Origin of the sequence: Thioalkalivibrio sp. ALE28 (assembly GCF_000377425.1) — a bacterium.
Lineage (GTDB): Bacteria > Pseudomonadota > Gammaproteobacteria > Ectothiorhodospirales > Ectothiorhodospiraceae > Thioalkalivibrio.
This window is the reverse complement of the sequence record NZ_KB898097.1, coordinates 56276-113946: the sequence shown is the minus strand read 5'-3', so window position 1 is coordinate 113946 and position 57671 is coordinate 56276. Positions and strand designations below refer to the sequence as shown.

At 68.7% G+C, this 57671-nt stretch carries 48 protein-coding genes and 2 pseudogenes (1 of these 50 cut by a window edge); 21 read left to right on the top strand and 29 right to left on the bottom strand.

The features are described from left to right. Together D105_RS0106725 and D105_RS0106720 are read right to left on the bottom strand one after the other, a co-directional pair. Positions 1-282, bottom strand: the 5' portion of a protein-coding gene (locus tag D105_RS0106725) for an MFS transporter (protein ID WP_018877935.1). The gene continues 1041 nt to the left of window position 1, outside the view; 282 of the gene's 1323 nt are visible here — the first part of the coding sequence; it begins with the start codon at positions 280-282; the stop codon falls past the left edge of the window. Between the two features lie 70 nt (positions 283-352). Further along, complete coding sequence (locus D105_RS0106720) at positions 353-1021, bottom strand: TIGR02281 family clan AA aspartic protease (protein WP_018877934.1); 669 nt, start codon at positions 1019-1021, stop codon at positions 353-355. Between the two features lie 201 nt (positions 1022-1222). On the opposite strand from D105_RS0106720, the gene D105_RS0106715 reads away from it, so the two are divergent. From D105_RS0106715 to ispG, 3 genes are all read left to right on the top strand, one after another. Beyond that, complete coding sequence (locus D105_RS0106715; RefSeq protein ID WP_369772640.1) at positions 1223-2020, top strand: hypothetical protein; 798 nt, start codon at positions 1223-1225, stop codon at positions 2018-2020. A 22-nt stretch (positions 2021-2042) separates the two neighbouring features. Next, positions 2043-3194, top strand: coding sequence for a hypothetical protein (locus tag D105_RS0106710; protein ID WP_018877932.1), 1152 nt, complete (start codon positions 2043-2045; stop codon positions 3192-3194). Positions 3195-3369: 175 nt separating this feature from the next. Next, positions 3370-4587, top strand: coding sequence for a flavodoxin-dependent (E)-4-hydroxy-3-methylbut-2-enyl-diphosphate synthase (ispG, locus tag D105_RS0106705; RefSeq protein WP_018877931.1), 1218 nt, complete (start codon positions 3370-3372; stop codon positions 4585-4587). Between the two features lie 259 nt (positions 4588-4846). On the opposite strand, the gene D105_RS0106700 is transcribed toward ispG, so the two are convergent. From D105_RS0106700 to D105_RS0106685, 5 genes and pseudogenes are all read right to left on the bottom strand, one after another. Then, positions 4847-5503: a TorF family putative porin gene (locus D105_RS0106700; RefSeq protein ID WP_018877930.1), complete on the bottom strand. Its 657-nt coding sequence runs from the start codon at positions 5501-5503 to the stop codon at positions 4847-4849. Positions 5504-5586: 83 nt separating this feature from the next. Further along, a pseudogene (locus tag D105_RS14165) lies at positions 5587-6234 on the bottom strand (magnesium transporter); the annotation flags it as partial. Positions 6235-6504: 270 nt separating this feature from the next. After that, positions 6505-7242 (bottom strand): annotated as a pseudogene (locus D105_RS14160) (CBS domain-containing protein); the annotation flags it as partial. A gap of 610 nt (positions 7243-7852) precedes the next feature. Further along, complete coding sequence (locus D105_RS0106690; protein ID WP_018877927.1) at positions 7853-9424, bottom strand: PAS domain-containing methyl-accepting chemotaxis protein; 1572 nt, start codon at positions 9422-9424, stop codon at positions 7853-7855. Between the two features lie 169 nt (positions 9425-9593). Next, a complete protein-coding gene (locus D105_RS0106685; RefSeq protein WP_017941531.1) occupies positions 9594-10985 on the bottom strand; it encodes an HDOD domain-containing protein in 1392 nt (463 codons plus the stop codon). Between the two features lie 110 nt (positions 10986-11095). On the opposite strand from D105_RS0106685, the gene motA reads away from it, so the two are divergent. Genes motA through D105_RS0106670 form a run of 3 tightly spaced genes read left to right on the top strand, consistent with a single transcriptional unit; the run spans position 11096 to position 13971 of the window. After that, positions 11096-11947 (top strand): flagellar motor stator protein MotA, encoded by an 852-nt coding sequence (motA, locus tag D105_RS0106680; RefSeq protein ID WP_018866481.1) that lies wholly within the window; start codon positions 11096-11098, stop codon positions 11945-11947. A 19-nt stretch (positions 11948-11966) separates the two neighbouring features. Next, the gene (motB, locus tag D105_RS0106675; protein ID WP_018876170.1) at positions 11967-12899 is read left to right on the top strand and encodes a flagellar motor protein MotB; all 933 of its coding nucleotides are present in this window, start codon (positions 11967-11969) and stop codon (positions 12897-12899) included. A gap of 1 nt (position 12900) precedes the next feature. Further along, positions 12901-13971 carry a GTP-binding protein gene (locus tag D105_RS0106670; protein ID WP_018877926.1) on the top strand — a complete coding sequence of 357 codons (1071 nt, stop codon included), beginning with the start codon at positions 12901-12903 and terminating at the stop codon, positions 13969-13971. 28 nt (positions 13972-13999) lie between these two features. On the opposite strand, the gene D105_RS0106665 is transcribed toward D105_RS0106670, so the two are convergent. The 5 genes from D105_RS0106665 to D105_RS0106645 form a co-directional block, all read right to left on the bottom strand. Then, complete coding sequence (locus D105_RS0106665; RefSeq protein ID WP_018877925.1) at positions 14000-14785, bottom strand: sulfite exporter TauE/SafE family protein; 786 nt, start codon at positions 14783-14785, stop codon at positions 14000-14002. A gap of 22 nt (positions 14786-14807) precedes the next feature. Then, positions 14808-15788 carry a M14 family metallopeptidase gene (locus D105_RS0106660; protein ID WP_018877924.1) on the bottom strand — a complete coding sequence of 327 codons (981 nt, stop codon included), beginning with the start codon at positions 15786-15788 and terminating at the stop codon, positions 14808-14810. An 84-nt stretch (positions 15789-15872) separates the two neighbouring features. Continuing rightward, positions 15873-19778, bottom strand: a complete 3906-nt coding sequence (locus tag D105_RS0106655) for an EAL domain-containing protein (protein ID WP_018877923.1) — start codon at positions 19776-19778, stop codon at positions 15873-15875. A 28-nt stretch (positions 19779-19806) separates the two neighbouring features. Then, positions 19807-20241 (bottom strand): response regulator, encoded by a 435-nt coding sequence (locus D105_RS0106650; protein ID WP_018866475.1) that lies wholly within the window; start codon positions 20239-20241, stop codon positions 19807-19809. Then, complete coding sequence (locus tag D105_RS0106645) at positions 20238-22325, bottom strand: PAS domain S-box protein (RefSeq protein ID WP_026280438.1); 2088 nt, start codon at positions 22323-22325, stop codon at positions 20238-20240. Before D105_RS0106645 ends, D105_RS0106650 begins: the two co-directional genes overlap by 4 nt. 228 nt (positions 22326-22553) lie before the next feature. Between D105_RS0106645 and hisI the strand changes: the two genes are divergently transcribed. The 5 genes from hisI to D105_RS0106620 all read left to right on the top strand — a co-directional run bounded on the left by hisI (position 22554) and on the right by D105_RS0106620 (position 28106). Then, on the top strand, positions 22554-22994 hold the full coding sequence (hisI, locus tag D105_RS0106640) for a phosphoribosyl-AMP cyclohydrolase (RefSeq protein ID WP_018877921.1): 441 nt from the start codon (positions 22554-22556) through the stop codon (positions 22992-22994). Further along, entirely contained in the window at positions 22994-24403 is a 1410-nt protein-coding gene (cysS, locus tag D105_RS0106635) for a cysteine--tRNA ligase (RefSeq protein ID WP_018877920.1), read from the top strand. Before hisI ends, cysS begins: the two co-directional genes overlap by 1 nt. Positions 24404-24408: 5 nt before the next feature. Beyond that, the gene (locus tag D105_RS0106630; protein ID WP_018877919.1) at positions 24409-25047 is read left to right on the top strand and encodes a DUF1007 family protein; all 639 of its coding nucleotides are present in this window, start codon (positions 24409-24411) and stop codon (positions 25045-25047) included. Between the two features lie 71 nt (positions 25048-25118). Further along, positions 25119-26222 carry a nickel/cobalt transporter gene (locus tag D105_RS0106625; RefSeq protein WP_051075164.1) on the top strand — a complete coding sequence of 368 codons (1104 nt, stop codon included), beginning with the start codon at positions 25119-25121 and terminating at the stop codon, positions 26220-26222. A gap of 81 nt (positions 26223-26303) precedes the next feature. Beyond that, positions 26304-28106 (top strand): long-chain fatty acid--CoA ligase, encoded by a 1803-nt coding sequence (locus D105_RS0106620; protein WP_018877918.1) that lies wholly within the window; start codon positions 26304-26306, stop codon positions 28104-28106. A 275-nt stretch (positions 28107-28381) separates the two neighbouring features. Here D105_RS0106620 and D105_RS0106615 read toward each other — a convergent pair whose 3' ends face one another. From D105_RS0106615 to D105_RS0106570, 9 genes are all read right to left on the bottom strand, one after another. Further along, positions 28382-28852 carry a DsrE/DsrF/DrsH-like family protein gene (locus tag D105_RS0106615; protein ID WP_017941517.1) on the bottom strand — a complete coding sequence of 157 codons (471 nt, stop codon included), beginning with the start codon at positions 28850-28852 and terminating at the stop codon, positions 28382-28384. Positions 28853-29174: 322 nt separating this feature from the next. Next, on the bottom strand, positions 29175-30740 hold the full coding sequence (locus D105_RS0106605; protein WP_018877916.1) for a dynamin family protein: 1566 nt from the start codon (positions 30738-30740) through the stop codon (positions 29175-29177). A gap of 27 nt (positions 30741-30767) precedes the next feature. After that, complete coding sequence (locus tag D105_RS0106600) at positions 30768-31289, bottom strand: hypothetical protein (protein ID WP_018866465.1); 522 nt, start codon at positions 31287-31289, stop codon at positions 30768-30770. Between the two features lie 42 nt (positions 31290-31331). Continuing rightward, positions 31332-31919, bottom strand: coding sequence for a DUF302 domain-containing protein (locus D105_RS0106595; RefSeq protein WP_018866464.1), 588 nt, complete (start codon positions 31917-31919; stop codon positions 31332-31334). Positions 31920-31973: 54 nt separating this feature from the next. Continuing rightward, positions 31974-32618: an AAA family ATPase gene (locus D105_RS0106590; RefSeq protein ID WP_018877915.1), complete on the bottom strand. Its 645-nt coding sequence runs from the start codon at positions 32616-32618 to the stop codon at positions 31974-31976. Positions 32619-32728: 110 nt separating this feature from the next. Then, on the bottom strand, positions 32729-33160 hold the full coding sequence (locus tag D105_RS0106585) for a sulfur globule family protein (RefSeq protein WP_018866462.1): 432 nt from the start codon (positions 33158-33160) through the stop codon (positions 32729-32731). Between the two features lie 596 nt (positions 33161-33756). Beyond that, a complete protein-coding gene (locus D105_RS0106580; protein ID WP_018877914.1) occupies positions 33757-34464 on the bottom strand; it encodes a sulfur globule family protein in 708 nt (235 codons plus the stop codon). A 31-nt stretch (positions 34465-34495) separates the two neighbouring features. Beyond that, positions 34496-38779, bottom strand: a complete 4284-nt coding sequence (locus D105_RS0106575) for an efflux RND transporter permease subunit (RefSeq protein ID WP_018877913.1) — start codon at positions 38777-38779, stop codon at positions 34496-34498. Positions 38780-38907: 128 nt separating this feature from the next. After that, positions 38908-40116, bottom strand: a complete 1209-nt coding sequence (locus tag D105_RS0106570; protein WP_018877912.1) for an efflux RND transporter periplasmic adaptor subunit — start codon at positions 40114-40116, stop codon at positions 38908-38910. Positions 40117-40546: 430 nt separating this feature from the next. Here D105_RS0106570 and D105_RS0106565 point away from each other — a divergent pair, with 430 nt between their 5' ends. Further along, on the top strand, positions 40547-41938 hold the full coding sequence (locus tag D105_RS0106565; protein WP_018877911.1) for a sigma-54-dependent Fis family transcriptional regulator: 1392 nt from the start codon (positions 40547-40549) through the stop codon (positions 41936-41938). Between the two features lie 103 nt (positions 41939-42041). On the opposite strand, the gene D105_RS0106560 is transcribed toward D105_RS0106565, so the two are convergent. The 5 genes from D105_RS0106560 to D105_RS0106540 all read right to left on the bottom strand — a co-directional run bounded on the left by D105_RS0106560 (position 42042) and on the right by D105_RS0106540 (position 46398). After that, on the bottom strand, positions 42042-42710 hold the full coding sequence (locus tag D105_RS0106560; RefSeq protein WP_018877910.1) for a hypothetical protein: 669 nt from the start codon (positions 42708-42710) through the stop codon (positions 42042-42044). A gap of 96 nt (positions 42711-42806) precedes the next feature. Further along, positions 42807-43628 (bottom strand): hypothetical protein, encoded by an 822-nt coding sequence (locus tag D105_RS0106555; RefSeq protein ID WP_018876150.1) that lies wholly within the window; start codon positions 43626-43628, stop codon positions 42807-42809. Beyond that, a complete protein-coding gene (locus D105_RS0106550) occupies positions 43625-44659 on the bottom strand; it encodes a glycosyltransferase (RefSeq protein WP_018877909.1) in 1035 nt (344 codons plus the stop codon). The genes D105_RS0106555 and D105_RS0106550 overlap by 4 nt, the downstream gene beginning before the upstream one ends. 307 nt (positions 44660-44966) lie before the next feature. Continuing rightward, positions 44967-45365 carry a 6-carboxytetrahydropterin synthase gene (locus tag D105_RS0106545; protein ID WP_018876148.1) on the bottom strand — a complete coding sequence of 133 codons (399 nt, stop codon included), beginning with the start codon at positions 45363-45365 and terminating at the stop codon, positions 44967-44969. 31 nt (positions 45366-45396) lie between these two features. Then, a complete protein-coding gene (locus tag D105_RS0106540; RefSeq protein ID WP_018877908.1) occupies positions 45397-46398 on the bottom strand; it encodes a zinc-binding alcohol dehydrogenase in 1002 nt (333 codons plus the stop codon). A gap of 164 nt (positions 46399-46562) precedes the next feature. On the opposite strand from D105_RS0106540, the gene D105_RS0106535 reads away from it, so the two are divergent. The 3 genes from D105_RS0106535 to D105_RS0106525 all read left to right on the top strand — a co-directional run bounded on the left by D105_RS0106535 (position 46563) and on the right by D105_RS0106525 (position 48741). Next, positions 46563-47339 (top strand): CDP-alcohol phosphatidyltransferase family protein, encoded by a 777-nt coding sequence (locus tag D105_RS0106535; RefSeq protein WP_026280437.1) that lies wholly within the window; start codon positions 46563-46565, stop codon positions 47337-47339. Then, on the top strand, positions 47332-47970 hold the full coding sequence (locus tag D105_RS0106530; protein WP_018877906.1) for a YceI family protein: 639 nt from the start codon (positions 47332-47334) through the stop codon (positions 47968-47970). The genes D105_RS0106535 and D105_RS0106530 overlap by 8 nt, the downstream gene beginning before the upstream one ends. A gap of 558 nt (positions 47971-48528) precedes the next feature. Continuing rightward, positions 48529-48741 (top strand): YjfB family protein, encoded by a 213-nt coding sequence (locus tag D105_RS0106525; protein WP_018866450.1) that lies wholly within the window; start codon positions 48529-48531, stop codon positions 48739-48741. A gap of 192 nt (positions 48742-48933) precedes the next feature. Here D105_RS0106525 and D105_RS0106520 read toward each other — a convergent pair whose 3' ends face one another. The 3 genes from D105_RS0106520 to D105_RS0106510 form a co-directional block, all read right to left on the bottom strand. After that, a complete protein-coding gene (locus D105_RS0106520; RefSeq protein ID WP_018866449.1) occupies positions 48934-49563 on the bottom strand; it encodes a class I SAM-dependent methyltransferase in 630 nt (209 codons plus the stop codon). A gap of 248 nt (positions 49564-49811) precedes the next feature. Beyond that, the gene (folE, locus tag D105_RS0106515) at positions 49812-50465 is read right to left on the bottom strand and encodes a GTP cyclohydrolase I FolE (RefSeq protein ID WP_018866448.1); all 654 of its coding nucleotides are present in this window, start codon (positions 50463-50465) and stop codon (positions 49812-49814) included. Positions 50466-50489: 24 nt separating this feature from the next. Then, positions 50490-51275 (bottom strand): DUF3429 domain-containing protein, encoded by a 786-nt coding sequence (locus D105_RS0106510; RefSeq protein ID WP_018877905.1) that lies wholly within the window; start codon positions 51273-51275, stop codon positions 50490-50492. 146 nt (positions 51276-51421) lie between these two features. On the opposite strand from D105_RS0106510, the gene D105_RS0106505 reads away from it, so the two are divergent. The 6 genes from D105_RS0106505 to D105_RS0106480 all read left to right on the top strand — a co-directional run bounded on the left by D105_RS0106505 (position 51422) and on the right by D105_RS0106480 (position 57642). Continuing rightward, entirely contained in the window at positions 51422-52795 is a 1374-nt protein-coding gene (locus D105_RS0106505) for an NAD(P)/FAD-dependent oxidoreductase (RefSeq protein ID WP_018877904.1), read from the top strand. Further along, on the top strand, positions 52796-53566 hold the full coding sequence (locus D105_RS0106500; protein ID WP_018877903.1) for a DUF1365 domain-containing protein: 771 nt from the start codon (positions 52796-52798) through the stop codon (positions 53564-53566). Then, entirely contained in the window at positions 53566-54825 is a 1260-nt protein-coding gene (locus tag D105_RS0106495) for a cyclopropane-fatty-acyl-phospholipid synthase family protein (protein ID WP_018877902.1), read from the top strand. Before D105_RS0106500 ends, D105_RS0106495 begins: the two co-directional genes overlap by 1 nt. Next, the gene (locus D105_RS0106490; protein ID WP_196801063.1) at positions 54785-56170 is read left to right on the top strand and encodes an MFS transporter; all 1386 of its coding nucleotides are present in this window, start codon (positions 54785-54787) and stop codon (positions 56168-56170) included. The genes D105_RS0106495 and D105_RS0106490 overlap by 41 nt, the downstream gene beginning before the upstream one ends. Continuing rightward, the gene (locus tag D105_RS0106485; protein ID WP_018877900.1) at positions 56167-56760 is read left to right on the top strand and encodes a chalcone isomerase family protein; all 594 of its coding nucleotides are present in this window, start codon (positions 56167-56169) and stop codon (positions 56758-56760) included. The genes D105_RS0106490 and D105_RS0106485 overlap by 4 nt, the downstream gene beginning before the upstream one ends. 384 nt (positions 56761-57144) lie before the next feature. Beyond that, positions 57145-57642 (top strand): GNAT family N-acetyltransferase, encoded by a 498-nt coding sequence (locus D105_RS0106480; protein WP_018877899.1) that lies wholly within the window; start codon positions 57145-57147, stop codon positions 57640-57642. The last annotated feature ends 29 nt before the right edge of the window (positions 57643-57671 follow it).

The following is a 57671-nucleotide window of genomic DNA, read 5'->3' as shown; positions in this document are numbered from 1 at the left end:
CAGGAAGCGCTTGCGCGAGGCCGTTGCATCCATCACCGCCCCGGCGAACGGGGCCGCGATCACCACCATGGCGTAGCTGATCGCCAGCGCCAGGCTCCACAGCAGGTTGCCCAGGCGGTAGTCCGGGGCATCCCCGACGATGATGCGGGTAAACAGATCGCCGAAGATCACCGTGATGATCAGCAGCGTGTAGGCCTGGTTGGCGAAGTCGAACATCGCCCAGCCGAAGATCTCGCGGCGCGGGGCGGGGGCGTCCTCGGGGTGGCGCCGAATCAGCGGCATGCAGGCATCCTGGTGGGCGTGACGGCCGCCATGCTAACGCAGCTCGGGGAAACACTGATCCATGCTGCCCTCAGCGATCCCGGATCACCAGCGCGTCGCCATCGCGCTCGACCGCGAAGTGTTCGAGGAAGCTGCGCCCCAGACGCGAGCGCGGCAGGTCGCCGTCCGGCAGCACGATCGCGCTGACCCCCGCACGCCGCAGCCCCCCCACCTGGAGCTGGTCGATGCGCACCCGCTGGCCATGCCGTGTGCCGAGCTCGTCACGAAAGCGCACCGAGCGCCCCTGGTCGGGATCAATCCCGACGCGCCCGGCATCCGAAGCGCGCAGCAGCACGGAGTCGGCCTGCGGGTCGACCACCAGGGTCACCGCCGTGCCGTTCAGGCCAGCAGTAACGGCGTGATCCCCCCGCGAATCGCGGTGCACCCGAACCGCTCCAGCCTCCCCCGCCGAGGGATCCGGGCGTGCCGGCGCGGGCCGCGGCTGCACCCGCAGCTCGCGCTGCTCGCCGCGATACTCCACCAGGGCCATCCCGGGGCCGGTGCGCAGGACCCGCACGCCACCGGGCCCCGTATCCCCGGTCGACACCACCGCTCGCTCGTCGCCCACGGACACCACGGCACGTTCGCCGAACACCGCGTGCAGCCGAAGCTCCTCCGCGGCAACCCCCAGAGGCAGCCAGAGGGCCAGGAGCCCGACGAGCCAGAACCGGCGCCCCGTCAAAGCCCAGGCCGAAACCATTGCATGCGCTGTACGATCCATGGGCCGGTTATACCGGGTTCGGCTGAACGAAGCCCGAACGTCCGCAATGGCACCACGGACACACCACGGCCCGGGCCCGCGCGCCTGCTACCATCGGGGCATTCCCCTTCGCGTGGAGCTGCCGTGTCCCGCCAACCGTCTGACGATTCCGCCCGCCCCGGCCCGACCACCCATGTCGCGCTGCGGCATGCCTTTACCGTAACCGTACTGGTGATCGGGCTGTGGCTGATGCACATGAACCTGCGGGTCCTGCCGGAGGCCGGCGTGGTGGTGCTGTGGATCGCCGTGACCCTGCTGATCGCCCATGGCGGCTTCCGCCGTCATCGGGTGCGGCGCGCGGCGTTCCTGCGCGGCTACCTGGAGCCCACCAGCCAGTGGCCCCGGCGCTTGCGCGGCGGCCCGTTGATGGCCCTGCGCCACCTGGTCATCGGTGCCCTGCTGGGCGGCCTGCTGCTGATCACACTCGCGCGCATCCCGACACAGGAGGTCTGGGCCGTGCTCCTCGTCGCCGGTTTCGTGCTGGTGATCGGCGAGGCCCTGTTCGCCCGACTGCTGCGCGGGCACGCCCACCCCCGGTTCGCCCCGGAGCTGGCCCGCCGCGGGGCCCTGCGTCTGACCGGACTCCTGCTGATCATCGCCCTGCTGGCGCTGGCACTGCAGGCGCACTATCCCGACCTGACCGGTGCCACGCTGGAACAGGCGGTCTGGTTCCTGGTGCATCACGAGGCCGCGCGCAGCCACCTGCTGGAGGCCGGGCTGCAGCTCGCCGCGGCGCAGGACGGCCTGCGCCTGTGGCTGGGACAGCAGTGGTTCCCGCAGGGAGTGGAGTCCCTGCCGGCCCTGCTCGGCTGGCTGCTGGTGCTTGCGGAACAGGCCTTCCTCGCGGCCGGGTTCCTGCTGCTGGCCAACGGCCTGCTGCCGCTGCGACCGGCCACCGACACCCTGGGCGATCCGCGCAACGCGCCCGTGATCGAGTAGTCGGGTCCGGAGCCACCGACCCATGACCACGCCGGCAGCGCACACCACCTCCAGCTCAGCCCGCGCCGGCCTGTGGCTCTGCATGACCCTGCTGGCGAGTCTCGCCCTGCTCTGGCTCGCCAGTCAGCACGAGCCGCGCGACTGGGACGCGGACGGCGCGCTGACCCTGCAACTCGGCGAGCAGCGCTACCAGCTCGACCACCAGCGCCTCACCGCGCTCGAGCGCTACACACTGGAGTGGCTGGAGGCCGGCGACACCGCCGCCCGCGAGCACTGGCAGACCCGCGTGGACGCGGAACTCGAGGCCCGCTTCGCCGCCCTCCATGACCGTGTCCCCGAGGTCGTGGACGGGTACTACTCCCTCGGCGCGGAATACACCCGGCTGTGGCGGCGCGGCGTACAGTGGCTGGGCGACGCTGCCCCGGATGCCGGGGCCCGCATGCTGCGCGAACAGCTGCTACCGGACGCCCTCTGGGACGAACCCCTGCGGGAACTCGCGACCCGCGTCGAGTGGGGACTGGACGAACAGCAGCGCCAGGTCCGCGATGCCTGGCGCCTGGAACTGATCGACCGCCTGGCGGATGCCCGTATCCCCAACCCGCCACCCCGCGCCACGGCCACCTCGGCCGCCGAGATCGAACGCGGCCACGCCCTGCATACGGCCCTGGACATCGACCTGGAGCGCTTCGATCAACGCACCGGCCTGGCCGCGACGGCCGCCGCCGGCAGCGGCCTGGCCACGCCCCTGATCGCCCGCGCCGTGCAGGCCCGTCTGGCCGCCCGCACCACCCAGGCGGGGCTGGCCCGCAGCCTGGGGCGCGCCGGACGCGCCGGGGCCCTGGGCGCCGGGGTCTGCGCCTGGAGCGGACCGTTCTCGCTGGGCTGCGGCATCACGGCGGCCGGGGCCACCATCATCGGTGTCGACTGGCTGCTGCTGCGACTCGACGAGGCCCGCCATCGCGAGGCCCTGGAACAGGCCCTGCACGAGGCCCTGGACGCACTGGAGGCCGAGACCCGCCAGGCGCTGCAGCAGGCGATCGCCGAGCGCGTGGAGGCCCGCCACGCGGCCAGTCGCAGCGCGGTGGAGAACACCTTCCAGCCCTGGCGCGGACCAGGACCAACGTCGGGGGTTGCGTCCGGAGATGGCCACGGCCCCTCCGGGGCCTCGCCATGACGGGAAGTGGACACCCCGGCGACAGTGTCCCTGGCGATCGGCCTTACGCCCCTCCCCAAGACCACGGGGACCTGCCCATTGGGTTCAAATGGAACTTTACGACAGGGATTCTCGGCAGTCGGGCGGTGCTGCGTTACACTCCGCGCACCGTTTCCCCGCGCCCGCGTAGCTCAACATGAACACGACCCCAACCCGCCACAAGACCGTCCCCGTCCGCGTCGGCAATGTCACCGTCGGTGGCGATTCTCCGGTGATGGTGCAGTCGATGACCAACACCGACACCGCCGATGCGCTGCGCACCGCCGTGCAGGTGGCGGAGCTGGCGCGCGCCGGCTCCGAGGTCGTGCGCATTACCGTGAACTCCGAGGACGCGGCCAGGGCCGTGCCGGAGATCCGCGAGCGGCTGGAGGCCATGGGGATGGACGTGCCGCTGGTCGGGGACTTCCACTTCAACGGGCACAAGCTGCTGACCAAGTACCCGGAGTGCGCCGAGGCGCTGGCCAAGCTGCGCATCAATCCCGGGAATGTCGGCCGTGGTTCGAAGCGCGACGCCCAGTACGCCGCGATGATCGAGACCGCGATCCGCTACGACAAGCCGGTGCGCATTGGCGTGAACTGGGGCAGCCTGGATCAGGCCCTGCTCGCGCGGATGATGGACGACAACAGCCAGCGCGCCGAGCCGGCCGCGCCCGAGGCGGTGATGCAGGAGGCGCTGATCGCCTCGGCACTGGAGAGTGCGGCCGAGGCCGAACGCATCGGTCTGGCCCACGACCGCATCATCCTCTCGGCCAAGGTCAGCGGCGTGCAGCCGCTGATCAGCGTCTACCAGGACCTGGCCGCCCGCTGCGATTACCCGCTGCACCTCGGGCTGACCGAGGCCGGCATGGGCGCGAAGGGCATCGTCGCCTCCACCGCCGCGCTGGCCGTGTTGCTGCAGCAGGGCATCGGCGACACCATCCGCATCTCGCTGACCCCGGAACCCGGCGGCGACCGTACCCAGGAGGTCCTGGTCGCCCAGGAGATCCTGCAGAGCATGGGGCTGCGCAGCTTCCTGCCGTCAGTGGTCGCCTGCCCCGGTTGCGGGCGCACCTCCAGCGAGTACTTCCAGCACCTGGCGCAGGACATCCAGTCCTACATCCGCCAGCAGATGCCGAACTGGAAGCAGCAGTACCCGGGTGTGGAGGAGATGACCGTCGCGGTGATGGGCTGCGTGGTCAACGGGCCCGGCGAGAGCAAGCACGCCAACATCGGCATCTCCCTGCCCGGCACCGGCGAACAGCCGGTGGCCCCGGTGTACGAGGACGGCGAGAAGACCGTGACGCTCAAGGGCGAGCATATTGCCGAAGAATTCCAGGCCCGCGTCGAGGCCTACATCGAACGCCGCTACGGCTAGAAAAATCCATAATCACCACGAAGCACACGAAGGCACGAAGAAAAGCGATCGCACCACAGAGGGCACGGAGAACACAGAGAAATCCAAAGAAGGTTTGGATGGGGCTCAAACCCGCCGAGCACAGCGAAACGGTTCAACCCCCTATCGACCTTTCTCCGTGCACTCTGTGGTGCAAAAGCCCTTGACCTTGATCTCCTTCGTGCCTTCGTGGGCTTCGTGGTGAAAAACCAACCCGCGCCGGACCGACGCGGGCGGTGGGTCAGAAGTTGTAGGTGTAGCCGCCGACCAGCAGGTCCTGAGCGCCGCTCTCGTCGCGCGAGCCGTAGGTCAGCGAGAAGGTGCCAAAGTCGGTCGCGTGGGCCGCGCCCAGTTCCCAGAACACGGCATTGTCGTCATCGGCGGGACGATCCTGGCCCACCTCGGCGAAAAGCTCGGTACGCGGGGCCACCTCGAATGCCGTACCCGCGAAGAATTCCCGGCTGCCCCGGGCGTCGCGATCATGGGCATGGGCCAGGTAGTTCACCCCCGTGTACACCGGCCCCCAGTCCACCACCACAAAGGTCTCGCCCTCGTAGCGCTCGTCGAGCTCGGTGTAGTGAAAGTGCTCGTAGCCGAACTCGATACCCACCGAACCGACGTCGAAGCCGTAGCCAACGAACGGCACGATCTCGCTGCCGCGACCACTGCCAAGTGTGGAGGCCTGCACGCCGGTGAACACGCCATTATCAAAGCCCAGCTCGAAGCCGCCCTGCACCACCGGGTCGTTGTCGGACTTGGACGCACCGTCATCGATGTAGTCGGTGAACACGCCGATGTTGAATTCGGCCTCGGCGGCCTGGATAGTCGGGATGCCAAATGCGAACACCCCAGCCACGGCTGCGGCCAGCACGCCGCGCTGGAAGTTGCGATGGTTCATGTCGATTCCTCTTCTATCAAACGTTCTTTGCAGGCGTGTTGCCGGATTCTGTCTCCGGCAACACGGTTCGGGTTCCCCGGCATTCAGGCCGGCATGTGCGCGCTCAGCAGCCAGGCGGCCATGCCGAAGTACACAGCCAGGCCGGTGAAATCCTTGATGGTGGTGATGAACGGGTCCGCCCCCGGCGCATGGTCCACCCCGATCTTCAACAGGACCCACGGCAGCAGGAAGCCCAGGATCGAGGCGGTGAACACCGAGAAGAACAGCGCCGTGCCAACCACGAAACCCAGCTGCGGGATGTCATTCGGCGCACCCTGCCAGAAGTAGGCGATCGTCCCGGCGAGCACCGCCATGATTACCCCCATGGCCAGGCCCACGCCCCCCTCGCGCACCAGATGGTTGCGGAAGAAGCGACCCAGGTTGATATGCCCCAGGGCAAGCCCGCGGGCGAAGATCGTGGTCGACTGCGTGCCGACGTTGCCGCCCATGTCCATCACCAGCGGGATGAAGATGGCCAGCGCGACCACCGCCGCCAGGGTGTCCTCGAAGAAGTCGATCACCCCGCCCACGGCCAAGCCGCCGGCCAGCGTCACCATCAGGAAGGCCATGCGCACCTTGACCGCATAGCCGATCCCGCCGGAGGTCAACTTCTCCGAGCGCACGACATCCCTGTGGTGCAGCAGGTCACCAATCCCCGCCTTCTTGTAGAAGTCCTCCGGGGTGTCTTCTTCCGGGGGGAACGCGGATCAATGAACACGCTCGCGCTCGAGTCGCTTTTGCGTGCGAACAAGGCGCGGTGACTGCCGTGCAGTCTTTCTGCACAAGGGAGCCGCAACGCCGTGCGCGCGCAAAAGCGGCCGAGCCCCTTGGGGTTGGCACCCCAGGTTCCCCGATCCTGCGTTGCGCCGCTTGCGGGTAGAACCACTACCCGCTGCACGACGCGCCTTGCCTCGGAAAACCTGGGATACCAACGCGAGCGTGTTCATTGATCCGCGTTCCCCCAGCACGTCCATCGCGTCATCGATGCGCAGCACGCCCACCAGCACCCCGTCGGCATCCACCACCGGCAGGTACGGCAGATCCGTGCGCTGCAGCAGGCGAGCGGCCTCCACCTTGTCACCGTCGGGCGTGGTGCAGAAGTCCTCCAGCTCGATCAGCTCGCCGACCGCCTGGCCAGGCTCCGCGCGGAACATGCGGCCCAGGCGCACCAGCCCCTGATAGTGGTGGTCACGATCGGTAATCAGCAGCGCCGCCCCGACATCGTCCGGCATATTGCGATCCCCGCGCAGGCGGGCAGTGACCTCGGCAACGGTCTCCTCCGGGGTCACCCAGAACACCGGGCGCCGCATCACGCGGGCCACGGTGTCCTCGTCCTGCCGCCACAGCGCACGCACCTTGTCGCGCTTGGCGCCCGGCAGAGCACTCAGCAGATCGGCCGCGAGCGGCTTGCCCACCAGGGTCAGAGCGCGCGCCAGGGTATAGGCCGGCAGGCCCTGAACCAGCTCACGCGCCTCCGGCTCGGGCGTGTGCTCGAACAGGATCGCCTGCTCTTCGTCGTCCATCGCCAGGAAGATGGCGCGGCGCTCGTTGGTATCCACGCCCTCCAGAATCACCCAGCGCGAACGCGGGTCCAGCTCGGACAGGCGATTGGCGGTGATGGCCGGCACCGGATGGATCATCTCGTCGCGGGCAGCGCCCACGTCGCCGGCATGAATCATTTCCAGGATCTTGTCGTTCATTGCAATGCTCCTTGTGCTTAAAAAACAAAAACGCACGCGGAGCATCACAAAAGGCAAAAGAATCCCGTGACCGCTGGTGGCGGTCTTTTACAAACCCCCCATCAGCGAGCCGAACACACTTTTACTTTGCTCACTGCCCCGCAGTGAATTTCCGGGCTAGACCCGGGGTCGTCGTCTTCAGGCGCTGGCATGGCGGCCTCCTGCTGGGTGTTCATGGGTGTGATCCATATCCGTTACGCGCACAGCAATGCACGCACCGGCCCGGTATCCGGGCAGAGGCAGGACAAATCGAATGGCATGGGAGCCCACGCGCCGCGCACACGGGCGGGCGCAGGGAAAGGCTTCGGGGCTGGGGAGGCGCCCGCGAGGGGCGTTAGGGGAAAGGCGTTCTGTCACCCCCCCGGAGTCACGCATATCGCTGACACCGGGGAGACACCACCGCATTACCGGGTGGCGGGACCCCGCTGGCAACGATATGCACGCTCGTACCGGCCACCGGCCCCACGTTCATGCATCCATCGACAACAGTCCATTGACAGACCTCTGCTACTCAAGATGGGCGAGATTGTAATTGCGCATATTCAATGGCGCAACCCGGAAAAGTAAAATTCTAGCCAGCCTTTTGTTCAAACCGCTGGATCAGCGCTTTCAGCTCGGCGGCCTCGGCCTGCATCCGTGCGCTGGCGTCGCGCGCGTGCACCGAGACCGATCCGGTTTCGCTGGCCACATCACGGATGGAGGTGACGTTGCGGTTGATCTCCTCGGAGACCGCGCTTTGTTCTTCGACGGCCGTGGCGATCTGGGTATTCATCTCGGTGATCTGGGCCACGGCCTCGCGGATCGTGGTCAGCGAGTCGCCCGCCGCCTGCGCCTTTTCCACCCCGTCGGCGGCCTGCTCCTGACTGGCCCGCATCGCGGACATCGCCTCGCGCGCACCGTTTTGCAGGGTCTCGATCATGTTGCGGATGGTCACGGTGGACTCGTCGGTGCGCTGCGACAGCGAGCGCACCTCGTCGGCCACCACCGCGAAACCGCGGCCGTGCTCGCCGGCGCGCGCGGCCTCGATCGCGGCGTTCAGCGCCAGCAGGTTGGTCTGCTCGGCGATCTCGCGGATCACGCTCAGGATCTTGTCGATCTCCTCGGTGCTGGCCTCGAGCTTGCCCAGCTTCTCGGCGGTGGATTCCACCTCCGCCGCCATGCGATTGATCACGGACACTGTACCGTTCACGACATCCTGCCCGGCGCCGGTCTCCTTCTCGGCGTTGTTGGCGGCCTCGGCCGCGCGCGCGGAATTGCTCGCCATCTCCTGGATGGTCGAGGTCATCTCGTTCATCGCGGTGGCGACCTGGTCGATCTCGTTTTGCTGGCGCTCCACGCCGGAGGCGGTCTGCTCCACGCTGCTGGCCATGGCATGGGCATCGTCGTTCACCGCGTCGGCCTTGTCCTCGATCCGGCCCAGCACGGTGCGCAGCTTCGCCTCCCCGAACTGCTGCACCAGCTCCAGCGAAGCGCTGTCGTCGCGGCGCCCAGTGTAGATCGCCTCCATTACCGGGTTGTCGAACTGCTCCCGGGCCCGATTGACCGCCTGGCGGATACCGGACGTGAACGCCAGCGACGCGATGCCGCCGGCGGCAAAGATCAATACCAGCAGGCCCGCCTGCACCGCTGGCGAGGACGCCAAAAACACCACCGCCAGCGCCAACAGGAAGCCGACGATCCAGGTCCCGGCGAGGCGGCAGGTGAGGCCGTGGTACCAGCGCCGAGCGAAGCTCCGGCCCCGGTTGATCGCGGCATACACCTTCTCCGCACGGGCGACATGCTCGCGCTCGGGGATCGCGCGCACCGACTCGTAGCCGGTCTTGCGGCCGTGCTCGTAGGCGGGGGTCACAAAGGCGTCCACCCAGTAGTGGTCCCCGTTCTTGCGGCGGTTCTTGACGATGCCCATCCAGGCCCGGTCGGCCTTCAGGGTCTCCCACATGTTCGCGTAGGCGGCCTCGGGCATATCCGGGTGGCGGACGATGTTATGGGCGGCACCCTCCAGTTCCTCGCAGACGAACCCGCTGACCTCGACGAAATCACTGTTGGCGTAGCGAATACGCCCCTTCTCGTCGGTGGCCGAGATCAGGTCGCCGTGCTGATCAATCGAGTACTCCGTCTGGGTGACGGGCAGGTTCTTGCGCATGTCGTACGTCCTTTTGATTGTTCCACGGGCTCGGGGCCCGTGGGATCAGCCATACGCCGTGGCCAACCCCTCGCGAATGCTGCGGATTATGATCGCCTATATACGACCCTGTACATGTATCGACCACCCCGCGAAAGACTTGAGCCACCGACCCGGCCCGGGGAAGCGCTCAGTGTTCCCCTGAGGAGCCGAAAGGACGCTCGGCCGCCGCCAGCACGCGGCGAAACCCCTCGAAGGCCACCGGGGTCAGGTCCAGATCGTGCGCACGCCGGTCGGCATAGACCATGCCCAGTACGCGGTCGCCATCGCACAACCGGGCGACCAGACAGTCCACCCCGCCGGTCAGGCGGCGGACAGCCGCCGGCATCTCGTCATGGATGCGTCGGCGATCCCACCACTGGGCGGCGTCCTCCTCCAGGACCCGACCCAGCGGTCCGAGCGCGGACCGGTTGATCACGAAGTGGCTGAACTCCGGTTCGTGCAGGGTCCCGACCAGGTGCTCGGCGCGCAGGCTCTCCCCATCGCGGGACAGACGGGCGAACACCACCCGGTTCAACCCCACGCCGAACTGCATCACTCGCAGCATCCGGCGTATCCGGGCCTCGCGATTCGTTTCCTGTTCGAGGGCGTGGAGCCCGGTCTCCAGGAGGTCGGCCCGCGGCATCAGGGCCAGGCGCGGACGATAGCGCTCGCCCAGCCAGACACGACCGGGGATCTGCGGGTCCAGCGGCGCCCGCTGATACACGGCGACATCCTCGTTGAAACGCTCGATGACCGCGCCCACGCGGTCCGCGGCCTCCTTGTCCGTCAGCCCCATCAGGCCGGCCAGCAGCCCGAGGTCGCGATCGCCGCGCGCGGTGTCCATGCCGCGGAAGACCTGCCAGGCCACGGCGCTCGCAACCATGACCTCATAGGCCCGGTGGTGGGCCGCGTTGACCGCACGCAGCGTGCCCTGCACCAGTTCCGGCAGGGCCATCTGCTCCGCCATGGCACGTGACAGGTCGTCCGTCGCATACCCCAGCGCGGCGTAGCTGGCCTCGTCCGGCAGGGCGCTGAGCTCCAGCATCTCCAGCAGCCGATCCAGGCGCGGCTCGCCCTCGGCCAGCAACGCCAGAAGGCCCAGCTGGTTCAGCAGGGCCGCCAGCGCCACCTCGCCGGGCTCGGTGTCGTGGCGCTTGTGCGCAATCTCGCCTGCGATCATTGCCGCCAGCCGCGACTGCGCCGCCAGCTCGCGATAGGCCTGGGGTCTTGTGACCACATCCGCGACGCGCGGGGCCTCGGCCGCCTCCCGGTGCACGTTCTCCAGGCCCAGCATGGAAATCGCGTCGCCCACCGCGTGCACCTCCTGGCGCAGACCGCGACGCGAGGCGTTGGCCCGCCGCACCAGGCGCAGGCTCAGGCCGGGATCGCGCTCGGCGTAGCGCGCCAGTTCGCGCAGGGAACGATTCACCAGGGCATCCGGGTCCGCAAACACCGCATCGCTGGCTTCGAGAATCGGCCATTCCAGCGCCGCCAGGCGCGCGGCCTCTTCCATGTAGGGCGCGTCCTTGTCCAGGGACATGCTGTACCTCGCGCAGGGGAGTCGTTATCGTAAAGCCCGTCAACTATAGCAACGCATGCGGGCGGATACCCTGTCCGGCATGGCGCTTCAGCAATGTGGGGTCGCGGTCCGTGAAGTATTTTCTGGGTATCGTCATCGTTTTTTCTTCGGTCTTCGGTGGATACTACTTTCATGGCGGCGACCTCCGGGTCATGTGGCAACCCTACGAGTACTGGATCATCGGGGGCGCGGCGCTCGGGGCATTTCTGATCGCCAACCCGCCCCGCGTCGTCTTCACCGTCTTCAAGTCCATCCCCAGCCTGATGAAGGGCAGCAAGTACAAGTCGGACGACTATCTCGACCTGCTGGCCATGATGTACAAGCTGTTCACCAAGGCCCGGAAAGAGGGCCTGATGGCGGTGGAAGCCGACATCGAGGAGCCGGAAGAAAGCGAGGTCTTCAAGGCCCATCCCCGGATCCTGCAGGATCACCACGCGATGGAGTTCATCACCGACTACATGCGCCTGATCATCTCCGGCAGCATGAACCCGCATGAACTCGATGCCCTGATGGACCTGGACCTCGAGACCCACCATGAGGAATCGCACAAGCCCGCCCATGCGGTTCACCGCGTGGCCGAGGCCCTCCCCGGCTTCGGTATCGTGGCGGCGGTCCTGGGCATCGTGATGACAATGGGCAAACTCGACGGCTCCATCGCGGAGATCGGCTCGAGCGTGGCGGCTGCCCTGGTCGGCTCGTTCCTCGGGATTCTGCTGGCCTACGGCTTTGCCGGGCCGACCTCGACCGCCCTCGAGTCCCGTGCCCAGGAGGAGGCCAAGTTCCTGCAGTGCATCAAGGCCTGCATCCTCGCCAATGTCCAGGGCTACAGCCCCCAGGTCGCGGTGGAGTTCGGTCGCAAGACCATGGAAAGCGCGATGCGCCCGAGCTTTACCGAACTGGAAGAGTACGTGAAGGGGGCCTGACGGCCTCCGGATCACTACCATGGGAGTCGAGGACAAGACCCAGCCGATCATCGTCAAGAAGAAGGTGGTCCAGGGCGGCCACCACGGCGGCGCGTGGAAGATCGCCTTTGCCGACTTCACGCTCGCGATGATGGGCTTCTTCCTGGTGATGTGGCTGCTCGTTGCGCTGGACGACGACCAGCGCGCCGGGATCTCCGAGTACTTCCAGAACCCCTCCGCCTTCGTGGGCGAAGCCGCTGCGCCGGGCCAGGCGCCCGGCGACGGAACCGGCGTGGACCCATCAATCATCGACTTCGAGGGTATGCCGGAGCTCATCCAGGACCCGGAGGCCATGGAGGCCCCGACAGGGATCGATGAAGAAACCCTCGACGAGCTGGCCGAGGCGCGCGACCGCGAGGCCCTGGAGACCCTGCAGGAGGCGCTGGAGGAGGCCCTGGACCAGAGCCAGGCGCTGGAGCCCTTCAAGGACCAGCTGCTGCTGGATATCACGCCGGAGGGCCTGCGCATCCAGATCATCGATCGCGAAAACCGGCCGATGTTCGACAGCGCCAGCGCCCGTCCGCTGGATCACGCGGACGCGATCCTGCGCGAGCTGGCCGGCTTGATCAATCAGGTCCCCAACCGCGTCTCGATCACCGGCCACACCGACGCCCGCCCGCTGCTGCGTCCGGACTACACCAACTGGGAGCTCTCGGCCGATCGCGCCAACGCCGCCCGCCGCGCGCTGGTCGCCGGCGGCACCGAGTCCGACCAGATCGCCCGCGTCGTGGGGCTGGCCGCCAGCGTACCCTTTAACCGCGAAGACCCAGAAGCCGCGATCAACCGGCGGATCACCCTGATCGTGCTGAACCAGGAGGCGGAAGAGGCGATGTACCGCAGCCTCGAGAGCGAAGGGAGCGGCCCAGAGGCGCTCCAAGACGACCCGGAGGCCTCCGGCGACGGAGCTGGCTAGCATGCAGCGGCACCACGACATCCCGCTCAACCTGATCACCGGGTTTCTCGGCGTCGGCAAGACCACCGCCATCCGCCACCTGCTCGCGCGGCGCCCGGAGGGCGAACACTGGGCCGTGCTGGTCAACGAGTTCGGCGAGATCGGGGTGGACGGCGGCCTGCTGGCCGATACCGGCGTCGCGCTGGAGGAGATCCCCGGCGGCTGTCTGTGCTGCGTCTCCGCGCAGATGTTCACCGTCGGACTCAACCGGCTGATCCGCAGCCAGCGCCCCGATCGCATCCTGATCGAGCCCACCGGGCTCGGCCACCCGGCCCAGATCATCCGCACCCTGACCGAGCCGCCCTACGCCGGCGTGCTGGACCTGCGCGCCACGGTCACCCTGATGGACGCCCGCCACCTCGCCTCGCCGCGCCATCGCGAACACGCGAACTGGCGCGACCAGATCGCCCTGGCCGACGTGCTGCTGGCCAACAAGGCCGACCTCTACAGCAAAGAGGACCGCGAGGCGTTGCACGACTTCGTCGCGGCGATGCCACCCCCGCGCCCCCTGGTCGTGGAGACCACGCAGGGCCGCATCGAACGCGACTGGCTGGACCGCCCGCGACTGGATCGGGGCGGCGCCCTGTTCCCGGAGGCCCGCGACTTTCTCGCGTCCACGAGCGCGGATGCGCACGCCGACCACGACCACGACCACGACCACGACCACGACCACGACCACGACCACCAGCATGATGACGCGACTCATGCAGCCGACGAGTGGGTCACCATCGACACCCGCGGTGACGGCTACACCGGCCGCAGCTGGCTGCTGCCCGAGGGCCAGCTCATCGACCATGCCGCCCTCGCGGGCCTGGTCGCGGATTTCAGCGGTGATCGGCTGAAGGGCCTGGTCGAGACCGACCGCGGCTGGCACCGCCTCAACCGGGTGGACGGCCACGGCGCCCTGGAACCGATGACCGCCCCGGAGGCCCGGCTGCGCCCTCGCATCGAGGCCATCCTGCCGGAATCCGCGACCGCCACGCTGGACGACCTCGCCCGCCGCCTCGAAACCGCCGTCACGCCAAGTCGCTGATCGGTACCCGCTGGCCGCGCCCCGCCGCCTACAGACGTGGCAGCAGCCAGGCGGGTTCGAGGAAGAACAGGGCGGTGACCGCAGCACCGATCAGGGTCACCACCTGGCGGTAGCCCGACTCGGGCAGCCGGCGCACCAGGATGATCCCGACACGCGCGCCCAGGATCGCGCCCGCCCCGACCGCCAGCAGCCCGGTCGCCACCACCTGCCCGCCCGCGATGTAGACGGCCACCGCCATCAGCGTCAGCACCGAGGACAGAAGATTCTTCAGGGCATTGGCCCGCGCCAGATCCGCGATGCCCTGGCCCCGCAGGATCGCCAGCAGCAGGATGCCGACGCCGCCGTTGAAGTAGCCCCCATAGGCACAGCCCAGCCCCGCCCCCAGGGCGCGCAGCGGCCCCGGATGCGGCCGCGCGGCCAGACGCCGCAGCCAGGGTCCCAGCGCAAACAGCAATGTCGCGACCAGCAGCAGCCAGGGGATCAGGACACGGAAAGCGGCGTCTCCGGTCAGCAGCAAGGCGCCCGCGCCAACGGCCCCGCCGAGCACGCCCGCCAGCAGCAGCCCCCCGGCCAGCGCCGGGCCGAGGTCGCGCCAGGCGGCGCGCAGCCCGTGCCGATCCGCCAGCACGCTGGCCAGATAGCCGGGCAACAGGGCCGCCGTCCCGGTGGCATTGGCGGCCACCGGCGGGACGCCCACACTCATCAGCGCCGGGAGGGTCAGGAAGCTGCCACCGCCGGCCACCGCATTCAGCAACCCGGCGAAGAAGCCGGCGGCCAGGAGCAGCAGCGCAACACCGGAGGGCGCGAGATCCATGCCGGTCGGGCAGAAGCGCGGCTCAGATCACCCGGCGGTCGCTGAACTCGGCGCGATAGAACCACTCGTTGCCCGGCAGCGAGTTGGGGTTGGGGAACACGATGAACCCGGGTTCCGGTGCCCGCACCTCGGTCCCGTCGGCGCGCACGCCGATCAGGTCACCCGCTTCCAGCGGGTCGAAGCTCTTCCACTCGCACGCGAAACGGTCGTCGGGGTGATCCCGGTCGATCACCTCGACCAGACGCAGGACCTCCGGGTCATCCTGCCCCGGCGTGGCCGACTCCGGCAGCATGCCCAGGTGCGCCAGGGTGTTGATGATCGCGTTGTAGGCCACCACCGGGGCCTGCGGGTCATCGTGCTGCCCGCACTCCAGGGTCACGCCGTAGCCGCCCTGGCTGCGCATGTACTCGGTGGTCCCGACCCCGTAGCTGGGATCGGTGCTCAGGATCTGCGCCCGGTGGCTCGCGTTCGGGTTCTTCATCCGCGCCGCCACGCCCCGGGCATAGGTATCCAGCCAGCCCTCGACCATGCGCCGCGGGCCCAGGCAGGCCGCCAGTGCCTCTTCCTCGCGCGCCTGCGCGAAGCCTTCCAGCGGGCCTTCGTTATTGCGTGGGCCGAGCATGATGAACGGCTGCCCGCCGGTGTGAAACGAGTGCAGGTCCAGCAGCACGTCGTGCGCCGCCAGCAGCGGGCACAGCACGTTGGCGATGCGGTCCTCGAAATCCTGCGGATCCTCGGTCACCCGGAGGTTGCGGTTCAGGTTGCGTTCGCCCATGCGCTGTCCGAGGTCATAGGCCAGCGGATTGGTGCGCGGCACCAGCGTCAGGCTGCCACGCAGCAGATCCCGTTCGCGCGCCTCCAGCTCGGCATGGACCCGCTCGGCGGCCTGGGTCCCGCAAGTCTCGTTGCCATGCACCGCGCCCAGTACGATCAGGCGCGGCCCCGGCTCCAGCCCGTGAAAGGTGATCGAACGCAGCGCAGTGGGACGGGAGGGATCGGCCATCGGGGAAACTCCGGGCAAGGGGTAACGGATATCCTGCGGCGCAAAGGCTACCGGAGCCATCCGTCCGGCGCCACGGGAAGGCCGTCAGTCCACCGGTAGCGCGCCATGCTCGGTCATCCAGCCCTGCAGCACGTCGAGTTCCAGCGGCCGGCTGTAGAGGTATCCCTGCCCCAGGGCGCAACCGCGTTCGTGCAGGAAGGCGGCCTGCTCGGCGGTCTCCACGCCCTCGGCGATGACCTGCATGTTCAGGTTGCGCCCCATGGCGATGATGGTGGCGGCAATCTCGCGATCGGCGCTCTCGCTGGCCACCCCGTCGACAAAGCTGCGGTCGATCTTCAGCACGTCCAGCGGATAGGTCCGCAGCGCGGCCAGCGAGGAATAACCGGTGCCGAAGTCGTCGATGGCCAGGCGCACGCCCAGCTCCTTCAGTGCCGCGAGCCGCGCGATGGCCTGCTCGCCCTGCTGCATGATCGCGGTCTCGGTGATCTCCAGTTCCAGCTGCACGGCGGGGAAGCCGGTCAGCGCCAGGATCTCCGCCACCCGGTTCACGAAATCGCCACGCTGCAGCTGCACCGGCGACAGATTGACCGCGAGACTGAAATCCGCGGCCCCCAGATCCAGCAGACGCTTGGCGGCGTCGCAGGCCTCGCGCAACACCCATTCGCCCAGCGCGACGATCAGGCCGGTGTCCTCGGCGATCGGGATGAACCGATCCGGCGGGATCATCGGCCCGTCCTCCGGCTGCCAGCGCAGCAGCGCCTCCATGCCGAAGGGCTGTCCATCCTCCAGGCGGACTTGCGGCTGGAAGTGCAGGCGAAGCTCGCCGTTCTCGGTCTCCAGGGCCTTCCGCAGGCGGTTCTCGAGTTCCAGGCGTTCGTCCGCCGCGCGGGTCAGGGCCTGGGTGTAGACGCTCCAGGTCTGGCGCCCGGAGGCCTTGGCCTGGTACATGGCCGCATCGGCATGCTGGATCAGTTCCGTCACCGAGTCGCCATGCTCGGGGTAGAGGCTGATGCCAATGCTAGCGTTCAGGTACACCGAACGCCCATCGTCCAGCACCAGCGGGCGCTCCAGGCTGGCCAGCAGGTCGCGGGCACAACGGGCCACGGTCTCGTCACTGGCCGGATTCTCCGCCACGATCAGGAACTCGTCACCACCCAGGCGGCCCAGTGCGTGGGAGGGCCCGACCGCCTCGCGCAGCCGCCGCGCAACCTCCACCAGCACCCGGTCGCCGACCGGGTGGCCCATGGAGTCGTTGACGTTCTTGAAGCGGTCGAGATCCAGATTCAGCACCGCGACGCGATAGCCGTGGGCCCGGGCGCGTTCCAGCGCCTGGCCCAGTATCACCTGCAGCTGCGTGCGGTTGGGCAGATCGGTCAGCGCATCATGCCGGGCCAGGTACTGGAGCTCTTCCTCCGAGCGGCGCAGCTCCGACATATCCGTCAGCACCCCGGCGTAGTGCAGGGCCTGACCCTGCTCGTCGTAGACCGTGTTGAGGCTCAGCCACTGCGGGGCCACCTCGCTGTTGCGCCGGCGGTTCCAGATCTCGCCCTGCCAGTGCCCCTCATGCTGGAGAGCGTCCCACATGCGCTGGAAGAACGCGGCATCGTGACGCCCGGACTGCAGGAAACTCGGGTTGCGCCCCAGCGCCTCCATCTCGGAGAAGCCTGTGATATCGACGAAGGCCGGGTTCACCGCAATGATCCGCGGGGTCAGGTCCGTGATGATGATCCCGTCCCGGGTGCTCTCGAAGACCGCCGCCATGCGCCGCAGCCCCAGCAAGGCCTGACGCCGCTCCAGCGCGGCCCCCAGGCTGGACGCGACGATGCGCGCCAGGCTCTGGTCCGCCGCGGTCCAGCGTTGCGCGCGCCGCACCCGATCGAGGGCCAGGAAGCCACGGTATTCGCCCTCCACGTACAGCGGGACCAGCAAAGCCGCCTGGCTTTGCGCGGCCTCCAGGATCTCGCGTTCGGCATCCGGCAGCTCCCGGGTCAGCACCTCGACCGCACCACCGCCCTGCAGGATCTCGTGCCAGCGCGGCAGGACCGATTCCAGACTCAGGTTGCGCAGCGGCGGCGGACGCACTACCTGATCGGTGTCCGTGCGCACCCAGTAGTAGCGATGGACATCCAGGGCCTCGCGCACCCCATGGTCCAGCTCGGCCACCAGCACGTAGGCCCGATCGGCATGCGCCTCCTGCCCCAGTTCGGCCAGCAGCCGGTGGATTACGCTCGCGGGGTTGTCCTCGCGCAGCAACTCCACGGTTAGCTCGGCCGCGGTGCGCAGCGCCCGCTCGCGCTCGCCCAGCGCCTGCGACACGCGCAGCTTCTGTGCCGCCAGGCCGGCGATCTGGGTGAACTCGTCGATCAGCACGCGCTCGCCGGCATGCGGACCGCGGGCCCCCGCTACATAGATCCCCAGCGTGCCCAGCACGCTGCCATCGGCATCGCGGAAGGGGAACGACCAGCAGGCCCGGAACCCCGCGCCATGCGCGAGATCGCAGAACCCGACCCAGTTGGGGTGGGCACTGCAATCCTCGATGATCACCGGCTCGCCGCTCCAGGCGGCCTCGCCGCAGGAACCCAGACCCTGCTCGGCGCGGATGCGGCGGGTGGCGCTGCGCAACGGATCCGGCACCCGCGGGGCGGCCACACCGTGCAGCTCCCGGGTGTCGCCGTCCAGCAGCATGATGCACCCGTGCAGCTCCGGGGCCAGGGCCTCCAGCCCCTTGACCACGTCCTCCAGCAGGCGCGGGTCACGCTCGCCGGTGGCCAGGCGCCCGAGCACGTTCGCGCGGACCTCCTGGATCCGCTGGTCCAGGACCCGCCGGGTCACGTCCACCAGGCTGCCGGACAACCCGATCGGCCGCCCCTCGGCATCCAGATTGGCCTGGCCACGCAGCTCCAGCCAGCAAAGGGACCCATCCGCCGTGCGCAGGCGGATCTCGGTCTCCAGCCGTCCGTCGTCGGACTCCGCGGCACGGGCCAGCAGCCGCGCCGCCATCGCGCGATCCTCCAGTGGCATGAAGGCCAGCATCTCTTCGCCGAGCGCGGACTCCACCGCATGACCGGTGATCGCCGTCCAGGCGGGATTCAGGAAGCGCCAGCAACCGGCGGCATCGGTCTCGAAGACGATGTCGCCGGCGCGCTCGATCACCTCGCGGTACCGGCGCTCGGAGGCCGCCAGGGCGGCCTGTTCCCGGCGCAGGCGGGCGCGCGTATGGACCTGGTCCAGCAGCACCGGGAGCATCTTCAGATACCCCTCGCGCTTGACCGCGTAGTCGTCCACGCCCATGCGCAGGGCGCGGGCCGCCAGGTCCTCGGTGCCCTGCCCGGTCACCAGAACGGTGGGGAGATCCAGCCCGCGTTCCTCGCGCACCAGCCGCGCCAGCTCCAGGCCGTCGAACCCCGGCAGGCGGTAGTCCACCAGCAGCAGGTCGAAGCCGACAGCGCCGGTTGCATCCGGCGTCAGCGCCGCCAGGGCCTCCTCCGCGGTGTGCACCGTCTCCAGCTGGATGTGGGGGGCGGTATGCGCGAGCTCGCGGCGCGTCAGCCCCACATCGAAGGCATTATGCTCGGCATACAGCACCCGCAGCGGCTCGTGCCCGTTGGCCACGCTCAGTTCCCGGCGAGCACGGGCATCGACCACGCGCGCCGGCAGACGCTCCAGGTAGTCATCGGACTTGGTCAGGTAGTCGTCGGCACCGGCCCGGAAAGCCGCGACCACGGTCTCCTGTTCGCCGTGGCCCGTCAGCACCAGCACCGCCTCGTCGCGCCCGGCGGCCTGCAGCTCGCCGATCAGTTCGAGGCCGCTCCCGTCCGGCAGGCGCAAGTCCTCCACCACACAGTCGAATCCCGCAGCGCCGGCCAGCGCGCCCCGGGCCTCGGCCAGCGACGCCGCCAGGTGCACCTCGGCACCCGGCACCTCGCGCTCCAGCACCCGGCGCTGCAGATCGGCATCCGCCGGGTTGTCTTCCACGAGCAGGATTCGCATCAGGTCTCTTTCGGGGGCAGCCGCAGGTTCAACTCGGCGGGTGATTGAGCAGGCACCAGTACAGCTCCACCTGCTCGGCGACATCGACAAACTTGGCGAAGTCCACCGGCTTGACGATGTAGGAATTGGCCCCGCAGTCGTAGGCGGTCGCGATGTCGCGATCCTCGCTGGAGGAGGTCAGCATGACCACCGGAATGCGGCGGAAACGCTCGTGTTCGCGGATCCGGCGCAGCACCTCCAGCCCGTCCACCTTGGGCAGCTTGATATCCAGCAGGATCACCGCCGGCAGCGCCAGTTCGCCCCGCTCCCAGCACTCGAGGAACGCCAGGGCCTCCACTCCATCGCGCGCGATCTCCAGGGGGTTGGTGAGGTTGCGCCGCTCGAAGGCGCGCCGCATCAGGTCGATATCCACCGGGTTGTCCTCGACCACCAGGATGGACGGTTGACGCGCGGCCGTGCTCATCGCGGGAACTCCACGTGGAAGCGGGCGCCCACGCCCGGCGTACCCTCGGCGCGGATCTCCCCGCCCAGGCGGTTGACCGCTCGCCGCACGAGCGCAAGGCCGACACCGGTTCCCGGGTAGGCCTCGGCGCGGTTCAGGCGCTGGAAGATATCGAAGATGCGATCCTGAAACGCCATGTCGAAGCCGATCCCGTTATCCTGTACCGAGATCCCGAGTGTAGCGCTGCGGGATTCGGCCTGCACCGTCACCTGCGGTGTCTCGCGCTCGGCACTGAACTTGAAGGCATTTTCCAGCAGATTGCGCAGGATCAGCGCAACGCCATCGGGGTCGCTCTGGAACACCAGATCGGGATCGATCTCCAGCGTCACCTCGGCGCGGCTGCGCAGCTTCGGGTCCACCGACTCGAGCACCTCCTCCACCAGCGCGCGCACACGAACCTCCCGTTCCTCCAGCGGCCGGCGCTCCATACGTGAATAGGCCAGCAGATCGGAGATCAACTCGTTCATCTGCGCCACGCCCTGGCGGATGTTGCGCACGAACGTACGCCCCTCGCCCTCCAGCTGCTCGCCGTAGTCCGCCTCCAGTAGCTGGCTGTAGCCCTCGATTCCGCGCAACGGGGCCTTCAGGTCGTGCGAGACCGCGTAGGAGAACGATTCCAGTTCCTGGTTCAGGGCCTGCAGAGCCGCCGTGCGCTCCGTCACCCGCTGTTCCAGGGTGGCATTCAGGTCGCGCAGTTCCAGTTCGCTGCGCTTGAGTTCGGTGACCTCCAGCACCGTGCCCTGCACGTAGTGCATGCCGTCGGCCCGCTCGAGCGGGGCCTCCATGGTGATGCTGAACCACGCCTCCGCGCGAACCTCCGGGCGCGCCTTCAGCAACAGCCGCCGCGGCCCGGGATGTCCGCCGGCGATCAGCGTTTCCATGGCATCGGAAAAGCTCTTCCCGTCCGCGGAGTCGAGATCGAAGAAATCCCGGGCGAAGGCCTCCAGCGTCGGGGTGCCATAGCGGGCATCGCACCCGAGCAGGGCATACAGCCGATCCGACCACCACAGCTCGCGGGTCTCCAGCATGAACTCCCAACTGCCCAGCCCCGCATGGCGTTCCGCCTGGCTCAATCGGTCCACCTGGCGCGCCAGCGCCGCCTCGGCCTGCTTGCGCGCCTCGATGTTGCGCAGAGTCACCAGCAGCAGCCGCTCGCCGGCGATTTCGGTGGCCTGCAGGTTGGCCTCCACCCAGAAGCCGTGGCCGTCACGGTGGCGCGCCCGCCACTCGAAGACCAGTTGTTCCCCGCGCCGGGCCCGTTCCATCAGCGCCTTCTGCCGCTGTACGTCGTAGCCGCCTTCGTCCGCGCTCAGGTCATCCACACTGCAGGCGAGCAGTTCGGCCCGGCTGTACCCGTACATCCGCTCGGCGGCGGCATTCACCCCGATCAGGCCCTCGGTATCCAGATCCTGCAGCAGGATCGCCTCCTGCACGTTGTCGAAGATCGCGCGGAAGCGGGTCTCCGAGTCACGCAGGTCCCGCTCGGCGCGCAGGCGCTCGGTCACATCCAGCAGCAGGCCGTGGATGCGCGTCACCCGCCCGACCTCGTCGCGGGTCAGCCAGGTCCGGTCTTCCACCCAAAGCCAGTTACCCTCGCCGCTGCGCAGGCGGTAGAGCTGGGTATAGCGATCCGGGCCGTGCTCAATGTGCGCGGCCACATCCGCCACGATCCGGTCGATGTCTTCGGGATGAATCAGCTCGGCGTAATTCACGTCGCCCTGCAACAGGGCATGGCGATCGATCCCCCAGCGCGCGATGTTCGGCGACACGAAGGTGACCGGCCAACCGGGCGTGGTCGCCCATTCAATCGCGACCACCGGCGAGCGCTCGACAATCGCGGTCAGCCGCCGCGCCTCGCGCGAGGCGCGGTCGCGCGCCCGCAGCGGGTAATACACCAGCAGGAACAGGCCCGCGGCGGTGACCGCCACGTAACCCCATCCCTTCAGGGTCTGCAACTGCGCCAGCACGGCCACGTCGTCGACCATCAGCAGCAGGGCACGGTCGGACAACCCGATCCACGCCAGCCCGAAGACCAGATACACCACGGCGATGATCGCCGCGGTGCGCCCCGCGCTGGGCCTGCGCGCCCTCTGCCTGTCCTGCTCCATCTAGCCTCCCGGCTGCCGTGGAGATCCGCCTGGCTTACCTGCCTGCCTCGAGCATCGACCACCCGGGGCCGCCGCGCAAGACCCGTACCCACCGCGCCCCTGCGCGGGCTTCGGGAGGCCCCGGGAAAATGCTATTCTTCGCCGCTCCCGCAAGCGGACGCAGCGATGTTCAAGCAACTCGAAAGCGAGCCCCGTGGCGAGCGCCACCCGGTCCCCGACGTCCTGGACCGCCTGAAGCTCAACGCCGACGGCCTGATCCCCGCGATCGCCCAGCAGCACGATAGCGGCGAGGTCCTGATGCTGGCGTGGATGAACCGCGAGGCGCTCGACGAGACCCTGGCCACGGGCCGCGTGTGCTACTACTCGCGCTCGCGCCAGGCACTGTGGCGCAAGGGCGAACAGTCGGGCCAGGTCCAGCAACTGCACTCCCTGCACCTGGACTGCGACGGCGACACCCTGCTGCTGAAGGTCGACCAGACCGGGCCGGCCTGCCACACCGGGCGCCGCAGCTGCTTCTACCTGCAGGTCGAGAACGACAGTGTGGTGGTCACCAGCGACCCCGAGATCGCGCCGGAGACGCTGTACGGCAAGGGAAATACCGAATAATGAGCCAGCCCCGGACCCTCACCCTGCACAACACCCTGGGCGGGCACGACGAAGCCTTCGTGCCGCAGGACCCGGAGCGGGTGACCCTCTACGTCTGCGGCCCCACCGTGTACAACCGGGTGCACATCGGCAACGGCCGCCCGGTGGTGGTGTTCGACGTGCTGTTCCGCGTGCTGCGCGAACTCTACGGCCCGGACCACGTGGTCTACGCGCGCAACATCACCGACGTCGACGACAAGATCAACAAGGCCGCCGCCGACAATGGCGAGCCCATCGCCGCGCTGACCGAGCGCTTCACCCGCGCCTTTCACGAGGACATCGCCGAGCTGGGCACGCTGGAGCCCACCCTGGAGCCGCGCGCCACCGAGCACATCCAGCCGATGATCGAGCTGATCGAACGCCTGATCGAACGCGGCCATGCCTACGTGGCCGACGACCACGTGCTGTTCGACGTGACCTCCTACCCGGACTACGGCGCCCTGTCCGGGCGCTCGCTGGAGGACATGCAGGCCGGCGCCCGGGTCGAGGTCGCCGACTACAAGCGCCACCCCGGCGACTTCGTGCTGTGGAAGCCGGCCGCCGCGGGCGAACCCGGCTGGGAAAGCCCCTGGGGCACCGGCCGCCCCGGCTGGCACCTGGAGTGCACGGCGATGATCCGCGCCCACCTGGGGCCGATGATCGACATCCACGGCGGCGGCCACGACCTGGTGTTCCCGCACCACGAAAACGAGATCGCCCAGGGCTGCGCGGCCGAAAGCTGCCACGAGCACGGCACGCACTATGCCCGCTACTGGGTGCACAACGGCCACCTGACCATCGACGGCGAGAAGATGTCCAAGTCGCTGGGCAACTTCCAGCTGCTGCACGACCTGCTGCAGCACTACCCCGGTGAGGTCCTGCGCCTGGCCCTGCTGTCGCGCCACTACCGCGCCCCGCTGAACTTCTCGGAAGAGACCCTGACCCAGTCGCGCAACAGCCTGAACGGCCTGTACCGCGTGCTGCGCGACGCCGCCGGTATCGAGCCCGCACCGGTGGCCGCCGCCGACACCCCGGTGTTCGCGGCGCTGCTGGACGACCTGAACACCCCCGCCGCGATCACCGCGCTGCACCGCATGAGCGATGCCCTGGCCGCGGCCGGCGACGACGCCGAACGCGCCCGGCGCAAGGGCGAACTGCTGGCCGGGGCCGGCCTGCTGGGCCTGCTGCAGCAGGACCCGGGCGTCTGGTTTCAGGGCGATTCCGGCGACGACGAGCTCGCCGCCTGGGTGGAGGAACGCATCGCCGCGCGCCAGGCCGCCCGCAAGAACCGCGACTTCGCGACCGCCGATGCCATCCGCGACGAACTGACGGCCCGCGGCATCGAGCTCGAGGACACCCCCGACGGCACGCGCTGGCAGCGCGCCACCTGACGCCGATGCGTATCCGCCCCTGGTTCCTGCTGATCCTGGGCCTGCTGCTGCCCACGGGTGTGTTCGCCCACCCGCATGCCTGGATCGACCTGCGCGTGGGACTGGTCTTCAACGAGGCCGGCGAGCTGGTACGCATGGAGCAGTCCTGGCGCATCGACCCGACCTACAGCCACATGCTGCTGGAGGACCTGACCGGCCAGCTCGACGGCGACACCGACATTGACACGGCCCTGGAGCACGCCGCCGAGCGCATGCGCGAGAACCTGGCCGGGCATGACTACTTCACCGAACTGAGCGCCGGCGAGCGCGACCTGGACATCCCACCGGCGCGCAACGCCCGTCTGACGCTGGAGGACCGCCGCCTGCACCTGCGCTTCGAGCTGCCGCTGGCGGACCTCGACATCACGGCCGGGGACCGCTTCAGCTACCGCGTGTTCGATCCCGAATACTGGATCGAGATCCTGCACGACCCGGAGGACATCGTCTTCGTCGAGAACCGGCCCGGCTGCGCGGTGACGATCGACGAACCCCGACCTGACCCGCAGCTGATCCGCTACGCCGCGACCCTGGAACGCCAGGATCGCAGCCCGGTCGACAACCTCGGACGCCACTTCGCGGAGACCGCCACGCTGGAATGCGACTGAGGGGGATGCCGCTTCACAACCGGACGGCGCGCACACACCACCCGATGGCTCGTGTGTTATACAGTAACGCCATGCACCAGGTAACGCATCGAATCCGGAACCCACTGCAGCCCGCCCTCCCGGGCCTGCTGATGCTGCTCGCGCTGTGCCTGCTGTTCGGCGGTCCGGGCCTCGCACAGGCCGCGACCGGTCATCCACTGGGTGCCCCCACCGAGGCGCCCGCCGAGCGCGCGGCGCCGCCGCCCCCGGACCGCCTCGACGCCCCGGCGCCGCTGGCCGAACCGCCCGGCCCCCTGGAACGGCTGACCGGCTGGATGCTCCAGACCCAGCGGCAGCTCCACCGCAGCCTGACCGAAGGCCTGCACGCCCTGCGCGACGGCCCCACCGCACACACCGCCGGGGCGCTGATCCTGGTCAGCCTGCTGTACGGGATCTTCCATGCCGCCGGCCCTGGCCACGGCAAGGCGGTCATCAGCGCCTACCTGCTGACCCAGCCGCAGAACCTGCGCCGCGGCATCCTGCTGTCCACCGTCTCGGCGCTGGCACAGGGCGTCACCGCCATCGTACTGGTCGGCGTGCTGATCGGCCTGTTCGGCTGGCTGGCGCGGGATACCCTGGGCCAGGTGCGCACCCTGGAGATCGCCAGCTTCGCCCTGGTGGCGCTGCTCGGGCTGTGGCTGATGGCGCGCGCCCTGCGTCACGCGTGGCGGCTGCAGCGCGCGCATCGGGTCGCGCCCGTCCATGGACACGACCACGAGCATGGCCACACCCATGGACATGACGCCCACTGCGGCTGCGGGACCCCGCACCACGTGGACCCCAACCACCGCGGCACCTGGTGGGGTACCGTGCTGGCGGTCGGCATCCGCCCCTGTTCCGGCGCCGTGCTGATCATGGCGGTCTCCGCCGCTTTGGGACTGGCCTGGGCCGGCGTCGCCGCCGTACTGGCGATGTCCCTGGGGACCGCCGCCACCGTCTCGGTGCTGGCGACCCTCGCCGTTTCGGCACGCGACTGGACCCGGCGCTGGCTGGGCCCCACCCGCATGGGCCGGCTGACCTACATCGGCCCGGCCCTGGGAATGGCCGGTGGCGGCGTGATCGCCCTGATCGGTCTCAGCCTGGTGCTGGGTGCCATCGCCTACCAGCCCGTCGCCCATCCTTTAGGGGTGCGCTAGCGGCCGAATGGGCCGGGACTTGCCCCAGGCGCAGGCGTCCTCTAACGTCCGGGACAACCGAACCCCGCTCGCGAGGACGCCATGCCGTCGACCACCATCACCCCGGAACAGGCTCCGACCCTCCCCGCGCTGTTCCGCACCCGCGTGTCCATGAGCCCGGATGCGCCGGCCTATCGTCATTACAGCGCCGCCGACGAGACCTGGAAGCAGACGACATGGAGCGAGATGGCCGCGATGGTCGATCGCTGGCAGGCGGGGCTGGCGCGCGAGGGCTTCAAGCCCGGCGAACGGGTCGCGCTGATGCTCGGCAACTCGCGCGAGTGGGTCGCTTTCGACCAGGCCGCCACCGAACTCGGGCTGATCACCGTCCCGCTGTACACCGATGACCGCCCGGACAACGTCGCCTACATCATCGGCCAGACCCAGGCGCGCCTGCTACTGCTGGGCGAGAGCGCGCACAGTCGCCGCCTGTCCGAACACTTCGCGAACATGCCCTCGCTCAAGCGCATCGTCTGCCTGGGCCACACCGACGGCCGACCCGAAGACGAGCGGGTGATGGACCTCGAGAGCTGGCTGGAGCGCGGCGACCCCGAGCGTGTACACCGCCCGGACCTCGACCCGCTGGCCCTGGCCACCATTGTGTTCACCTCCGGCACCACCGGCCGGCCCAAGGGCGTGATGCTGTCGCACCGCAACATCCTCGACAACGCCTGCGCCTCCGCGACTGCCGGCCCGCTGTCGGATGCCGACCGCTTCCTGTCCTTCCTGCCGCTGTCGCACATGCTGGAGCGCACCGGCGGCTACTACATGCCGATGCTGATCGGTGCCGAGGTCGCGTTCGCCCGCTCCATCCAGGGGCTGGGCGAGGACCTGATGTCGGTCCAGCCGACCGTGCTGATCTCGGTTCCGCGCATCTACGAGCGCGTGCACGGCCGCATCCAGGCCGGCCTGAAACAGAAATCCGCGCTGGGCCGAGGCCTGTTCAGGGCCACCGTGGCCATCGGCTGGCGCCGCTTCGAATACCAGCAGGGCCGCGCGTCCTGGTCGCCCGGCTTCCTGCTGTGGCCGCTGCTGGAGCGCATCGTCGCCCACAAGGTCCTGGACCGCCTGGGCGGCAAGCTGCGCTTCGCGGTCTGCGGCGGCGCGCCCCTGCCGCCGCCGATCGCCCGGTTCTTCATTGGTCTGGGCCTGCCGGTGCTGCACGGCTATGGCATGACCGAATCCAGTCCGGTGGTCAGCGTGAACACCCCGGACGACAACCTGCCCGCCTCCATCGGCAAGCCGCTGCCCGGCATTGAGGTCAAGATCGGCGAGATGGACGAGCTGCTCACCCGTTCCAGCTGCGTGATGCTCGGCTACTGGAAGAACGAGGAGGCTACTGCCAGCACGATCGACGAGGATCGCTGGCTGCACAGCGGGGACCAAGCCCGGATCGACGACGATGGGCACATTTTTATAACGGGACGACTGAAGGACATCCTCGTGCTCACCAACGGCGAGAAGGTCCCGCCGGCGGACATGGAAATGGCCATCGCCCTGGACGCCCTGTTCGACCAGGTCATGGTCGTGGGGGACAGCCACGCCTTCCTGACCGCCCTGGTTGTCCCCGAGCCCGAGGCCTGGACCACCTTCGCCGAGGACCAGGGCCTTGACCCCGGCGCCTCCGGGCGGCTGCCGCGCTCCGCCGAACGCGCCCTGCTGCAGCGGATTCAATACCAGCTGCGCGACTTTCCCGGCTACGCCAAGATCCGCCACGTGCACGTAGTGCATGAACCCTGGTCGGTGGACAACGGCATGCTGACCCCGACCATGAAGCTCAAGCGCCCGGTCATCGCCCAGCACTACGCCAACGCCATCGAGGCCATGTACGCCGGCCACGACTGATCCCTCGCCCTCTTTTGGCGCCACGAAGGTCAAGAGCGATTCACAGGAAGGTCGGAAGATCGGAAGGGTTCAAGGATCAAAGGCGATAGCGGATGCTCGCGCGTTACTCCATCGCCACACCACAGCACGGCGCGTCCTCAATCCCAACAAACCTTCCAACCTTCCCATCTTCCTGTAAATCGCCCTTGACCCACCAAACCAAGCGCCCCACAAACGAAAAAGGCCCCGCAGCCGGGGCCGCGGGGCCTTGAGGGCGCGTCAGGCGCGCCGCCGGTTCAGATGAACAGGCAGATGTCGGACTCGCCGGCGAACTCGAAGAACGCCGCGGCCCCGGCGTATTCCACGCCGTCGATGAATTCGCTGGTGTCCATGTCGAACAGGTCCACCGTCATCTGGCAGGCGATCATGCGCACCTCGGCCTCCAGGCACAGCTCGCGCAGGTCGCCCAGATCGGAGACGCCCTTGGCCGCCATCTTCTTCTTCATCATCACGGTCATCATCTTCTGCATGCCTGGCAGGGCCTGCAGCATCACCGGCATGGGCATCGGCATGGGCATGCCCGGGTTGCCCAGCGAGGTCACCTGCAGATCCAGCTTCTTGCGCAGCAGTTGCAGGCCATAGAAGGTGAAGAACACCTCGCAGTCATAGCCCAGAGCCGCCGCGGTGGAGGCCAGGATGAACGGAGGATAGCCCCAGTCCAGGCTGCCCTTGGTGGCAATGATGGCCATCTTCTTCTGATCACTCATTTCTACTCTCTCCTCCAGTGGTATCAGGAACCGGATCCGCCACAGCCCCCTGCGCGACCCGTCCCCGGTTGGTTAAAAGCCCGTGGGCCGACCGGCTCACTGTCCCGAGGCCTGGCGCCCCCTGCGCCAGTCACGGATCAGTGCACATCCAGCACAAACCCCCAGCGCCGCCATGCTGGCCCATACCGAGATTGGGACCAGAATCATGGCCAACGCAAACATGAGCCACGCCAGTATGGTCATCGTGCTCCTCCTGCACAACATCTACGGCTAATATAGCCGCCCCCACGCTGTGCGGCCTGGGGGTGGTGGCGCGAGCCGGCTAGCGCTTCTCCGGTGCCTCCGGCTCGGCGTAATCGCGGGGCGGCTCCGCGCCCGACGTCGGTTGCGCGGCCGGGGCCTCCGGCTGCGGCGGGTTGTAGGTATCGGTGGCCGAGGCGCGCCCGCCCTGGCGCGAGACCGGGCTGGCATCCACGAACTGATTGTTCAGGCGCTGGATATAGGCCTCGGCGCGATCGCGCAGCTGGTGCAGACGGCTGATCATGCGGCGCCCCAGGCCCAGCGGCGCACGCCCCATCATCGGCTGCCAGGGACGCGTGTTCTTCTCGAAGGCCGCACGCCAGTTTCCGGCGGCGGTCTCGGTCGGCAGGGTCCGCGCGATGCGCCGCGCCAGCCAGCGGCGATTGAAGAAGTGAATGCCGCCGAGCACGATCGCCAGCACCACGAGCCCGAAGCCCGTCATCAGCGGACGCTCGCCCATGGCCTGCCAGACGCTCCCGTCGGTCCAGGGCGCGAGCCCCCCCGCCGACTGGTACCCGATCAGGCCCAGGATCACCGCGACCACCACGAACATCCCGGCATCGAACTGCACCACCCGACGGCGCCACCGCTCCAGCGCCTTCTTCAGGGCCGGCAGGGCATCCATCTCGATGGATTCGGCGATGGCCTGCAGCGAACCCAGGATACGGTAGGAACGCGAGGAACTGATCTCCTGGATCTTGGCATGAATCTCCTCGCGGTCGCGGCGGGACTTCTCCTCGTAGCGCTCGCGCACCTGCGGATCGCCGATCTCCACCGCCGCGCTCTCGTTGTACAGGCAGTAGAAGCGCCCGGTCGCGTTGCCCTGGCGTACCACGGCCCGCTGCCAGGCGGAGACGACCTCCTCCAGATTGTCCTCGCGCCAGGTGGTGTCGATCTGGTTGAGGATGAACACCAGCTTGGTGAAGTCGTTGCGCTCGGCGACGCGGTTGACCAGGTGCTCCAGGGTGTCGCGCATCGCGCCCGGCTCCGGGTGGCGGGCGTCGAAGAACACCAGCACCAGATCGGACAGGTCGATGATGTGATCGGTCAGCTGCAGGATGGTCGCGCGCTGCTCGTCGGCATCGAAGCCGGGGGAGTCGATGATGATGCGCCCGCGCAGACGCTCCGAGCGCGCGGTCTTCATCGCCAGGAAGTGGTCCACCGTGCGCCCGCCGCCGTCGGTAATGCGCTCGATCTCGTCGGACACGCGATAGAACGGGAAGCGCGGATCCCCGTCCAGCGCGAGCCCGGGCAATTCCTGCACGCGCTCGCTGCCGCCGTAGCTGATCACGGTGAACTTGTCGTCGACTGCCTGCGAACCGCTGCGCTGTACGGTCGTGCCCACGTACTCGTTGATGAACGTGGACTTGCCGGCGGAGAAGGTGCCCAGCGTGGCGATCATCGGCCACCAGGAGATGCCAAAGGCGTAGGAATCCTCCGTGGGATCCAGGAGGCCGGCCGCATAGCCGACCCGGTCCAGATCCCGGAACGGATCGACCACGCCTTTCAGGACCGGATTCTCTTCGGCAAGGCGGTCGCTCAGCAGCTTGAGCTGCTTGCGCACGCGAGGGCCAGGACGATTGAACATGCGGACTCCGTCAGTCAAAACGCGCGATCAGCGCGGGTAATACGGCCCCGGGGAACCCCGGACCGGACCGCCCTGATCGGTGAATGGGTTGAACATGTTCATCATACCCATGGGGCCGCCCACATTGCGATTCAGGCTCCACATATCCTGCTGCATGCCCGTGATCGAGCCCGCCATCACGCGGGTATCGCGCGTCATCGAGCCGATGTTGGCGTCCATCGACTGCGTATTACCGGCGATCACCGCGACCTCGTCGTTCATCACCCGCATGGTGTTGTTGATGTCGGTCATCTGCCGGTCCATCGACGCCATATGCCCCGCGATGGTGGACATGTCGCGGTCCATCACCTGAGTCATCTGGGTGATCTCCTGGGTAAGCTGGCCCACATCCCGGGTCAGGCTGGTGATCAGCCAGAAACCGTAGATGGCCAGCACGATGAAGGCCACCAGTGCGGTGTAGACGATCAGTTCCAGACGCCGGGAACGGGCATCCGCCTTGTCGGCCTCGTCACGGACCTCTGCAAACTCGCTGCTACTTTCTTCACTCATTGAACGCCCTTTGCTGTTTCATGGAAACGGGAGCCATCCCCGTCAGAAGGCGCCAACGGCAGCGCGATCGATAATTTCCTCCAGGGATTCCTTCACAAACACCGCCTGCTCGTGCAGATCCTCGGGCAACGGCCGCCCCCCGTGGATCATCGGGTTCAGGTCCAGGGTCATCAGCCACAGATTGCCCTCGGCATCCTCCTGCAGCACGATCCGGCAGGGCATATAGGCCGCCATCGCCGGGCTGTGTCGGACCATCTGCGCGGCGATGGCCACATCGCAGAACATGTAGATCTTCAGGAACGGGAAGTCCTCGCCGGTCACGCTGCGGACCTCCTCGCCCATCGGCAACTCGCCGACGTTCCGAATATTCAGCTCGTTGGCCACCAGGCGCAGCACATCCTCCACGTCCTCGACTTCAAGCCCCTCGTCCACCTGGCGCTTGTAGACCATGGCCTCCGCGGCATCGCCCGTCTCCAGTACCGTCCGGGCCATCTGCGAATAGACCTTGGGCGCCTGGGCGTCCAGGGACCGCGCCTGGCTCAGGTAGGGCTCGAAGGCGAAGATGGCATACCCCACGCCGATCAGCGCCAGGAGCCCGATCACGACCAGTGCATTGCGGATGAAACGCATGAAGCTCTCCTCCTTCCATCGCGTCCGCAGCCCGGCAGCCCCGGGCGCGAATCGTTATTGTTTTTTGCGGCGCCGCCGCCCGAACAGCGCCACCGCCAGGGCATCCAGCTCGGCGGCGGCCTTGCCGCGCGGCTCCAGTTCGCGCACCGACAGCCCCTCGCTGAACGAGCGCCGGAACGCCATGCGCTGTTTCAGTCGCGGCTTCAGCAGGCGCACGCCCTCGATCTGCTGCAGCGCCTCGAAGGTTTCGTCGGTCTCGCGCACGGCCTGGTGCGTGTCCGCGCGGTTGATGAATGCCAGGATCTCCGGGCGTTCGCCGGATCCACGCTGCTCCTGAATCCGCTGTACGAAACGATACGTCGACCAGACATCCGCCTGGCTGGGGGGCACCGGGATCAGCACGCGGTCCGCGCCTTGCACCGCCGCCATCAGCGAGGCCATGTCCGACGCGCCGACATCGATCAGCACCTCGTCGTACTCGCCGGCGCGGGCACGCGCCGCGTCGAGGCCCTCCACCGCGTCCAGCGCCGGTTCATAGCCCTCCTCCCGCCGCACCTCCAGCACGTCGCTGAGGGTGCGCTGGGGATCCAGGTCCACGGTCAGGGGCCGGCGGCGTCCTTCCAGCAGCCACAAGGCCAGATTGAAGGCCACGGTACTCTTGCCGGTACCGCCCTTGAGATTGGCGACGACGGTCTGCATGGCGTCTCCTTGGAACATTGCGGATTGACGGCTGCGTGCAGCCCGTCAATCCGCAACACTCCGGAAAAAGGGCCTGCCCGAAACGGGCAGGCCCGGACAGCGGGATGGACTTAGTTGCCCTGACCCTGCTGCTGTTGCTGGGGCATCTGACCCTGCGGACCCCAGCCCTGCGGACCGTAGCCCGGACCATAGCCATAGCCAGGACCGTAGCCGTAACCCGGATGGCCGTATCCATGGCCATAACCGCGGCCGTAGCCGTCGCCGTAACCGTGACCATACCCGTGGCCATGGCCGCGACCGCGAGCGGAGAAGTCGAAATCACCCCCGCCCATCATGTCGCTCATCATGTCGCCCATACCGTGGCCGCGGCCATAGCCCGGGCCACCGAAGAAGGGCATGCTGGGGCCATAGCCGTAGCCGGGGCCGTAATGGCCGGGACCGTACCCGTAACCCGGGCCGCCCCACTGGGCGGAGGCCATCATCGGGGCGGCCAGGCCACCCAGGGAAACGGCGAGAACTGCTGCCTTGACGAACTTGTTCATGGTGCTACCTCCTGAAGGAGTCATGCCCTCAATTTGAATGCGCGCACGCGGGGAGGGCTTCCCGAATGCACGCCTTACCGGTCAGGGGAACGGAAAACCGCCCATCCCCCAGGGGAAGGCCGAAAACGGCCCGCCCATTCCCGGATACCCGGGCGAACCCGGATATCCGTATGGATACCCTCCTGGCATCCCGCCAGGGGGGTGGAACGACGGAGAACCCGGCGCCCAGTAAGGACCTTGCGGCCCGTAGCCCCGGTACCCCGGAGCATGCGGCGGCGGGCCCGGCGCATCCCGCGATTCGGCCCGTCGGGACGGGTCGTAGTCGCGGTCCGGAAAGCGCCCGCGCGGGCGTTCCGGGGCCGAGCGCTGTACCTCCGGCGAACCGGAGGCCCAGGGGTTGTGGCGATCACTCGCCGCCAGGTCGGCGACCGGCAACAGGAACCCCGCAGCCAGCACGACCCCGAGCATCGGGATCGTGCTGACTCGCGTGCGTTTCGATTGACCGGACTGCCTGCCCTGCATGGCGAACCGCCTCCGTCTGGCTTCCACTACGACGGGCCTGCGTGCCCGTCGATCTGCGATGACTGATCCGCGGATCAGTAGCCGCCACCTTCTTCCATGGCTTCACGACGCTCGCGCATCATCTCCATGCGTTGCTCGCGCTGGCGCTCCATCTCTTCTTCATACGCGGCACGGCCGGCCTCCATCGCCTTCTGGCGTGCCTCGCGCATGGCCTGCATCTCTTCCATGCGTTCCTGGCGCTCGGCATGCTGCGCCTGGATGCGCTCGCGCATCTCTTCCGGCATGTCTTCCGGCAGGTTGTCCGGATCGAATTCCGGCATCTGGCCGTAGCCCGGGCGCTGCTGCATGCCGTAGCCCGGCTGCATCATCCCGGGATGGCCGAAGCCGCCCTGCTGCGGGCCGGGACCGTAGCCCTGGCCGTACCCGGGGCCGTAGCCATACCCGGGGCCGTAACCCTGATGGCCACGACCATAACCCTGCCCGTACCCGTCGCCATGGCCACGGCCATAGCCCTGGCCATGGCCTCGCCCGGACATGCCGAAGCTGAAGTCACCGGAGCCTTCGCGTTGCTGCATCATCCCGCCGCCGGGATGCATGCCCATGCCATGGCCGTAGGGGGCGTGACCGTAGGGACCGGGCACCGGACCCTGCTGGCCCATCGCCGGACCCTGGCCGTAGCCCTGCTGCTCGTCGGCCTGGGCCACACCCAGGGCCAGCACGGATGCCACAGCGGCGCTGGCCAGCGTGGTACCGATCGTTCGGGTGTTGAATCGCTTCTTCATCGGGAACCTCCTTGAGGTCTTGCTTGCGTGATCATTTGAGTCGAATCCCGCGCCGGGCGCGGCCCTTGCCGGGCGTACCCGACTTGCCACCCCCCTTGGGAGTGGTGCCGCTCTCCTTGCGGCCGGTCTTGCTACTGGTCGAGGCGGATTTGGCGGTTCCGCCGGTCTTCTTGTTGGACGCCGGCGCCGTGCGCTTGTTCGCCGCGCCACCACTTGATTTGGGGCCGCTGGCGGCCTGGCCGGACGTGCTCGCACGCCCTTTGCTCTGGCTACCCGCGCCGCCGCTAGTCGTCCTGGCCTGGGTCTGCGTCTTGGCCTTTGTCTCTGTCTTCGTCGTGCCACTGGACGCCTTCTTCGCGGTCTTCGTACCCGCGGCACCGCTCCCGGCCGCGCCGGCCGCGCGGCTGGAGCCGCCCTTCGCAGACCGCGATTCCGTGGCGCCGGACGCGGACGTCGCCTTCGCCGACGCCGCGCGGGATGCCCCGCCGGCGCGGGACTTCGCTTTCTTTGGAGGCGCCGCGTCCTCGGCCTTCACATCCGCGTTGTCGGTGGCCGCCGGCGGGGTCGCCGTGCCCCGAGGCTCGGCGGCGGGCTCCGGCTCTTCCGGGCGACCCGCCGGTTGGGGTGCCTGCGCGACCGGCTCCGAATCCCCGGGACCGGCCGATTGGCGGTCCTGCGCCTTGCCCGCAGCCGGGCCGGAGCCCGTGTCCGACGGCCCGCCACTCGCCGGACCGCTACCGAAGCCCGGGGTGGAGCCGCCGCCCGACGGGCCGCCCGGCCCGCCGCCACCGTCGCGACGGCGCTCCAGCAAGGACCGGATCAGGCGCCACAGGGCGAACGCGAGATCGCGCAGGCCCTCGAGGAAGGCCAGGGCCAGGCACTTGAGGTACAGGCCGGCGTACTGCACCGCCTGGGTGACCGGCCCGCCCTCGCGCGGGCCGAAGAGGTCGTTGCCCGCGGCGGCGCCGGCGGTCGCGCCCGGAGCCGGGGTAGTCCCACCGCCATGGCCATTGCCGTTGCCGTTGCCATTACCGTTCGCGCACACCGCAGCCGCCTCGCCGTTTTCGTCCAGGCTGGTCGGACAGAAGGCACGCCGCCCGGAGATGCAGCCCAGCGGGATTACCAGCAGGGTCAGCAGGGTGGCCACCACGGTGCCGAACATCAGTGAGATCGCCATGCCCTGGAAGATCGGATCGAACAGGATCACGCTGGAACCGGCCAGCAGGGCCAGCGCGGTGATAATGATCGGGCGGGTACGCGCCTGACAGGCCAGGATCATCGCGTCGCGCACGTCATGGCCCTCGTCCACCGCCTGGCGGCCGAAGTCCACCAGCAGTATCGAGTTTCGGACGATGATGCCCGCGAGTGCGATGAAGCCGATCATCGAGGTCGCGGTGAACTCGGCGTTCATCAGCCAGTGGCCGGGGATGATCCCGATCAGGGTCAGCGGGATCGGGGCCATGATGATGCCCGGCAGCACGAAGTTGCCGAACTCCCAGACCACCAGCATGTAGATCAGGATCAGCGCGATCGCGAAGGCGATGCCCATGTCGCGGAAGGTCTCGTAGGTCACCGTCCACTCGCCGGCCCACTCGAACGCGGTGGAATCGTCATTCGGCGGCGGTCCCAGCCAGTGCGGCTGCACCTGGCTGCCATCCGGAAGCCGGTAGTCCTCCAGCTGCTCCTGGACCTCCAGCATCCCGTACACCGGCGCGGCCAGGCGGCCGACCACCTCGCCGGTCACGTACTCCACCGGACGCAGGTTCTTGTGGTAGATCGGCTCGTCCTGCGGGCGCTGGACAAACTCGCCGAGCTCGGCCAGCGGGATGGACCCGCCCTGCCGGGTAAACACGGGCAGCATTTCCAGCTGCCGGATGTCGTTGCGCGTGGCCATCGGCAGGCGCATCTCGATCAGGTGCGGCTCAACCAGCGACTGCGCCTTCACGTCGCCCAGGATCTGTCCGCCGATCGCGGTCTCCAGGGTGCGGTTGATGGTCTCGACGGTCACGCCGCGGCGCAGGGCCTTGTCACGATCCACATCAAAGTGCCAGACGTCGTGCGGCGCCTGCAGGAAGCTGTCCACGTCCGCTACGTGCTCGGCATTGGCGAACATGCCTTCCAGATCACGGGCGACCGCACGGCGGGTTGCCGCGTCGGGGCCGTAGACCTCGGCCACCACCGACTGCAGCACCGGCGGGCCCGGCGGCATCTCGACCACCTGGATACGCGCACCGGCGGCGCGAGCCAGCGGGGTCAGGCGTTCGCGGGCCTCGGTGGCGATCTCGTGCGAGGTGCGGCCGCGGTCGCCCTTGTCCACCAGCTGCACCTGGATATCCCCCTGCCAGGGTTCGTCGCGCAGGTAGTAGTGGCGCACCAGGCCGTTGAAATTGAACGGCGACGCGGTGCCAACATACGACTGCAGGCCCACCACCTCGTCCATCTCGCGCAGCACCTGTGCCATGTCGTGGCTCAGGGTGGCGGTCTCGGTCAGGGCGGTGCCCTCGGGGAAGTTCACCACCACCTGGAACTCGGGCTTGTTGTCCAGCGGCAGCATCTTCACGCGCACATCGGTGGTCATGAACAGGCTGACCATCAGGAAGAAGATCACGATCACGCCGATCAGGAAGGCATAGCCGCGCACGGGGTTGTCGGCCAGTCCCGGGATCGCCATGCGATAGAACCGACCCAGCTTCTCGGCCTGGCGGTGTTCCTTGTCGGTGGCCTTTTCGAGGTAGGCCATGCTGGGGCGCAGGCGCTGGGTCAGCCACGGGGTAAAGACAAAGGCCGCGACCAGCGAGAACAGCATGGCCACGGAACCCAGCACCGGGATCGGCTGCATGTACGGGCCCATCATCCCGGAGACGAAGCCCATCGGCAGCAGCGCCGCGATCACGGTGAAGGTGGCCAGGATGGTCGGATTGCCGACCTCGCGCACCGCATCTACCGAGGTCTCGGTATCGATGCCGCGCTTCATCAGCCAGCGTCGGTAGATGTTCTCCACCACCACGATGGCATCGTCCACCAGGATGCCGATGGAGAAGATCAGCGCGAACAGGCTGACGCGATCGATGGTATAGCCCAGGACCCAGGCGCTGAACACGGTGAACAGGATCACCACCGGAATCACGATCAGCACCACCAGCGCGGCGCGGATCCCGAGGAACAGCCCGACCAGGATGGTCACCGCGAAGGTCGCGATGAACAGCTTGAAGATCAGTTCGTTGACCTTCTCGTTGGCGGTCTTGCCGTAGTCGCGCGAGACCGCGACCTCGACGTTGTCCGGGATCACACTGCCCTTCAGGCGTTCGAGACGTTCGAGGACATTGTTGGCCACGGTCACGCCGTTGCTGCCGGGCTTCTTGGCGATCGCCAGGGTCACCGCCGCCGCGCCCTCCGGCGCCGCGTCCGGATCCACGGCGGCCGGCCCGGAGTAGTGCCGCACGAAGCGGTCCACCTCGCCCGGTCCGTAGGTCACCTCCGCCACGTCACGCAGATACACCGGCTGACCGTCACTGACCGCCACCAGCAGCTGCTCCAGATCCGCCGCCCCGGTAAAGAACCGCCCGGTGTACACCGCGGTGCTCAGGCCATCGCTCTCGATGCGTCCGGCGGCGCCCTCGACGTTCGCGGACTGCACGGCCTGTGCGATCTGGTCCAGACTGACATCGAACCCGGCCAGGCGCTCCGGCTGCACCTCGATGCGCAGGCGCTCCTCGCGCCCGCTGACCACGAAGCTCTGACTGGTATCGGGGACCTCGTTCAGCTGTTGCTGCGCATCCAGCGCGATTTGGCGCAGCAGGGCATCATCCACCTCGTGCGACCAGAAAGTCAGGTTCACCACCGGCACATCATCCGCGCCCTTGGCCTTGACCATCGGCTCGCTCACACCCGGCGGCATCAGGTCACGATTGGCAAACAGCTTGTCGTGCACCTTGACGATCGAGGACTCCATGTCCTCGCCTACATCGAACTGCACGGTCACCATCGCCTCGCCGCGATGCGATACGGAGTAGACGTTGTCGACACCGGAGAGCTCGCTCATCAGCCGCTCCAGCGGCCTTGCCGCCAGGCTCGCCACCTGCTCCGACGGCACGCCCGGGTAGGACACCATGATGTCCACCATCGGCACGGAGATCTGCGGATCCTCCTGGCGCGGCGTCACCATCAGGCCGAGGATGCCGATCGCGATACTGGCCAGCAGCAGCAGCGGCGACAGCGGCGAATGGATAAACGCCGCCGCCATGCGCCCGGCAATGCCGGGGTCGCCGTGCTTCTGCCGGAAACCGGTCTCGGATTGTCTGTCGTCTTCGGCCATCGAGCTTGAACGGTCCTGTTGTCGGTCTGGCGTCCCGGGCACCGCCAGGGGCGGCGCCTTGCCACCGGTGCGCCTGCCAGGGGCGCCTGCCGGTGCTGTGAATCCGGTTTTGGGCCGGAGAGGCGTCCCTACATGCGGCTCCAGGGATCGGCGTCACCCCCGCGGCGCCCGGCGCCCGCATCCGGAGAGCGTCCACCGACCGGCTGGCCGGAGCGCACGCCGGCATCCGGCCGCGCGAGAATCTGCATGCCCGGCTCCAGCCCGGAGGTCACTACCACCTGGTCCCCGCGCGACCCCCCAAGACGCACCATGCGCACCCGCACATGGCCCTCGCCGTCCAGCACGGCCACACGCGGCAAGGCGCCCCCCGGGATCAGGGCGGAACGCGGGATCACCACGCGGTTGCCCGGCGTACCGGCCTGCGGCAGATGCACCGCCGCATGCATGCCCGGCCCGCCGCGCACGCCCTGGGGCAGATCGAACTTGACGGTCACGGTATGGCGCTGGGGATCGGCCAGGGGGAAGATCCGGGCGACCCGGGCCTCCACCTCGTCGCCGGTATCCAGCCGCACCTGCACGTAGTCGTCTTCCTGCAGGCTGCTTACCAGCCGCACCGGCACCTGGGCCTCGATGCGCAGGAACTCGACATGGCCGAAGCTGACGAGCGGCTGCCCGGGCTGCACGGTGTCGCCTTCTTCGACGTGCTTGTGCATCACCAGGCCGTCAAAGGGGGCCTCGGAGCGGGTGTCGCGAATGGCGGCGTCCAGCTCGGCCACGCGGGCCCGGGCCTGTTCCCAGCGCGCCTGGGCCTGGTCCACGCCGATGTAGCGGGAGTAGAGATCGGTGCGTCGGTCCAGCGCGGGGTCGCCCATGCCCATGAACTGGCCCATCGGCTGGGTAAACATCTGGTCGAACATCGATGGCACGCCCATGCCGGGCATCTGCCCGATGTTGCGCGACTGCGGCGAAATCATCTCGCGGCCGTACTGCATCTGGGCCTCGCGGATCGCAGCCTCGGCGGTACGCATCTCGGCCTTGGCCGCCTGGCGCTGGGCGCGCAGCCGGTCATCGCTGATCGCCACCAGCACGGCTCCCTGTTCGAAACGGTCGCCCTCGGCACCGGCTACGTCGACCACGCGCCCGGAGGATTGCGCCGTCAGCGTGACCTCGCGGAAGGGAATCACCGTGCCACTGACCGACTGGGTGGCCGCCTGATCCGGCTCCACCGTGAGGACGGGGCCGGAGGCATGCACCACCGACAGGCCCCACAGAGGCAGTGCCAGTGCCGCACCCAGCAGGGTCCGAGCCAGAAGGCGTCGGGAGACTCGAGCAATCATGATCGTCCTACCTCGCGCCGAATGCCGCGATGAGAGAGGGGGTACCGGGCCTGCGCGCCTGCACGCGCCGGGGCCCGGGCAAACGATGGGCCGCAGCCGACCGACTGCCGGGGGAAACGGCAACGAGCCTGGTCCGGCGACCGGTGTCAGCCGGATGACCACCGAAGCGGGTATCCATATCCCAGTATGTAGAAGAACTCATGCCCAACTACAAGCAACGTATATGCCAGTATTGTGACATTCTTATAAAACAATCACTTGATTCTGATTTACTGATATTCAGGGCATACCTGTTGCAACACCCCCGTTTCGCGCTATAACCGAGACAGGGATTGGCGAAACGGGGGATTCCCGGGTGTTGCAGGAGGCCCCGGGTGTTGCAACACCGTCCCGCTGCCGCCGGCCCCTCCAACAAGAAAAAGGAGGCGGGATGACCACAACCGAACTGGCCGAGATCTGCATCCGACACAGTCGGGATCCACACCTCATCAGCGATACCCGGGGCCGGGTCCTGTTCGCCAACCCGGCCTTTCACCAGACCCTGCAAATCCCCCCGGATACCCCCCTGACCCTGGACCAGCTCGGGTCGCTGAATCTCGAGGCACATCTGAAAGAGGCCGCCGTCGCCGCCGGCGACGACGACGCCGACGCCAACCGCACCCCGCACGCCCTGCACTTCTCGCTGATGGCCGAACTGGAGGACGAGACCCTGCCACTGGAGGTCATCAGCCAGCCCCTGCGCCTGAACGACGACGCCCGCGCGCTGCGCCTGATCACCCTGCAGCCGCAGCGCCGGCGCACCACCTCGGTGGAGACCGTGAGCGAGGATGGTCGGGACGGACTCGATGACAGCCACTTCCACTCTCATGACGCCCATTGCCGCCCCACCCTGCAGTTCGCGCGGCGGGTCGCCGCCAGCGATGTGCGCGTGATGCTGCTGGGCGAATCCGGCACCGGCAAGACCCGCCTGGCCCGCGCCATCCACCAGGCCAGCCGCCGCGCCGAGGCGCCGTTTGTGGAGATCAACTGCGCGGCGATCCCCGAGGAACTGCTCGAATCCGAGCTCTTCGGTCATACCCGGGGTGCCTTCTCCGGGGCGGTCAGTGACCGCATCGGGCGCTTCGAGTCCGCCGACGGCGGCACGCTGTTTCTCGACGAGATCGGGGAGATGAGTCAGCGGCTGCAGGCCAAGCTGCTGCGCGCCGTACAGGACGGCGCCTTCGAACGCGTGGGGGAGAACACCACCCGGCAGGTGGACGTGCGCATCCTCGCCGCGTCGAACCAGGATCTGCGCAGCCAGGTGGAGGCCGGCGAATTCCGCACCGACCTCTTCTACCGACTGGCCGTCGCGACGGTGGACATCCCGCCGCTGCGCGATCGTCCCCGCGATCTCGCGGCCACGCTGCAGGCCTACGAGGTGCATCACGGCATCCGCATCGCGCCCCATCTGAAGGAAAAGCTGCAGGAACACCCCTGGCCGGGCAACTTCCGCGAACTGGAGAACGTCTTCGAATGCCTGACCCTGCACGCCCGGGATGGCCAGGTCGACGACTTCCCCCTGCCCCAGCCGATCCGGGTGGATGCAGACATGGGCGACACGATCCATGCCCCGCGTACCAACGGGCATAACGACGGCCGCACCGCCAGTGCCGAGCCGAATAGTCTTGGCGCCAATGGCACCCAGGCCAGCGAACATCCCGAGGCGCGGCGCCTGCGCGAGGCGCTGGTGGCCCATGCCGGCAACCGCTCGCAGACCGCGCGCGCCCTCGGCATGGATCGCAGTACCCTGTGGCGCAAGCTGCACCGCTACCAGTTGGTTTGAGGAGCACCAGCCGGACGCGGCGCCTCCACACGACAAAAGGCCCCGGAGATGTGCATCTCCGGGGCCTTTTTGATCGCCCGGGCACGGCGGCCCGGGATCGCTACTACCGGAACTGGCGCAGGTGACGCGCCCCGTCCCGGTGGTGACGGTCATACACCGGCGCCAGGCGCTCGACCATCACGCGTCGCTCGCCGGCGGGGAGCAGGTCCAGGGCGCTGTCCCAGGCCCGCATGGCCCCGCGGGCATCCCCCGCAGCATAGAGGGCGTTGCCCAGCTCGCCGTAGAGGTCGGCACGCTGAGCGGCCGTCGCCGGAATGTCCGCCAGCGCGGTCCGCAGGACAGCGGCCGCGGCCTCCGGCCCGTCACTCCAGTACGCGGCGCGACCGTTCTCCAGCGCCTCCTGCACCTGGCGCGCGACCTGCTCCTCGCTCACCGGCTCGCCGTCGGCCGTGGTGCGCGGCTGCTCCCGCGGGTCCGGAATCGGCCGATGCATGCCGGTGTCGTCGTCGCGCTCGTAGGCCTCGCCGGTCATCGGGTCCATATCGCCCTCCGACAGGCGGCCCTCGCGCGGCGGGCTCGCGGGCGTGCGCGCCTCGGCCGCCGGGTCATCCTCCGCCACGGCCACGGCCTCGACGTCTTCGTCCTCCGGCACCGCCTCCACGCTGGGCGCCAGCACGTCCCGCGCCGACCAGGCGATCAGCCACAGCACGATCACGATCAGGATCCACCAGCGACTCAGGAAACTTCTCTGCTTGTTATCTGCCTGTTCCATGCCTCACCTTTTCCGGTTATCCCCGTCCGATTCTATCCTGCACGGGTTCAACGTCCAGCGAAACGGGTACCGGGATTTCCTGCCGAACCCCGCGATTCACCCGCGCGCCCAAGCCGGCGGCAATCCCAGCACGTCCTGGTGACCGACCACCAGCTCGACCTCGCCCCGGGCAAGGGCGCGTGCCCGCGACTCGCCCCAGGCCTGCAACGCGGCCGCGCGATCTGGCACGACCTCGCAGGCCGCATCCACCCAACCGTCGATCAGGGCCGCCCCCAGCTTCGCCTGCCCGGCATCCAGGCGCCAGTCGCTCGCGCGCGTTTCCACGCGATGCCCGTGCGCCTCGAGCCGGGCCGCGCAGACCGACGCGGCGGTCGGGCCCAGCGCCGGCCCCAGGCCCTTGTCCGAACGCTGATGCCGATTCACCGCATCCTCCAGCTCGGCATCCAGGGGCTGCGGATCCGACCAGCGGATCCGCCCGTCATAGCTCAGCGCGAACAGGACCGCCGTCCCCTGGCGGGCACAGCCCTCCAGCAGCCGGGCAAGCCAGGCTTCGGACACCAGATCCAGCAACGCCGCCGCCGTCACCAGCGGCTCGTCCCCCGCGAGCGCCGCCGCCGGGTCTGCCGCCAGATCGGTCACCCGCCGCTCGAGCGCGACCCCGGGGCCCGGGGCCGCCGCGCGCTGCAGCAACCCCTTATCGTGATCCACCAGCCGCCAGTGTTGCGGGGTCGGCAGCCGGGGCGCGAGATAGCGCAGGTTGGAGCCGGTCCCGCTGCCAAGATCGGTGACCCTCAGGGCATCCCCCGTCACCCGGCCGGCCAGCGCCGCGCCCAGCATCGCAACCAGCGCGTCCGAGCGCGCCGCGTGATCCGCGGGTTCGCGCAGGGCGAGCCAGTCGGCGTCGAAGGTCTCGGTCATCGCAGCCAGTCCTCCAGCGTTCGCTCCAGCGCGGCCACCGCACCGTCCCAGTCCGGTCGTTCCGTCATGGCCGCGCGGGCCGCCCGGCCCATCCGTTCGCGCCCCCGCGGGTCGCGCAACAATCCCTCGATGGCCCCAGCCAGCGCCCCGATATCACCCGGCGGCACCAGACGCCCGGCGGCCTCGGGGACGGTCCCCGGGATCGCACCACCAGTGGTCCCGATCACCGGAAGCCCTCGGGCCATGGCCTCGGTGTAGGCCATGCCAAAACCCTCGTAGACACTGGGCAGGACGAACACCGACGCCTGCGCGTACCAGCCCTCCAGCATCGCATCGTCGCACTCGCCGGCCCATTCGATGCGACCCTCCAGCCCGGCCGCCGCGATCGCCGTCTCCACCCGCCGGGCATACGCCGCATCCCGATCGCGCGCGCCCACCAGCACCGCCCGCCAGTTCTCGGCCTCAAGCCGGGCCAGGGCCTGCACCAGTTCCAGCTGCCCCTTGCGCGGGACCACCGTCCCCACGCAGAGCAACAGCCGCGGCGCGCCGGGCGCCGGACCGGTCGCAGGCGGGCGCGCCTCGACGCCGGGCGGGATCGCCTGCAGTCGCTCCGGGGGCATGCCCCAGGCGGCCACCTGCCCCGCCGTAAAGGCACTGGTCGCGACCACACCCCGCACGTGCCCGAGGGCAGCGCGCTCCCGCGCGAGCAGGTCCTCCGACCGCGCCGGCGCCAGGCCGGTCTCCAGCCCCAGCGGATGATGCAGCAGGTAGATCAGGCGCAAGCGCACAGCATGTCGGGCCAGCACCTCGGGGAAGGCCCCCGCCGCCAGTCCGTCCAGCAGCACACCCCCGGCATCGGGAATGCCCGCAAGCGCGGTATCCAGCGCCGCCGCGGCCTCGGGATCAGGCCCCGGGAAGCAACCGTCCAGTTCATGGACCGCCACCCGCCAGCCGCGCGCCCGCAGACCCGCGACCATGCGCGCGTCGTAGCGATAGCCCCCTGTGCGCTGATCCAGCGCCCCCGGGACCACGAACGCTAGGGAAACACTGATCAATGTGCCCGCTCGCGCTCGAGTCGCTTTTGCGTGCGTTTAATGCGCGGTGACCGCCGTGCAGTCATTCTGCACAAGGGAGCCGCAACGCTGTGCGCGCGCCCGTTTTTGATAGCAACGGGCGGCCGAGCCCCTTGGGGTTGGTACCCCAGATTCCCCGATCCTGCGTTGCGACGCTTGCCGGTAGAACCACTACCGGCTGCGCACCGCGCCTTGTCTCGGAAAACCTGGGGTACCAACGCGAGCGTGCACATTAATCAGTGTTTCCCTTGTTCGCGCATTCCGCTCAGGGCGCGGCCTCGTAGCTGGCCCAGGCAATATGCGACTCGTTCAGCGTTACGCACACCGCATCCAGCTCGCGCGCGGACTCGCCCAGCTCGCCGGCATGGATGGCGCTTGCCACGCGCTGGTGCAGCGCGTGGGCCAGAAACTCGGTGGTCGTGTTCTGGCCGCGAAACTCCTCGCGCTCGTCCAGGTTCTGGTAATTGAGATCCGCCAGGAGGGCCTTTACGACCTCGCTGGCACGGCCGATATCGACCACCAGTCCGTCCGCGTCCAGCGCCCGGCGGCGGAAGGTGACATCGACCACGTAGGTCGCTCCGTGGAGCTTCTGCGCCGGGCCAAAGGTCTCGCCGGCGAAGCTGTGAGCAATCATGAAGTGGTCACGCACGTTCAGGCTGTACATCGGGTGGTTCCCCGTCTTGAGAAATAAAAGATCAGTAGCGGACGCGGTGGCAAAGGGTGCGGGCGGCCTCGGGCCCCGCGACGCGGGCCATCGCCGCGGGCAGATCGGCGAAGGCATCCTCGCCGGTGATCAGCGCATCGAGTGCCGGATCGGCCAGCAGGGACAATGCAAGCGCCAGGCGGCGGCGGTAATCCCAGCGCGCCGCGCGCTCCGGCGGGATGCGGCCCACCTGTGAACTGCGCAGCGTGAGCCGCCGCGAATGGAACGCCTCGCCCAGTGGTGCCGGCACCGGCTGGTCGCCGTACCAGCTCATCTCCACCACCCGCGCCTCGACCCCGGCCAGGTCCAGGGCCTGCGCCAGCCCGGCCGGGTTGCCGCTGGCATGCACCACACCGTCCAGTCCCTGCAGCTCCGGGTTCCCCCGCGCCGTCTCCGGCGTACAGAGCGACAATCTCAGCGCCGCCGCCACGGGTTCGCGGGCGGGATTGGGGTCGATCAGCGTGACCTCGGCGCCCGGGATCGCCCGCAGCAACCCGGCCACCAGCAGGCCCACCACGCCGGCGCCGATCACCGCAAGGTGATCCCCCGGACCCGGTTGCAGATCCCAGACCGCGTTGATGGCCGTCTCCATGTTGGCCGCCAGCACCGCGCGCCCCGAAGGCACGGCATCCGGTATCGGCACCACCGCGGCGGCCGGCACCGTGTAGGAGCTTTGATGCGGATACAGGCAGAACACCCGCTGCCCGTCCAGCCCGTGCGCCGCACCACCCGCCTCAACGGTGCCGACGCTGATGTAGCCGTACTTCACAGGCCACGGGAATTCGCCGGCCTGGAACGGCGCGCGCATCGCCTGATACTGGCTCTCCGGCACCCGACCGTGGAACACCAGCGACTCGGTCCCGCGGCTGATCGCCGAGAACTGCGTGCGCACCCGCACCGCGTCCGGGCCCGGCTCCGCCAGTGCCTCCGGACGCAACGCGCCCGTGCCCGGGCCGGTGACCCAGAAGGCCTGTTCGGAGCCGGCCGTGCTCACCGGGAGGGTCCCGGAAACGGGGTGCGCTGCCACATGGTCATCCGCGCAGTGTGGGCGAAGGGCGCAGCGACCGGCAACTCCCGGTGCCCCGCATGGTCGCAAGACCAGGGAGTGCCACCCGCGCGCCCCCAGGACGATCGCCAACGGAGCGCTACAATCCCCGCATGGAGTCTTCCCCTGCCAAGCCTTCCCCGTTGCGCCTGCAGGCCGGCCTGCGGGTCTGGGCGACCGACTGGCTGCTCGCGGGCCTGGCCGGCCTCGCCGTAACCGGTGCGCTGGTTTGGCACGCGCACGCGGGCCAGCCAACCGTCGCCGGTTTCGTCACGCTCTGGCTGGTGCTGGGTGCCATCCTCGTCAGCCGCACGCCGGCGGCCGGAGTGGCGTCTTCCGGGCGCGGCCCCGGCCCGGCCAACCGGGTCACGCTCCTGCGCGCCGCGCTGACCGCCCCGCTCGGCGGCCTGGTCCTGGCCGCCCCCACCCCGGACGAACCGGTGCTGGCGCTGTGGGTGATCGCCCTCGCGGGCCTGGCACTGGTGCTGGACGGGGTGGACGGGGCCGTCGCGCGCCGCACGGACAGCGCCAGCGCGTTCGGTGCCCGCTTCGACATGGAGCTGGACGCCGCCATGATCCTTGCCCTGTCGATCCTCGCCTGGCAGATGACGGCGGTGGGGCCCTGGGTGATCCTGATCGGCCTGATGCGCTACGCCTTCGTGCTGGCCGCCCGCCCCCTGCCCTGGCTGGCCGCGCCGCTGCCGCCCAGCCGGCGCCGCCAGGCCGTCTGCGTGTTGCAGACCGTGGTCCTGCTACTGGTCCTGATCCCCGGCCTGCCCGCACCCGCCGCCATCACCATCGCCCTGGCCGGCCTGCTGGCTCTGGGCCTGTCCTTTGCCGTGGATATCCACTGGCTGTACCGCCACCGACCGGAGGTGTGTCATGACTGACGCCCGCAACAACCGCCGCCCCGCCCGCCTGCGCCGCCTGCTGCTGGGTGGCCTGCTGGCCACGGCCCTCGCGCTGCCCGCGCAGGCCCTGGCCGATGCCGACCGCTGGGTCATCGACCCCGACCACTTCGCGGTCGGCTTCCTGGTCGATCATGCCGGCTATGCCAAGGTCCTGGGCATGTTCCTGGAGGCCGAGGGCGAGTTCGTCTTCGACCCCGACACGGGCGAGCTGGGCGACGGCCATTTCGTCATCCAGACCGACAGCGTGTTCACCAACCACGCCGAGCGCGACGACCACCTGCGCAACGAGGACTTCCTGAACGTCGAGGAATACCCGGAGATGCGCTTTACCGCCACGCGCTACGAGCCGACCGGCGAGAACACCGGGCGCCTCAGCGGCGGGCTCGAGCTGCTGGGCGAGACCCGCACCATCCACCTCGACGTGACGATCAACAAGGTCGGGCGCTACCCGTTCCCGCTCGGCGGCCTGTTCGGCCGGCCTTACGTGCTCGGTGCGTCGATGCGCGGCAGCTTCAACCGCTCCGACTTCGGCATGACCTACGGCCTGACCCGCGACATCGTCGGCGACGAAGTCGAACTGATCATCGAGTTCGAGGCCCAGCGCCAGTAACGCCCGGCCGACTGAATGTATTCACCACGAAGCACACGAAGGCACGAAGAAGGGCCAGGGCGGATTGCACCACAGAGGGCACAGAGGACACGGAGAAGGACTGACTACAGGGCGGTACGCTGGAGTCTACGTTGCTGCCGGGCGATCGCGGGGCACGGGGCAACACTCCCCCGTCATCCCGGCCGCAGCGAAGCGAAGAGCCGGGATCTCCGGCCCCTGGCACCCATGTCACGGCGCACCCCGAAGGCGCGGGTCGCGATCGCCCCGAAATAGGCAGGATGCGGACGAGGCGAGCGAAACGCCCATTGAAGGTCAAGGACGCTGTTCACCACGAAGGGCACGAAGATACGAAGGAAGGGCCAGGGCGGATCGAACCAGCCAGGGTATGGAGAAGGGCGGGGAGCCCGGACGCACGGCGATGGTGCCGTAGAACAGGAACCTTCTGAAAAAAATCCGGTTCGGGGGCTCAAGTCTGCGGGGATGCAGCCGTCACCGGGGACAGGCCCGTTCCCCCTATCGAGTGCAACGGGCCTGCACATTCAGAACCAGGAGTACGAGATGGACGCAAGCGCGATTGCCGCGATGGCCACGCAGAACAGCCAGCAGCAGGTGGCCATGCAGAAAGACGTGGCCGTGCAGAAGAAGGCGATGGAGTCGCAGGAGATGGCGGCTCAGTCGATGCTGCAGGCCATGCCCGACATCGGCGAGATGCAGGCCGCCACTCAGGGTCTGCCGGACAACGTCGGCACCAACATCAACACGACCGCCTGAGACGTTACCAACTGTCCGTCCAGAAAGGCCCCGGCGCACTTATGCCCGGGGCCTTCTCTTTACTGGGCCAGCACCCGGCCCGTTCCGGCAACGATCGACTTTCTCCGTGTCCTCCGTGACCTCTGTGGTTACACGCCCTTGCCCTTCCTTCGTATCTTCGTGCCCTTCGTGGTGAACAAAGGCCCTTGCCCTTCAGCCCCCATCCCCGGCGTTACGCCCGGACGCATCCGCGGGCGCACGACAGACCCGCGCGGCGAAGCGCCGCATCACGCCCCGCGCCAGACGGTCTTCCGGGTCGATGCAAAAGCCGGCCTGTTCCACCGCGGCCTCGGTATCGCGGTTCGGGTGACAGCCGCCGGTGATACAGGTCCAGGCCGGCTGCACCCGGTCCTGGGCGCGGGCCAGCAGCGGCCGCGTGTGACGTACATGCTCCAGCATGCGCAGCTCGCCCGCCTCCGCCAGCACCCGGCGCACCTCGCCGAGGGCCCGTGGCGGATCCTGCACGCTGCAGAACACCAGGCCGGAGACCACGGTATCGAAGGCGCCGTCGGCAAACGGCAGGGCCTCGGCCCGCGCCACCACCAGCGGCACGGAAGGCGCCCGCCGCCGGGCCCGGCGCAGGGCCGCCAGGTCCGGGTCGATGCCGATGACCCGTTCCGGATCGGCGTACAGCGGCAGGTCGCGCCCGGTCCCGCAGCCGATCTCCAGTACGCGGCCGTGCGCACCGGCCACCAGACGCCGGCGCCAGCGCCGCAGGCCCAGCAGCTCGGCACCGGCCATCAGGCCGTCGTACAACCAGGGGATCTGTTCCAGACCGCGCATCGAGACTCCCGGGGACAGGAAAATGTGATGCCCAGCACATTCTTTCGGCGACTGTCAGGAACCTGTTTCCACAGTCCCTGTCCACTTATACAAGTTGCGGAAATCATCGGCTCGTGGCAACGGCAGCCGGTTTTCCGCCGTTCGGACCAGAACCCTCCATCACACGGGTGTCCGGACGATCTTTGGCCCGACCTTCGCGTCGGGCCATTTTTTTGTGGGGTGACCCCGCCCGGCAGCCCCGGGAACGGTCAGCTGCCCGTGCGACCGATCAGGTTGAGGAACTCGCGCCGGGTCCGGCCGTCCTCGCGGAAGGCGCCCAGCATCACCGAGGTCGCCATCGACGAATGCTGCTTCTCCACCCCGCGCATGGTCATGCACATGTGCTTGGCGTCCACCACCACGCCGACCCCCTTGGCGTTCGTCACCTGCATCAGGGCCTCGGCGATCTGGCGCGTCAGGCTCTCCTGGATCTGCAGGCGCGCCGCGAACATGTCGACAATCCGGGCGATCTTGGACAAACCGATCACCTTGCCATTCGGCAGGTAGGCCACATGCACCTTGCCGATAATCGGCAGCAGGTGATGCTCACACAGGGAGTACAGTTCGATATCGCGCAGCAGCACCATCTCGTCGTTGTCCGACGAGAACAGGGCCCCGTTGACGATACTGTCCAGGTCCTGGTGATAGCCACGGGTGAGATACTGCATCGCCTTCGCGGCGCGCATCGGGGTATCCAGCAGGCCCTCGCGCTGCGGGTTCTCGCCCAGGCCGGCGAGGATGTCGCGATAGCGCTCGGCGAGCTGTTCCGGGGCCGCCAGCGGCTGGCCCGAGGCATTGGTGGCCGTCGGCTCGTCGGCCGTCCGGGCGTCTGCATCCATCATCGAGTCCTTGTGTTCGCTCATTCTTGCGTTTTCCTCTGTCCCGGCTCAGGCCGTCAGCGTGACCGCGAAGCCGGAGGCCAGCGCCAGCATCGCCCCGGCGGTCAGCACCAGGCGCAGGCCCAGGTAGCCCCGTGGCAATGCGCGGCGATACAGGCTCAGCCGATCCACCCACAACACCCCGAGAAACAGCACCGTCAGGGTCATCAGCGCCTCCGGCAGCGGCTGCAGGACGGCCAGCCAGGCCAGGATGGACGGCACCACCGCCCACACCGGGGCCGCGAGCGGGCCCACCCGGTGCTGCCGATCCGCCAGGAAGATCCCCCAGTGGATCGCCCCCAGGAACGACAGGATCACCGCACCATAGAGCGCCAGGGCCTCCAGCGCGAAAGCCTGCCATTCGGGCTGGGCCATCCATGCGCCCAGCCCGAAGAATGCGAAGGGTAGCAGGCCGCCCACTCCGAGGACCTGCAGGGCCGGCGCTGGCGCGTCCGGGCGCGGCCCGTCACCGCGCGCCTGCAGCGCCCGCTGCCCCAGATACTCGCGCAACTCGGGCAGCCCGCCGATCACGCCCTCGCGCGCGATAAAAAGCGGCAGCACGGCCGCGCCGGTGGCCTTTTGCAGCGCGTGGAACTGCTCGCGGTTGTGCGCCGACCCCATGCCCCACTCCAGCCGCTGCCAGCGACCCGGGGCCGTTGCGTCCAGCAGCGCCTCGGCATCGCGAAAGTCCGACAGGCCGGACGTAATGCCCACGATCTCGTGCGTGGCCAGGGCCTCGCGCACCTCCTGCGGCCATTCGGGGGCACCGGCCTGCGTTTGCTCGTCTGTCTTCACGGTCCATGTCTCCGTTGGTAAGCGGTGCCTCGCGAAGCGCCCCCGGCGCAGGAAAGCCGGGAACTTTCGCTCGGCCACCATTTACAAAGATTGTACAGCTATTGTATAAGTTGTCCATCACCTTTCAGGCCCGGAGAACCACCACCATGAAACGCTCGCGCATCGCCGTCATCGGTGGAGGCATCGCCGGCCTGTCCGCTGCCTGGATCCTGCAGACCCGTCACCAGGTGCACCTGTTCGAGTCGGAACCGGAACTCGGTGGTCACGCCCACACCGTGGACGTGCCCGACCCGCAGGGTCGCACGCCCATCGACACCGGGTTCGTCGTCTACAACGAGCGCAACTACCCGCTGCTGACCCGGCTGTTCACGGACCTGGGCGTTGCCACGCAGGACACCGACATGTCTTTCGGCTACTCGCGCCAGCCCGACGGGGTCGAATATGCCGGCTCCGATCTGAACACCCTGTTCGCCCAGCGCCGTAACCTGGTGCGCCCGAGCTTCCTGCGCATGGCGGGCGACATCCTGCGATTCAACCGCTTGGGCAAGGGCCTGTTCGAACGTCACGAGACCCCGGAAGGCACGCTCGGGGCCTTCCTCGACCGACATCGCCTGGGCCGCGGTTTCACCGAGGACTACCTGCTGCCGATGGCCGCCGCGATCTGGTCCTGCCCGCCGGAGGAGATCCGCGAGTTCCCGGCCGCCAGCTTCCTCCAGTTCTTCCACAATCACGGCCTGCTGGACCTGCGCGACCGCCCGCAGTGGCGCACCGTGGTCGGCGGCAGCCGCGAGTACGTACAGCGCCTGGCGCAACGCCTGGAACCCGGTTGCATCGTCCACCAGCCGGTGCGCGCGGTGATGCCGGAGTCCGGTCAGTGGCGCGTCCTGACCGATGCCCAGGGCATCGGGTTCGACGCGGTGGTGTTCGCCTGCCACGCCGACACCGCGCGCTGGCTGCTGAACGGCGCTGTCCCCGCGCGCGACCGGCTCCTTTCCGCCTGCCGCTTCCAGGCCAACCACGCCATCCTGCATATGGACCCGGCCCTGATGCCCCGCTCGCGCCGGGTCTGGTCCTCCTGGAACTACCTGTCCGGGCGGACCACACAGGCCCGCGACCGCGTCTCGGTGTCTTACTGGATGAACCGTCTGCATCGTCTGGAACGCCGTCAGGACTACATCATCAGCCTGAACCCCTGGCGAGACCCGCACCCCAGCCTGGTCCTCGGCGAGCAGCACTGGGAACACCCGGTCATGGATACAGCGGCGGAGGCGGCCCGCCAGCGCCTGGCGGCGACCCAGGGCGAGGACGGCCTGTATTTCGCCGGGGCCTGGATGGGCTACGGCTTCCACGAAGACGGCCTGCGCTCGGCCGTCCGTGTCGGTCAGGCCATGGGCATCGAACCGCCCTGGTCGCACGCGCCGGATGCCCCCGCCCGTCCCGGTCACACGCCGGTGGCCACCGCACACGGCGGCGGGCCGGCCCCGCTCGGCGCGCCGGCGGCGCAATCGCGGAACACCTGAATGGACGCCGCCCTCGTACACGGCACGGTGCTGCATCAGCGGTTCTTCCCGCAGCAGTACCGCTTTCGCTACCCGGTCATCAGCGCGCTGTTCGATATCGACCGCCTCGCCGAGACCACCCGGCGCTGCCGCTTGTTCTCGCGGGACGGCTTCAACCTGTTCAGCCTGCGCACCCGGGACCACGGGCCGCGCGACGGCCGCCCCTGGCGGCCCTGGATCGAGGCGCATCTGGCCGATTACGGCATCGACCTGGCCGGCGGTCCGATCTATCTGCTGGCCATGCCGCGCGTCCTCGGGCATGCCTTCAACCCGCTGAGCGTCTGGTATGCCTGGCACGCCGACGGTGACCTGCGCGCGATCCTGCTGGAGGTGCGCAACACCTTTGGCGAGCACCACCACTACCTGCTGCACGAGCACGGCGCGCCCATGGCCGGTCCCGTGCGCCAGGAGAAGCAGAAGGCCTTTCACGTATCGCCCTTCATCGACATGCACGCGCGCTACGCCTTCAGCCTGACGCCGCCGCGTGCGCAGGTCGGGGCATCCCTGCGGATCGCGATCAACGAATACCAGGATCAGGACCTGATGCTGACGGCCACACAGCATGGCCGCCTGCGCCCGTTCAGCGACCGCACCCTGCTGGGCGCCTTCCTGAAACAACCCTGGATGACCCTCAAGGTCCTGCCGCTGATTCACTGGCAGGCGCTGAAGATCTGGTGGCGTGGCGGGCGCTACCACCCGCGGCCCGCACCCCCCGCACAGGAGATCGACTAATGGCCCTCGACCACCTCGACACCCCGCAGGACGACACCACCCGGCCGGACTGGGCCCTGCGCCTGATCGCGCGCGCACTCAAGGACATCGACACCGGGCAGATCACCCTGATCGGCCCGTCGGGCGACCGCGTGACCCTGCGCGGACGCAAGGCCGGGGTCGAGGCTGTCTGGCACTTCCGCCGCCCCTGGCGCGCGATCCTGCGCCTGCTGCGCCACGGCGACATCGGCTTTGCCGAGGGCTTCATCAGCGGCGACTGGATCACCCCGGACCTGCCAAGCCTGCTGCGCTTCGCCACCGACAACGAGCCCGCCCTCGCGGCCCTGGCCGATCGTCCGGCCTGGCAGCGCGGCCTCGACCGCCTGCGTCACTGGCGGCACCGCAACAGCCGGCGCGGCAGCCGCGCCAACATCCGCTTCCATTACGATCTCGGCAACGACTTCTACGACCTGTGGCTGGACCGCACGATGAGCTATTCGTCGGCCCTGTTCACCCGCGGCGACGAGGCCCTGGAACAGGCCCAGACGCAGAAATACGCCCGTCTGCTGGATCAACTGGACGCCGAACCGGGCGCGCATATCCTGGAGATCGGCTGCGGCTGGGGTGGCTTCGCCGAGATGGCGGCCCGGCGCGGCTATCGCGTGACCGGCGTCACCCTGTCGCAGGAGCAGCTCGACTACGCCCGCGAGCGGATCGAACGCGCCGGCCTGAGCGATCGCGTGGAACTGCGCCTGCAGGACTACCGCGACCTCGACGGGACCTTCGACCACGTGGTCTCCATCGAGATGTTCGAGGCGGTGGGCGAGCAGTGGTGGGCGACCTACTTCGACAAGGTGCGCGCCTGCCTGCGCCCCGGCGGCCGCGCGGCGCTGCAGGTGATCACCATTGCCGAGCACGCCTTCGAGTACTACCGCCGCAATGCCGACTTCATCCAGCTCTACATCTTCCCCGGCGGCATGCTGCCCTCGGTCCCGCGCTTCAACGCAGAGGCCGAACGGGCCGGACTCGCCGTGACGGACCAGGCCTTCTTTGGCGCGGACTACGCGCGCACCCTGCGCCACTGGCACCAGGAGGTGCGCCAGGCGGAGCCGGTGATCGAGGCGCTCGGCTATTCACAATCCTTCCTGCGCATGTGGCGCTACTACCTCGCGTACTGCGAGGTCGGCTTCGACACCGCCCGCGTGAACCTGATGCAGGCCGTGCTGCAAAGCCCCGTCGATGCCACCCCGCCGGGCAGCAGCGCCCCCGCGACTCGATGAAGTGAACACCCTGCGCTGGCCGCGGCTGTTCGCCTACGGCGGTCTGGGCATGCCCCTTGCCGTCCTCGGCCTGCCGCTGTACGTCTTCCTGCCCGCGCATTACGCCGAGCACACCGGCCTGGGCGTCACCCTGGTCGGTCTGCTCCTGCTGCTGGCGCGGCTGCTGGATGTCGTGACCGACCCGCTGGTCGGCCATCTGTCCGATCGTATCCCCGGGGCCTGGCGCCGGCGGGCGGTGATGCTGGCCGGCGTGCCGCTGCTGTTGCTCGCCGCGCCGTTCCTGTTCCGCCCGCCGGCCGAGGCCGGCGCGGGATACCTGCTGCTGTTCAGCACCCTGGTCTATCTGGGCTGGACGCTGGTCGCCCTGCCCTATGCGGCCTGGGGCGCGGAGCTCTCCGGCGACTACCACGAACGCTCGCGCATCACCGCCGCGCGCGAGGGCTTCGTCGTACTGGGTACGGTCACGGCCGCCGCACTGCCGGCGGTCCTCGGCCTGCAGGACGATGCCGGGGCCGCGCTCGCGGCCCTCGCGGTGCTGCTGTGGGTACTGCTGCCGGTCGCCTTCCTGATCCTGCTGTGGCGCGTGCCGGAACGCCCCGGAAGGCTCGCGCCCGTGCCGTGGCGCGCTGGCTGGGGCCTGCTGCTGGGCAACCACCCCTTCCGCCGACTGATCCTGGCGTGGATCCTGAACGGCACCGCCAACGCGATCCCCGCCACGCTCTTCCTGCTGTTCATCACCCACGTGCTGGAGGCGCCGGGCCATGCCGGGCCGCTGCTGCTGGTTTACTTCGTCACCGGCATCCTCGCCCTTCCGCTGTGGCTGCGCCTGGCGCGGCGCCTGCCCAAGCACCGGGTCTGGACACTCTCGATGCTGCTGGCCTCCAGCTTCTTCATCTGGGTGCCGTTCCTCGGCGCCGGTGACGTGCTGGCGTTCTACGCGATCACCGTACTGACCGGGCTCAGCCTCGGGGTCGATCTCGCCCTGCCGGCCGCGATGCAGGCCGATGTGATCGACCAGGACACCGCCGACGGCGGCGGCGAGCGCGCCGGGCTGTTCTTCGGCCTGTGGGGCATGGCGACCAAGCTGGCCCTCGCGCTGGCCGTCGGCCTCAGCTTCCCGCTACTGGGCGCGGCCGGATTCTCGGCCGATGGCGACAACAGCCCCACCGCCCTGCTCGTCCTGGCCCTGGCCTACGCCGGCCTGCCGGTCCTGTTCAAGCTCGCGGCAATGGCCCTGATCTGGCGCTTCCCCATCGACGCCGACGCCCAACACACCCTGCGCGAACGCATCCACGCGCGCGAACAAGCCACCATCCCCGCCCAGCCCGGAGGCACCCACCCATGATCCACCGTATCCGACCCTCCCGTTTCGTGGCCTCGCTTCTGGCCACCGTGTTGCTGACCCTGTCGCTCGCCGCCCCGGCCGCGGCCGCCACCGAGATCGACGGCGTGCGCTTCGCCGAATCGGTCACCATCGACAACACCACAGTGCCCCTGCGTGCGGGCCGGCTCTATCGCTACACAGTGTTCCGCGTCTACGTCGGCGCGCTCTACGTACCCGAAGAAGTCGCTCCGGAGGATGTCCTGACCGCCGACGTGCCCAAGCGCCTGGACCTCGAATACCTGCGCGCGATCAGCGCCGACGACTTCCGCCGCAGCGGTAACAGCCTGCTCGAGGACCAGCAGGACGCGGAAACACTGGCGGCGCTGGCCGACCGGCTCGACACCTTCAACGCCGCCTACCGCGACATGGAGGCCGGCGACCGCTACGCCCTGGAATACCGCCCGGGCCACGGCACCCGCCTGCTGCAAAACGGTACCCCGCTGGTCGAGGTCCCCGGCCGCGACTTCGCCGAGGCCTATTTCGGCATCTGGCTGCACCCGGTAGACCCCCTGTCCCGCCGCTTCCGCGACACCCTGATCGGCGCACGCTGATCACGGCCACGTCACGCACACGGGAGTCATTTACCCGTCATTGCGAGGCGCGAAGCGCCGCGGCAATCGCCCAGCCTCTGGCACCGCGCCCATGCCGTGCCCGTCAACGCGAGGCACCATGCGCCGTGGCGATCGCCTTGCGGTGCCTCACGATAAAATCCCGGTCGCCGCGCAAGATCCGCAGTAACCCAATCTCCCACCACCCACGCCGCACATCGAACCGTCCCCATTCCGGGAAACCCTTCACAGGAAGATTCCCGCAACCTGAACTAGACTCTTCCGTCCGGGGCCAGGGTCAGGACGGCCGGGGAGCCAGCCACGCAATCGGATCGCTCGCACACGCGGGCGCGGCTCTCCTTTACGGCATGCCGGAGGAGGATACCCATGCAACATCGCATCACCTTGCGGGAGGCCACCTGGCCTGCCGACGCCGACGCACTGTCCCTGATCCGCCGCGAGGTCTTCGTCGAGGAGCAGGGCGTACCCGAGGCCCTGGAATTCGATGGCCTGGACCCCGCCGCCCTGCACTGGCTGGCCATCGGGGCGAACAACGAACCGGTCGGCACCCTGCGCCTGCTGCCCTCCGGCCAGATCGGCCGCATGGCCGTGCGCGAACCCTGGCGCGGGCACGGCATCGGCTCGCGCCTGCTGGACTGCGCCATCCAGGCCGCCGCCCGCCACGGCTGGCGCGAGGTCTGGCTGAACGCCCAGAACAGCCGTATCGGCTTCTACGCCCGCCACGACTTCTTCGTCATCAGCGACACCTTCGAGGACGCCGGCATCCCCCACCGCCGCATGCTCCACCGCATCCACACCCCGATCCCGCGCCCGGCGGCACCCTATTCCCATGCCACCCACACCCACGCGACCCAGTCAGTGTAGCCCCGCTCGCGCCCCGTAGGAGCCGGCTT

Coding starts and splice junctions, on each gene's coding strand:
- D105_RS0106720 (WP_018877934.1), bottom strand. CDS start 1,021: ATGGTTTCGGCCTGGGCTTTGACGGGGCGCCGGTTCTGGCTCGTCGGG.
- D105_RS0106710 (WP_018877932.1), top strand. CDS start 2,043: ATGACCACGCCGGCAGCGCACACCACCTCCAGCTCAGCCCGCGCCGGC.
- ispG (WP_018877931.1), top strand. CDS start 3,370: ATGAACACGACCCCAACCCGCCACAAGACCGTCCCCGTCCGCGTCGGC.
- D105_RS0106700 (WP_018877930.1), bottom strand. CDS start 5,503: ATGAACCATCGCAACTTCCAGCGCGGCGTGCTGGCCGCAGCCGTGGCT.
- D105_RS0106690 (WP_018877927.1), bottom strand. CDS start 9,424: ATGCGCAAGAACCTGCCCGTCACCCAGACGGAGTACTCGATTGATCAG.
- D105_RS0106685 (WP_017941531.1), bottom strand. CDS start 10,985: ATGTCCCTGGACAAGGACGCGCCCTACATGGAAGAGGCCGCGCGCCTG.
- motB (WP_018876170.1), top strand. CDS start 11,967: ATGGGAGTCGAGGACAAGACCCAGCCGATCATCGTCAAGAAGAAGGTG.
- D105_RS0106670 (WP_018877926.1), top strand. CDS start 12,901: ATGCAGCGGCACCACGACATCCCGCTCAACCTGATCACCGGGTTTCTC.
- D105_RS0106665 (WP_018877925.1), bottom strand. CDS start 14,785: ATGGATCTCGCGCCCTCCGGTGTTGCGCTGCTGCTCCTGGCCGCCGGC.
- D105_RS0106660 (WP_018877924.1), bottom strand. CDS start 15,788: ATGGCCGATCCCTCCCGTCCCACTGCGCTGCGTTCGATCACCTTTCAC.
- D105_RS0106655 (WP_018877923.1), bottom strand. CDS start 19,778: ATGCGAATCCTGCTCGTGGAAGACAACCCGGCGGATGCCGATCTGCAG.
- D105_RS0106650 (WP_018866475.1), bottom strand. CDS start 20,241: ATGAGCACGGCCGCGCGTCAACCGTCCATCCTGGTGGTCGAGGACAAC.
- hisI (WP_018877921.1), top strand. CDS start 22,554: ATGTTCAAGCAACTCGAAAGCGAGCCCCGTGGCGAGCGCCACCCGGTC.
- cysS (WP_018877920.1), top strand. CDS start 22,994: ATGAGCCAGCCCCGGACCCTCACCCTGCACAACACCCTGGGCGGGCAC.
- D105_RS0106630 (WP_018877919.1), top strand. CDS start 24,409: ATGCGTATCCGCCCCTGGTTCCTGCTGATCCTGGGCCTGCTGCTGCCC.
- D105_RS0106625 (WP_051075164.1), top strand. CDS start 25,119: ATGCACCAGGTAACGCATCGAATCCGGAACCCACTGCAGCCCGCCCTC.
- D105_RS0106620 (WP_018877918.1), top strand. CDS start 26,304: ATGCCGTCGACCACCATCACCCCGGAACAGGCTCCGACCCTCCCCGCG.
- D105_RS0106615 (WP_017941517.1), bottom strand. CDS start 28,852: ATGAGTGATCAGAAGAAGATGGCCATCATTGCCACCAAGGGCAGCCTG.
- D105_RS0106605 (WP_018877916.1), bottom strand. CDS start 30,740: ATGTTCAATCGTCCTGGCCCTCGCGTGCGCAAGCAGCTCAAGCTGCTG.
- D105_RS0106600 (WP_018866465.1), bottom strand. CDS start 31,289: ATGAGTGAAGAAAGTAGCAGCGAGTTTGCAGAGGTCCGTGACGAGGCC.
- D105_RS0106595 (WP_018866464.1), bottom strand. CDS start 31,919: ATGCGTTTCATCCGCAATGCACTGGTCGTGATCGGGCTCCTGGCGCTG.
- D105_RS0106590 (WP_018877915.1), bottom strand. CDS start 32,618: ATGCAGACCGTCGTCGCCAATCTCAAGGGCGGTACCGGCAAGAGTACC.
- D105_RS0106585 (WP_018866462.1), bottom strand. CDS start 33,160: ATGAACAAGTTCGTCAAGGCAGCAGTTCTCGCCGTTTCCCTGGGTGGC.
- D105_RS0106580 (WP_018877914.1), bottom strand. CDS start 34,464: ATGAAGAAGCGATTCAACACCCGAACGATCGGTACCACGCTGGCCAGC.
- D105_RS0106575 (WP_018877913.1), bottom strand. CDS start 38,779: ATGGCCGAAGACGACAGACAATCCGAGACCGGTTTCCGGCAGAAGCAC.
- D105_RS0106570 (WP_018877912.1), bottom strand. CDS start 40,116: ATGATTGCTCGAGTCTCCCGACGCCTTCTGGCTCGGACCCTGCTGGGT.
- D105_RS0106565 (WP_018877911.1), top strand. CDS start 40,547: ATGACCACAACCGAACTGGCCGAGATCTGCATCCGACACAGTCGGGAT.
- D105_RS0106560 (WP_018877910.1), bottom strand. CDS start 42,710: ATGGAACAGGCAGATAACAAGCAGAGAAGTTTCCTGAGTCGCTGGTGG.
- D105_RS0106555 (WP_018876150.1), bottom strand. CDS start 43,628: ATGACCGAGACCTTCGACGCCGACTGGCTCGCCCTGCGCGAACCCGCG.
- D105_RS0106545 (WP_018876148.1), bottom strand. CDS start 45,365: ATGTACAGCCTGAACGTGCGTGACCACTTCATGATTGCTCACAGCTTC.
- D105_RS0106535 (WP_026280437.1), top strand. CDS start 46,563: ATGGAGTCTTCCCCTGCCAAGCCTTCCCCGTTGCGCCTGCAGGCCGGC.
- D105_RS0106530 (WP_018877906.1), top strand. CDS start 47,332: ATGACTGACGCCCGCAACAACCGCCGCCCCGCCCGCCTGCGCCGCCTG.
- D105_RS0106525 (WP_018866450.1), top strand. CDS start 48,529: ATGGACGCAAGCGCGATTGCCGCGATGGCCACGCAGAACAGCCAGCAG.
- D105_RS0106520 (WP_018866449.1), bottom strand. CDS start 49,563: ATGCGCGGTCTGGAACAGATCCCCTGGTTGTACGACGGCCTGATGGCC.
- folE (WP_018866448.1), bottom strand. CDS start 50,465: ATGAGCGAACACAAGGACTCGATGATGGATGCAGACGCCCGGACGGCC.
- D105_RS0106505 (WP_018877904.1), top strand. CDS start 51,422: ATGAAACGCTCGCGCATCGCCGTCATCGGTGGAGGCATCGCCGGCCTG.
- D105_RS0106500 (WP_018877903.1), top strand. CDS start 52,796: ATGGACGCCGCCCTCGTACACGGCACGGTGCTGCATCAGCGGTTCTTC.
- D105_RS0106495 (WP_018877902.1), top strand. CDS start 53,566: ATGGCCCTCGACCACCTCGACACCCCGCAGGACGACACCACCCGGCCG.
- D105_RS0106490 (WP_196801063.1), top strand. CDS start 54,785: ATGCCACCCCGCCGGGCAGCAGCGCCCCCGCGACTCGATGAAGTGAAC.
- D105_RS0106485 (WP_018877900.1), top strand. CDS start 56,167: ATGATCCACCGTATCCGACCCTCCCGTTTCGTGGCCTCGCTTCTGGCC.
- D105_RS0106480 (WP_018877899.1), top strand. CDS start 57,145: ATGCAACATCGCATCACCTTGCGGGAGGCCACCTGGCCTGCCGACGCC.